Raw genomic sequence first — 56,030 nt, 5'->3', positions numbered from 1 at the left:
GCCTCGTCCCCACGGGCGAGTACCGCGCCGGCGGCCGTCACCGCCCCGCGCAGCTCTTCCGCCATGACGAGTCCATCCACCTCGCCGACAACGGCCCGCTCACCGGCCTCTGACCGGCACCCATCGCCCCAGCACTCATCGCCCCATCGCCCCACCGCACACCCTGGAGAACCCGATGACCACCACCGCCTCGGTCGACCTCACCATCCGCGACATCTCGACGGGCGCCGCCCGCGGCAGCACCTGCTCGACCGCGCTGCTGGACGCGCCGTGGGACGTGGACGCCGGGCCCTCCACGTACGGCCCCGGCGCCTCCCAGGCCGATCCGATCCCGGGCGCCGCGCCCCGCCAGGGCGGCATCCCCGAGAGCTACCGGCAGGCGAGCCGCGAGGAGCTCTACCGGCGCATCCGCGCCGCGAAGGCCGAGCTGGGGGACAGGGTCGTGGTGCTCGGCCACTTCTACCAGCGCGACGAGGTCGTGCAGTACGCCGACTACGTGGGCGATTCCTTCCAGCTCGCGAACGCCGCGAAGGCCCGCCGAGAGGCGGAGGCGATCATCTTCTGCGGCGTGCACTTCATGGCAGAGACCGCCGACCTCCTCTCCGGCCCCGAGCAGGCGGTCATCCTGCCGAACCTCGCCGCCGGCTGCTCGATGGCCGACATGGCCGACATCGACCAGGTCGAGGAGTGCTGGGAGCAGCTCATGGAGGTCTACGCCGACGAGCTCGGCGGGACGGACGCGTCGGGCGCCGCCGACGGAGCGCGCGCGGTCGACGGGGACGACGTACTCGCCCCCGTCATCCCCGTGACCTACATGAACTCCTCCGCGGCGATCAAGGGCTTCGTGGGCCGCCACGGCGGGATCGTGTGCACGTCCTCGAACGCGGCGACCGTGCTCGAGTGGGCCTTCGCGCGCGGCCGACGCGTGCTGTTCTTCCCCGATCAGCACCTGGGCCGCAACACCGCGAGGGCGATGGGGATCCCGCTCGAGCAGATGCCGATGTGGAACCCGCGCCGCCCGCTCGGCGGCAACGACGAGCAGACCCTGCGCGACGCCCGGGTCGTGCTCTGGCACGGTTTCTGCTCGGTTCACAAGCGCTTCACCACCGCCCAGATCGACAAGGCCCGCGCGGAGCATCCCGGCGTGCGCGTGATCGTCCACCCCGAGTGCCCCATGCCCGTGGTCGATGCGGCCGACGAGGCCGGCTCCACGGACTACATCCGCAAGGCCATCGAGGCGGCCGAGGAGCCCACGACCTTCGCGATCGGCACCGAGATCAACCTCGTCCAGCGTCTGGCCGCGCAGCATCCGCAGCACACGATCTTCTGCCTGGATCCTGTGGTGTGCCCGTGCTCGACGATGTACCGGATCCACCCCGGCTACCTCGCCTGGGCCCTCGAGTCCCTGCTCGAGGGCGAGGTCATCAACCGCATCACCGTCGGCCCCGACGTCGCCGATCCCGCCCGCCTCGCCCTCGAGCGCATGCTCGCCGCGAAGCCGGGGGCCGTCAGCGGCGGAACGACCGGAGCGACCGGAGCAGCCTCAGCGACCGGCGCGGCCGCAGCAGCGACCGGCACTCCGTCCGGCGCGGCGCGCGCATGACCCGCGTCCTGCGGGCCGACGTGCTCGTCGTCGGCTCGGGCATCGCAGGTCTGACGGCCGCCCTGCGCGTCGCCCGCACCTGCCGCGTGGTGCTCGTGACCAAGGGGGCGATCGACGACTCGGCGACCGCGAAGGCCCAGGGCGGGATCGCCGGAGCCCTGGCCCCGGAGGACTCGCCCGCACAGCACGCCGCCGACACGCACGTCGCGGGGGCGGGGCTGTGCCTCGAGGACGCCGTGCGCGTGCTCTGCGAGGAGGGACCGGACCGGATCCGCGAGCTCATCGACCTCGGAGTCGTCTTCGACCGGGTCGAGGGGGACGCCGAGGACCCCGACCTCCCGTACGCGATGGGCCTGGAGGGCGCGCACTCGCGGCCCCGCATCCTGCATGCCGGAGGGGATGCGACCGGTCGGTCGATCGAGGATGCCCTGGTCGGCTCCGTCCGACGCGCACCGATCGAGGTGCTCGAGCGGACGGCGCTCGTCGATCTGCTGGTCACCGAGCCGCGCAGTGCCCTGCCCGGACCCGGCGCCGCACGGGTCTCTGACACTCCGGGCGTTCCCGCGGGAACACCTTGTCCCGCCGCGCGGGACGAGGAGTATCAGTCCGCGAATTGTGGCGAGCGCGGGCACGAGCGCGCGCCCCGCGTCGTCGGCGCCGCATTCCTCGGTGCCGACGGGGCCCCGCTCGAGGTCCGCGCGGACGGGGTGGTCCTCGCGACCGGCGGCGCCGGGCAGCTCTACTCCCACACCACGAACCCCGAGGTCGCCACGGGGGACGGCGTCGCCGCCGCCTGGCGCGCAGGCGCGTGCGTCGCCGACCTCGAGTTCGTGCAGTTCCACCCCACGGCCCTCACCGGGAGCGCCTTCCTCGTGTCCGAGGCCGTGCGCGGTGAGGGCGCCGTCCTGCGCGATGCGGAGGGCCGGCGGTTCATGCCCGACATCGACCCGCGCGCCGAGCTCGCGCCCCGCGACGTGGTCGCCCGGGCCATCGCCCACGTCATGGCCGCTCAGGACGGGCGCCCCGCCCTGCTGGACGCGACGGACATCGGCCGCGCCGAGCTCGCCCGGCGTTTCCCGACCATCGATGCCGCCGTGCGCTCGGCGGGGCTCGACTGGGCATCCCAGCCGATCCCGGTGACCCCGGCCGCGCACTACGCGATGGGCGGGATCCGCACCGACCTCGACGGGCGCACGAGCCTCCCGGGCCTGTTCGCCGCGGGAGAGTGCGCCTGCACCGGCGTGCACGGCGCGAACCGCCTGGCCTCGAACTCCCTGCTCGAGGGCGCCGTGTTCGGTGCGCGCGCCGGAGAGATCGCGGCTGTCGAGGCCGCCGGGTCGGCTGCTGGGTCGGGCGCTGAGTCCCACGAAGTACCCGCCGCAGCCTTCGCGGCGCTCGCCGCGGTGCCTGCAGCGGGGCCCGCATGGACACGCCGCGACCTGCAGGAGCTCATGTGGGAGCACGTGGGGCTGCTGCGCACGGGCGATCAGCTCGCGCACGCCGCCCGTGTCCTGGACGGCTGGGCCGCCCCGACGCCCAGCACCGTCGCGGCGATCGAGGATCGCAACCTCCTGCATCTCGCCCGCCTCACGGTCGCCGCGGCCCGCGCGCGCGCCACCTCCGCAGGCGCCCACCACCGGCTCGACGACCCGTCCGCGCCGGAGGCGTTGCCCGCGCCCGCGCTCGAACCCCATACCGCCCCCGCCGCCCGCACCCTCCAGGAGGCCCACGCATGCTGACCACCGCCCACATCGACCGCGTCGTCGCCGCGGCGCTCGCCGAGGACGCGCCCTGGGGCGACGCCACCGGCGAGGCCTTCCTCCCCGCGGACGCCCACGCCGCGGCGCAGCTCACCGCCCGCGAGGCAGGAGTGCTCGCAGGCATCGACGTGGTCCGCGCCGCCTTCCGGCTCACGGACACGTCGGTCCAGGTCACCGCTCATGCAGCCGACGGGGACTCCTTCACCGCCGGCCAGGTGCTCGCCGAGATCGAGGGGCCCGCGCGCGCCGTGCTCCAGGCGGAGCGGATCGCCCTGAACTTCGCCCAGCGCATGTCGGGCATCGCGACGCTCACCCGCGCCTTCGTCGACGCGGTCGCGGGGACCGGTGCACGCATCACCGACACCCGCAAGACCACTCCCGGCCTGCGCGCCTTCGAGCGCCATGCGGTGCGCTGCGGCGGCGGTGTGAACCACCGCTTCTCCCTCTCCGACGGCGTGATGGCCAAGGACAACCACCTCGCCGTGCTGCGCAGTCAGGGCCTCGATCTCACCGAGGCGATCCGCGCCGCCCGCGAGCGCCTCGGGCACATGACGCGGCTCGAGGTCGAGGTGGACCGCATCGACCAGATCGAACCCGTCCTCGCCGGCGGCGTCGATGTCATCATGCTCGACAACTTCTCGCTCGCCGACCTCGAGCGCGGTGTGGAGATCGTCGGCGGCCGCGCGATCGTCGAGGCCAGCGGCAACGTCACCCTCGAGACCGTCGGCGACATCGCCCACACGGGCGTCGACGTGATCTCCTCCGGCGCCCTCACCCATTCGGTGCGCAGCCTCGACCTGGGGCTCGATGCGACGGTGAGCGCCGCCCGGTGATGCTGTATCTCGACGCCGCCGCGACCGACGCGGTGCGGCGCGAGGCCCTCGAGGCGGCGTGGCCCTATCTGACCGGCGTGTTCGGCAACCCCTCGAGCCATCACAGCGCGGGGGAGGCCGCCGCCGCGGGGCTCGCCGACGCCCGCTCCCGGGTCGCGTCCGTGCTGGGTGCTCGCCGCAGCGACGTCACCTTCACCAGCGGGGGCAGCGAGGCCGCGAACCTCGCGATCAAGGGGCTGGCACTGGCGAACCCGCGAGGGAAACACCTGGTCACCTCGCCCATCGAGCACGAGGCCGTCCTCGGCAGCATCGATCACCTGCGGCGCGTGCACGGCTTCGAGGTCTCGTTCGTGACCCCGTCGGCCGACGGGACGATCACCCCCGAGGCCCTGCGCGAGGAGCTGCGCGAGGACACCACCCTGGTCTCCCTCGCGTACGCGAACAACGAGGTGGGGGCCGTGTCGGACGTGCCCGCGCTCGCCGAGGAGGCGCACCGGGTCGGCGCCCTCCTGCACACCGACGCCGTCCAGGCGGCAGGCTGGCTCGACCTGCGCGGGCTCGGCGCGGACGCGCTGACGATCTCTGGCCACAAGCTCGGCGCGCCCAAGGGGATCGGCGCCGCGATCATCCGCGGCCGCCTGCCGCTCGAACCCCTCGTCCACGGAGGCGGGCAGGAGGGCGGCCGACGCTCGGGCACCGAGAACGTCGCCTTCGCGGTCGCGCTCGCGACCGCGCTCGAGCTCGCCGAGTCCGAACGCGAGGACACGGCGGCCCGGCTCGCACCGCTCCGCGACGCCTTCATGGCCCGTGTCCTCGCCGCCTATGAGGGCGCGCTGGTCACGGGGCCGACTGCGGGGGCCACGAGGGCGGATCATCCGCCGACCGCGGAGCGGCCTGACCGGCGACTGCCCGGCCACGCCTCCTTCTGCTTCCCCGGGACCAGCGGCGAGTCGGTGCTGCTCGATCTCGAGGAGCACGGCGTCATCGCCTCGAGCGGCTCCGCGTGCGCGGCCGGCAGCGACGAGCCCTCGCACGTGCTCACGGCGCTCGGCATCCCGCGCGAGGTGGCGCAGACGGCCGTGCGCTTCAGCTTCCCCCGCGGTGCCGACGCGCAGACCCTGGAGGCCGCGACCGCGGCGGTGGAGCAGGTGCTGGACGGGCGGTGAGGCACGCGCGGAGTGCGGCACCCGGTGTCCGGCTCCCAATGCCCGACGTCCGGAGGTGTCCCGCTCTACTGCGCCGCCCGCGACATCGCGTCGAGGTGGAAGGCCAGGAACAGCAGCGCCGCCACGACGACCAGCAGCGGGACCCACAGGGGCGCGTGGATGCTCTCGATGACCAGCGAGGACAGCAGCGTCAGACCGATGACCCCCAGGAAGATCATCCGCGAGGCGACGGGCGTGGGAGTCGTGCTGGTGCGCGGCAGGTCGGAGCGTCGGATCGCGATCCCGTAGATCAGCACGCCCGCCGCGAGCTGCGCGAACATCACCAGCAGCCGTGCCAGGCCGTTCGAGATCAGCCACGGGGCGTAGGGCATGAGCACGCCCCCGGCCATCAGCAGCGAGGAGAGCACCTGTCCGGGCCACAGCGGCCTGCCGGTCGCCCCGCTCCGCGGCGACGTCGCGCTCGCCGCGGGCTTCCGCGGGTTACCTTCCTTCTTGCCCGCGCTCATGCCGCGCCTCCTGCAGCGTCGGCGTCGCTCACGGGTTCGCCATCGCCCACGAGCTCGGCGAACCGGGCCAGGTCCACGTTCCCGCCGGACAGGATGACGCCCACGCGGGGCTGTCTGCCAAGGTCACCTGCCAGATCACGTGCCTGCGCGACGGCGGCGGCGAGCCCCAGGCAGCCCGTCGGCTCGACCACGGCCTTCATCCGCGTCGCGAGGAACCGCATCTGGGCGACGAGCTCGGCGTCGCTCGCGGTGAGGATGCCGCTCGCGCGCTCGCGGATGATCGCGAAGGTCGTGTCGCCGACGCGCGTGGTCTGCGCGCCGTCGGCGATGGTCCGCGGCACGTCGATGGCCACCGGCCCGCCCGCCTCGAGGGAGCGGCGCACGTCGTCCCCGGCCTCCGGCTCCACGCCGAACACGCGGCAGGCGGGGGAGAGGTCCCCCGCGGCCAGCAGACTGCCCGAGAGCAGCCCCCCGCCTCCGCAGGGCACGAACAGCAGGTCCAGCTCGCCCGCGTCCTCGAGGAGCTCGAGGGCCGCGGTGCCCTGGCCGGCGATGATCGCCGGATGGTCGAAGGGCGGGACGACCTCCGCGCCCTGCTCGCGGGCGATGCTGCTCGCGATCGCGGTGCGATCCTCGCGACAGCGGTCGTAGAGGACCACCTCGGCGCCGTAGCCGCGGGTCGCCGCGAGCTTCGCGGCCGGGGAGTCCTCGGGCATGACGATGGTGGCGCGGCGCCCCTGCTCGCGCGCCGCGAGCGCGACCGCCTGCGCATGGTTGCCGGAGGAGAACGCGACCACGGGCGTCCCCGGGTCCAGAGCGCTCAGCGCCGTGAAGGCGCCGCGGAACTTGAATGCGCCGACGCGCTGCAGGTTCTCCGCCTTCAGCAGCATCTCGCAGCCGGTCAGCGCGTCGAGCGTGCGGGAGGTGAGCACGGGCGTGCGATGGGCGACGCCCTCCAGGAGGCGCGCGGCCTCGCGCACGTCGGCGATCGTGGGTGCGCTCACGAGGGTTCCTTCTTCCTGCTGGGGGTCCCGTCCGACTCTATGCGGCCGACGGGACCGGCCGTCGGACCCCCGCGTACGGTGGGGCCATGGCGACACCGACCACCGGTCCCTTCGGCGACCTCCCCACCGCGCCCTACGAGCCGCCCGTGCCGCCGCACGCCCCCGGGACGGACGTCGTCCAGCGCAGCGTCCGCGACTTCCCCGAGACGGGCCCGGCCGTGGGCTTCGCCGTCGGCGGCACGGTGCTGCACGACTCCGAGGACCTCATCGTGATGATGACCGTCCCGGGCTCGGCGATGGCGGGCCGTCGCGGCCCCGGATCGGGCCCGAACGGCCGGCTCGTCGCGCCGGGGGACTGGGACGGCTCCTACGAGCTGTCCGCGTGGCGCGGCAGCACGGTGGTGCGCGCGCACCGACCGGGCGAGCCCTGGTCGATCTGGCGCTGGCACGACGGCACGGACTGGACGCCCCGCTGGTACGGGAACCTCGAGGCGCCCTGGCGGCGCACCCCTCTCGGCTACGACATGCAGGACTGGGCGCTCGACGTGGTCGCCGAGGGCGATCCCGCGACCGACGACTGGCGCGTCGCGATGAAGGACGAGGACGAGCTGGCATGGTTCGTGGACAACGGCACCGCGACCCGCGAGATCGCCGAGCGCATCACCGAGGTGGGGGCGACGGTGCGCGGCATCTTCGAGCGCCGCGAGGGTCTGGTCGGCGCCGACTGGGGCGCCTTCGTCCCTCCGGCCGACGCGGGCCTCGTGACGTTTCCCGAGGGCTGGCAGGAGCTGCGACCGTGAGGCCGCTGCGACTGCGACTGCGACTGCCGACGCAGGTGCGACGACGAGAGAGGAGAGCGCCATGGACCAGCGCACGCGACTGAGCATCCTCCTGGGGTTCCTCGCGGTGCTCGTCCTCGCGATCGTGATCGGGGTCGAGAGCCTCACCGCGGGCACTCTCGTCGGCGTCCTGGGCTGCCTCGTGGTCCTCACGATCGGCTGGTGGTCGGGCCGGCGCGGACGCCACACCGCCTGGGCCGAGGCATCGGCGCAGATCGCCCCGAGCCGCGCTCTGGTGCTGTGGAAGCCCGGCTGCGTCTACTGCGAGCGTCTGCTGCTGAGCCTCGGACGCGACTCACGCGTGACCTGGGTGAACGTGTGGCAGGACGAGCAGGCGAACGCACGCGTGCGCGAGCTGAACGGCGGTGACGAGCTCACGCCCACGGTGATCATCGGCGACGAGGTGCTGCGCAATCCCACGGTCGACGAGATCCGCGCGTTGCTCTGATCAGGGTCGATGGGGCCGTCGGGCCGATCCGGTCCGCAGCGGACGTGCCCGCTCGGCGCGGCGAACCGCTCAGCGCGGGGAGGCGGGTGCGGGGCCGTCGACGTCCAGCGGGCCCGTCGCAGTGGGCTTGACGAAGTGCCCCGCCCGGGCGCGCTGCAGCGACGCGACGTCGTCGAAGCGCAGCAGCGCGGTGAAGCCGAGGAGGACGACGAGCATAACGAGGATCCCCCATGCGGTGAATCCGAGGCTCTCCGCGAGGAGCACGAGCACCACCAGCGGGACCGCCGCGATCGCACTCACCGCGACGACCCTGCCGCTGCGGGTCACGCGCCCTCCGAGATGACGGCGTCGGACGAGCCCTCCGAGGAAGAGCCCTCCGTACATGAGGACTGCATAGACCAGCCACGGCCACCAGCTCGTGGTGACGGTGGTGAGCACCATCATCACCGCGAGGGCGCCGCAGAGCATCACGGCCTGGATCAGCGTGAGCGCCAGCGGGATGGGCCGAGGCGTGCTCCGCTCGGCCGATGCGTCCGTGGGATCCTGCGCCGTGCGCGCTGTCCGGACGCCGTCGGGTGTCGGTGTCGTCGGCGTCGCCGGCATCGTGCTCCCCCTCGATCGCCGCGCCCTGTTTTCCGTCGTACGGGCCCTGCGCGGCGGACCGCGCACGCTCCTCGACCGTACGGAACCGTCGCGGACGAGACAACCGTTCCGGTGCTCAGGGCGTGCGCACGGCACCGAAGATCAGGGTGCGGCGCAGGGCGAAGCCGAGCTTCTCGTAGGCCGCGATCGCACCGGTGTTCTCGGCGCCCGTGTGCAGCAGGGCGCGGTCGCCGCGCTGCTGGATGGCGTGGGCGACGTCGAGCACGAGGCGCGAGGCGAGTCCCTGCCGGCGCTGGTCGGCGTCCACGGCCACGGCGCTGATCTCGGTCCAGCCGTCGGGGTGCAGGCGCTCCCCGGCCATCGCCACCAGGCGCCCCTCGCGCCGGATGCCCACGTAGCGCCCCAGCTCATGGGTGCGCGGCAGGAACGGGCCGGGCTGGTTGCGCTCGACGAGGGCGAGCATCTCCGGTGCGTCGTCGGCTCCGAGCACGACCGCTTCCTCATCGGGGCGGGTCCGCAGAGCGGGGGTCTCGGTGAGCTGCACGCCGTCGATGCGGTGCTCCCAGCTCCAGCCCTCGGGCAGCGTCGGATCCGCATGGGAGACGCTGACGACCGCGTCGTGCCCGAACACGTCGAGGATCGCGTCCCACACGCCCGGGTCCCCCCAGTCCTTCACGCCGACGAACGGCGAGACGTCGTGCGGGTAGCGCAGCACCAGATCGTTCCCGATCGCGAAGTGCGCGTGCGCGCCCGTGAGCGCGGACCAGGCGGGGGAGTCCAGCACGGAGTCGTCCGTGGCGGGGGAGGTGGTGTCGGCGAGCGTGACCATCGGCGGGGCGTTCTCCTGGAGCAGGTGGGGGACGGTTCTTCACGGTAGATCCGCGAGGGCGGGAGGCGACAGGCCCTGCGCGCGGGTGTGACGAAGGGAGAACGCGTGCGGCGGGCGCGCGGGACGGGCGGACTTCCGGGCCCGCGCCCCTCCCTCCTCCGCATCCGCGCCGCTAGGCTCGTGGCACGCCCGGATCACCGCCGACCGGGAACGCCGATCGCAGCCCTCAGGAGGGACGCCATGGACTTCAGCGACACCATCATCGTCGGGTACGACGGCTCTGATCAGTCGGCCATGGCCCTGCGCTGGGCGGCGCGGCTGGCGAAGTCCGGGAAGAAGCCGCTCGCGATCATCCATGCCTGGATCTTCCCGCTGGTCACCAAGGATCTGGGGCCGGTGAAGGGCGTCTCCGGCTCCGGCCACCGCAACGTCGCCGAGCAGCTGCTGAGGGAGGCCGCGGGCATCGCCGAGGAGACCGCGCCCGGCGTGGAGGTGCGCACGGAGCTGATCACCGGCAATCCGCGCGCGGTCCTCGAGACGGCGTCCCGGACCGCGCTGCTGATGGTCGTCGGCAATCGCGGCCTCGGCGGCTTCCTCGGGATGCTGCTGGGTTCGGTGAGCCTGGGGCTGATCACCCATGCCGGCTGTCCCGTGATCGTCGTGCGCGAGGCCGAGGCGCCGCACGGTCCCGTCCTCGTCGGGGTCGACGGCTCCGAGGCGAGCCTCGAAGCGGTCGACGCCGGCGTCCGCCTCGCGCGCGCTCTCGGCGAGGGCCTGACCCTGCTGCACGTGCGCGGCACGGTCGACGGACACGTCGTCGAGGGCGACGGCGCCGAGCGGATCCTCGACGAGGCGACCGCCCGGGCCCATGCGTCGGCCCCGGATCTTGCCGTCGCCTCGCAGGTCGAGGAGGGGAGCAGCGTGCCCGACGGACTCCTGCAGGCCTCGGCCGAGGCAGGCATGCTCGTGCTCGGCTACCAGGGACGCCACGGCCGCCTCCTCGGTTCGACGGCACATGCCGTGGTGCATCACGCCCAGTGCACGACCGTGATCTGCCGCCACGAGTTCCGTGGCGAGCCGGACCCCTCGTCCCCGCAGCCGGCCTGAGGCGCCCCTGGGCCTCGGCGTCGCTCACTCCTGCTGTGCAGCGATCGCTTGCGCCCGCTCCACCTGCACGCGCTTGTCCCAGCGCAGCTCGACGAACAGGCCGACGGCGGTCGCGGCGACGAGCGCCCACCGGGTGGGCGACGGGACCGTCAGCGGCATCGCCGTCACGGCCAGCACGATGATCAACAGGGTGAGACCGCCGATCACGAGCTGACGCATCGATCGCTCCAGTCCGGATCCTGCGCAGAGCATCCGCGTGAAGCCGTCGATGAGCACGATCGCGATCACCAGCGCGCCGCACATGATGGTCCGCGCGAGCAGCCCCAGGGGGAACAGACCGAGCATGGTCGCCGCAGCGCCGGCACCCAGCAGCGCCTCCGCCAGGGTCCATACCCAGGGCACGGGACGCGGATGCGGGACGACGGGGCTGTAGCCGGAAGACATGGCGCACCTCCTGCGCGAGGTCTCCTTCCCAGCGTACGCGCGAGTGCGCTGGCGAGCTCCTGCGGTGCCGGAGGGTCGCTCCTCCTTGTGGTGCTCACCGAGCTCCCTTAAGGTCGGACATCAGACGTCCCTCGGTGGGTCCCTGCGAGGCGACTGCCCGCGCCGCCGACGGACAGGAACGAAGGAGCTCCCGTGACGTCTTCTCCTCGCACCGCCGGACCTCATCGCCGCACCGTTCTCGGTGCGGGCACCGGCGCCCTCGCCTCTCTCCTCGCCTTGCCCGCGGCCGCGCACGCAGCGCCCACAGGGCACGGTCATGGACATGGACATGGACATGGACATGGGCACGGCAGCGGCCACGGTCATGGCCACGGCAGCACCGGCGGCCGCTTCCTCACGGAGACCCTCGCGGTCGGCGGCGACGGCGTGTTCCCGAACTACCGGATCACCGCGCTCGTGCAGCTCGAGAGCGGCGACGTCCTCGCCGCCTACGACGGCCGCCCCACCGGCATCGACGCCCCCGGCCCCAACTCGATCCTCCAGCGCCGCTCCCGCGACGGCGGCCGCACCTGGGAGGAGCAGACCGTCATCGAGCAGGGCCACGACGGCGAGGACACGATCGGGTTCTCCGACCCCAGCTACGTCCACGACCGCATCACCGGCACCCTGTTCAACTTCCATGTCTTCTCCAAGGACGCCGGCTTCTTCGAGAGCGGCTTCGGGAACGACGACGCCGACCGCATGGTCCTCAGCTCGACCGTCTCGGTCTCGGAGGACGACGGCCGCACCTGGACGTCACGGCGCCTGACCGGGGTCACCAAGCCCGACGACGTGCGCGGCATGTTCGCGACCAGCGGCGCCGGCATCCAGATCGCCCGTGGGAAGCATCGCGGCCGCCTTGTCCAGCAGTACATCGGGCAGTGGCGCGACGAGTCGTTCCGCGCCTACTCCGTGTTCTCTGACGATCACGGCGAGACCTGGCGGATGGGCGAGCCGACGGGCGTGAACATGGACGAGAACAAGGTCGTCGAGCTCAGCGACGGCACGCTGATGCTGAACTCGCGCGTCCACAGCGGGGACACCGCGCGCTACGTCGCCCTCTCCCGTGACGGCGGGGAGACCTGGTCCGAGCCCGTCCTCGACGCGACGCTCACCGATCCGCGGAACAACGCCTCGATCATCGCCATGGATCCGGGGGCGCGGGCAGGGTCGGACGCGGCGAAGGAGCTGCTGTTCTCGAACTCGGACAGCGCGACCGCGCGCGTCAACGGCACCGTGCGCTATTCCTACGACGACGGCGAGACCTGGCCGGTGAAGAGGACCTACCAGACGGGCGACCACGCGTACTCCCAGCTCACAGCGCTCGAGGACGGCACCTTCGGCGTGCTCTTCGAGGGAGAGGGTGCCAACACCATCGTCTTCGGCCGCTTCGACCGCGACTGGTTGAACCCCTTCCGCCTGCACGTCCCCGACACCTCTGCGGAGGTCGCTGCGGGCGGCGACGTCGAGGTCGCCGTGACCCTGCGCAACGACGAGAAGCGCACACTGCCCGCCTCCCGCGTCACGGCGGAGCTGCCCGAGGGCTGGAGCGCCGAGAGCGTGCATGTGCCGGCCCTGCCCCCGGGCCGCAGCCGCGCCGTCCGGCTGCGCGTCACCGCGCCGGCCGATGCCGAGGCCACGACCGTGACCGGCGACGTCACGATCAGCGCGGCGTCGTTCTCGCTCCGCGGAGACCTGGAGGTCGCCGTCCGGGCCTGAGCATCCGGCCGTCGGTCCGACGGTGAGCGTTGCACACGGGGCGCCCCGCGGCGAGCGCCGCACATGCGGCGCTCCCCGTCGTCGCTCTCCGCGTCGTTGGACACTCCCGGCCCGCCTGCGGCATGCTGTACCTGAAACCGTCGGTATCAGGAATCAGCGCCTCGATGACGTGCGGCGACTCGACGACGAGAAGACCCCCGAAAGGCTGGCCATGGCCCCCACCACCGCGCACTCCGGCAGCGTCCCCGCGTACACCGAGCACGTCACCCGCGTCCTCGTCGAGGACCGCGAGCACGAGGGGATCGGCACGATCGCCGTCCTCACCTTCGCCCCGCCGGAGGGCGAGTCCCGGCCCGCGACGCTCGGGCCGCAGTCGCTCGAGAACGTCGACTCGGCGTTCACGGAGGCGCTCGCCCGGGCCGAGGCCGGCGAGATCCAGGCGATCGCGCTCACCGGCACGGGCAGGGTCTTCCTCGCCGGCGCCGACCTCTCGATGTTCGCCGATCCCGCCGGACGCGAGACCGTCGACCCCATGACCCATCGCGCGCACGACCTGCAGGTCCGCATGCGCGGCGCCGCGGTCCCGGTGCTCGCCCACCTCAACGGCGCGGCCCTCGGCGGCGGCCTCGAGGTCGCGCTCATGGCCGACATCCGCACCGCCGGCCCCACGGTCCGCGGCATCGGCCTGCCCGAGACGAGCCTCGGGATCCTGCCCGGATGGGGCGGCACCACCCTCCTGCAGTCCGTCATCGACCCTGCCGATGCCGTCCGCGTGATCCTCGAGGACCCTGCCCGCGACAAGCAGCTCAGCGCCTCCGCGGCCCACGAGCTCGGCATCGTCGAGGCACTGGTCGAGGACCTCGACGCGGCCCTCGACCACCTCGCCGGCCGCATCGCCGACGGCGGCATCGACCCGTCGGCCCGCCCCGATCCGATCCCCGCCGCGGGATCCGATCGCGCCCGGACGCTGCTCGACGCGCTGGACGCCCCGCACAGCCCCGCCGAGACCCGTCGCGCATGGGCCGAGCGCATGGAGGCCGCGGGCGCTCCCTCGCTGAAGCGCACGCTCGGCATCCTCGAGGCCCTGCCCGGATCGAGCCTCGAGCAGTCCCTGGCCGCCGAGCGCCAGGCCATCGTCGGCCTCGCCGACTCCGATGCCGCCGCCGGGTCGCTGTACGCGGCCGAGCTGCTGCGCCGCGGCAAGCCCGGACGCCGCCCGGTCGAGGGCGCCCGCGAGATCCGCCGCGTGGGCGTGGCCGGAGCCGGCCTCATGGCCTCCCAGATCGCCGCGCAGCTCGCCCTCGGCCTGCAGGTGCCCGTCACCCTGCGCGACCTCGACGAGGACATCGCCCGGAAGGGCCTCGCGCACGCCCGCGACGTGATCGCCCAGGCCGCCTCCCGCGGGAAGCTCGACGAGCAGTCCGCCCGCTCCGTCTCCGAGCTGCTGAGCGCGACCGCCGATGTCGCCGACCTCGCCGACTGCGATCTCGTGCTCGAGGCGGTCCCCGAGGTCCTCGCGATCAAGAAGAGCGTGCTGGGGGAGCTCGAAGGCGTCCTCGACCCGTCGGCCCTGCTGGTCACGAACACCTCCTCGCTGTCCGTGGCCGCCATGAGCGAGGACCTGGCCCACCCCGAGCGCGTCGTCGGCCTGCACTTCTTCAACCCCGTCGCGAAGATGCCGCTCGTCGAGGTGGTGCGCACCGAGCGCACCGATCCCGCGGTCCTCGCGACCGGTCACGAGGTGGTGCGGCGCTGCGGGAAGTTCGCCGTCGAGAGCGCGGACGCGCCCGGGTTCATCGTGAACCGTCTGCTGTTCCGCGTGCTCAGCGAGGTGCTGCGCTCGGCCGACCAGGGCGCCGACCTCGCCGCCGTCGACGCCTCCCTGGACCCCTTCGGCCTGCCGATGCGGCCCTTCGAGCTGCTCGACCTCGTGGGCATCGGCGTCGCCGACCACGTGGGCAAGGTCCTCGGCGAGCAGCTGGGCACCGAGCGCTTCCCGGTCTCCACGGGCCTCACGCGCCTGCTCGACTCCGGCGAGGCGGGCACGATGCGCGACCGCTCGCAGGTCCATCCGCAGGTTTCCGACGCGCTGCGGGCCGCCTTCTCCGGCGGGACCTCGAAGGGCGGGTCGGCCGCCGTCGGCGACGCGCTCCTGGACCGCGTCCTGCGCGGGCTCGCCGAGGAGACCGGGCTGATGCTCGACGAGGGCGTCGTGGAGCGCCCCGAGCAGATCGACCTGGCGATGATCCTCGGCGCGGGCTACCCGCGCCACCGCGGCGGGCTCACCCCGTACCTCGACCAGACCGGCGTGAGCCGCGAGGTCGTCGGCGCGCCCTTCCACGGGGACCGCTTCACCCGCTGACAGCACCCGATCTCCGGCGCCCGTTCGGGCCGCGGGCGCTCACCGCGACCCGATGACGCTCGGCGCCGCTCCGCAGGGGCGGCGCCGGGTGGCGCATCCGGTCGCGGCGCCGGTGTGCGCTGGGGCACAATAGCCTCTCAGAGTGCCGTGGACCACGTCGGCACAGGTGCTGAGAGGAGGGGCGGGGCCGTTCGGCGCCGCGCGACACGATGACGCAACCACCGCAGAATCCCGGTCAGGACGGATGGGGCTCGGCCCCGCAGGGCGAGGGCCAGGGCGACGGCGCCGCGGGCCCGCCCGACGGGCAGCAGCAGGGCTTCGGCCAGGACTTCGGCTCGGCCGACGGCGCGTACGGCTCGGCGAACACCGGCTACGGCGCCCAGAACACCGGCTACGACTCCTCCAACGCGGGATCCGGGTACGGCTCAGCGGGCTCCGGCTACGGCGACCAGGGCACGAACTACGGCGACCAGGGCACGAACTACGGCGACCCGGGCACGGGCTATGGCGACCCAGGCGCCGGCTACGGCGCCCAGAGCTCCGGATACGGCGGCTACGGCTCGGCGAACCCCGACTACGGCACGGCAGGCGGCGGGTACCCCGCGCCGCCCACGAGCCCCGGCTCGTCGGCCTCCGCGAACCCCTACGGGGCGACCACGGGCGCCTCGAGCGCGCCCGCGTACGGCGGGGGCGGAGACGGCTTCTCGAGCATCCAGCAGCAGGGCAGCGGCGGCGGGTCGAAGAAGTGGTGGTTCATCGGCTGCGGCGGCTGCGCGGTCCTCGCGCTTCTCGCCGTCATCGCGATCATCGCGGTGTTCGCCCTGGCGGGCGGCGATGATCCGGAGCCGACGTCGGGTCCCGCCACGCAGGAGCAGACGACCGAACCCGAGGAGACCACCGCATCCGACGAGCCCAGCGACTCCGACGAGCCCAGCGAGGACGCGACCGCGTCCGACGACGCCGGGGGCGGTTCCTCCTCCGCGCGCGGCACCCGCAGCGATCCGCTGCCCGCGGGCAGCACGGTCACCGTGGAGGCGGTCGACGGCGGGGAGCTCGACGTGAAGCTCGGGAAGGCGAATTTCGATGCCGACGAGGCCATCGCGAAGGCCGACCAGTACAACGACAAGGCGCCGAGCGGACAGAAGTACATCCTGGTCCCGGTGACGATCACGTACCACGGCGACGGGAGCGCGGCGGCGAACTTCGACGCCACCGTCTCCTACGTGAGCGCGGACGGCAAGGGGTACGAGTACACGTACGCCACGACCGAGCACGACTACCTCGACGCCGAGCAGATCTACGACGGCGCCTCGGTCACGTACGACATGCCGTTCCTGGTCCCGGACTCCGACAAGGGCGACGGCACCTTCAAGGTGTCCGGACTCGTCGACTTCGACACCGATCCGGCGTTCGTCGCCGGCAAGTGACGTCGGGTTCCGGGGTGGTCCGCGCGGTGCCTGCTCAGCCCGCGCGGACGCCCTCGGCCCATGCGGCCAGGCGCCGTCCGGCCTCCTCGAGCGTCGCACGGTCCTTGCAGAACGCGAGCCGCGCCCAGCTGCGCCACTGCCCGGCCTCGCCCTCGGGCAGGAAGGCGCTGACGGGGATCGCGGCCACCCCTGCCTTCTCGGGCAGACGGTCGCAGAGCTGGGCGGCGTCGTGCGCTCCCAGCGGCGCGAGATCGGCGAGCACGAAGTAGCCGGACTCCGCGACGACGAGGGACAGGCCGATCCGATCGAGCGCCGCGACCAGCAGATCGCGGCGCTCGCGCAGGTCCTCGGCGATCGCCGCGAAGTCCTCGTCGGCCATGGCGAGGCCGCGCGCGACCGCTCCCTGGAAGGGCGTGCCCGAGGCGTACGTGAGCCACTGCTTGACGCCGGTGACCGCCTCGAGGATCGGCGCCGGCGCCGTCACCCAGCCGATCTTCCAGCCGGTCACGGAGAGCGTCTTGCCGGCCGAGCCCACGGAGATCGTGCGCTCCCGGGCACCGGGCAGGGACGCGACGGGCACGTGCTCGCCCTCGAAGACGAGATGCTCGTAGACCTCGTCGGTGAGCACGAACGCGTCGTGCTCCGCGGCGGCGTCGACGATGACCTGCAGCGTCCGGGCGTCCAGCACCATCCCCGTGGGATTGTGCGGGGAGTTCACGAGCACCACGCGCGTGCGGTCGGTGATCGCCGCCCGCAGCTCGTCGGGGTCCACGCGCAGGCGCGCCCGCGCACCGTCAGCCCCGTCCTGTCCGTCGGCCCCGTCGCCTCCGTCGTCCGCGACGTTCTCGCGACGGATCGGCACGGTGCGGTGCACGCCGCCCGCCAGGGCGATCACCGCCGCGTAGGCGTCGTAGAACGGGGCGAGCGTGAGCACCTCGTCGCCCGGCCGCACGAGCGCGAGGAGCGATGCGGCGAGGGCCTCGGTCGCACCCGCCGTCACGAGCACCTCGCTCGTCGCGTCCCAGCGCAGACCGTAGAAGCGCTCCTGGTGCGCGGCGATCGCCTCGCGCAGGACGGGCACCCCGGCGCCCGGCGGGTACTGGTTCGCCCCCTCGCGGATCGCCGCCACCGCGGACTCGGCGACGACCTCCGGAGGATCGGTGTCGGGGAAGCCCTGGCCCAGGTTCATCGCGCCGTGCGCCGCGGCGAGGGCCGACATGTGCGCGAAGATCGTCGGCCGCACCTCGCCGTCGCGCAGCAGGCCGGCGGCGCTCACCGCGCGCGACCACGGGCCCTCGGGTGCATGCGCGGGTGCGGGCGCAGGCGCTGACGAGGGCGCGGGCCGGGGCGCTCCAGCGGGCTCCGGCGCGGATCGGCGGGCGGGGGAGAGGTGATCGGACATGGTGCGAGTCTGGCAGGGTCGCGGCCGACGGGTGCCGGGTCGTCGCGGGCTGGACCGGGAGCGGCGCCGACGGCCGTCGCGACAGGCCGTGACGACCAGGAGGAACGCGGACGAGCACGCCGACGAGGGGGTCCGACACGCCCCGCCGGTCGCCGTGCGATCCGGACTCAAAAGTTATGAAGGCGAGGTGACCTGCGACATCACCCTCGCAGTGGTCTGCGCCACTGGTGGATCGCCCGTCCGGAAACCTATAGTTCCCAGTCGTACAGGCACGGCCTGGTACCAGACGCCTCGGGTGGGGGTCCGAGGTGTCGATGTGCAGCGGCCCGCGCCGACTTCGGTCAGCGCGGGCCGCTCGCTGTGTCCGGACAAGGTCCGACGGATCACGACATCCGCCGCTCGGGGACGACGGGGGACGACTACTGCAGGCCGGCCTTCTCGCCGAGCTGGCGCTTGATGCGGCCCAGCATCCCGGCCATGCCGCGCAGGCGCAGCGGGCTCACGACCTCGGCGAGCCCCAGGTTCTCGGTGACGTCGGCCGGGACCGCCCGGATCTCGCCGACGGTGAGCCCCTCGAGGCCCGCGGCGAGGATGCCCGCGAAGCCGCGCGTGGTCGGCGCCTCGGGCGGGGCAGAGAAGAACAGTCGCGCCGGGGCTTCCTCGCCCTGTCCGTCGACCTCCGTGATGACGAAGATCGGGGACTGGCACTCGGGCACCGGCTCGAGCAGCTCGGGGTGGTCGCGGTAGCGCTCGGGCAGCTCGGGGAGGTCGTCGGCGAACTCGAGCAGCATCTGCACGCGATCATTGCCGGAGACCGCGTGGAAGTCGTCGACGATCTCCGCGAACGCCTCCGGGAGGGGCGCGTTCGTCCCCTGGTCGGCGGGGCCGCCCGATGCAGTCGCGTCGCCGGAGGGGGCCGTCATCGGGCGGGCACCTCGCCCGGCTCCGAGCCGGTGACGATCGGGACGCGCACGCTGTTGCCCCACTCGGTCCACGAGCCGTCGTAGTTCTTCACGTCGGCGAAGCCCAGCAGGTACTTCAGCGCGAACCACGAGTGGCTCGAGCGCTCGCCGATGCGGCAGTAGGCGATGACGGGCGCGGCGGGATCCAGGCCCTGCTCCTGCAGGTAGACGGACTCGAGCTCGGCGCGCGGCCTGAAGCGGCCGTCCTCGCGCGCGGCCTTCGCCCACGGCACGGAGCTCGCGCCGGGGATGTGGCCGCCGCGCACGGCGCCCTCCTGCGGGAAATCGGGCATGTGCAGGCGCTCGCCCGTGTACTCCTGCGGGGAGCGCACGTCCACGAGCTGCCCGCCCAGGAAGGCGAGCACGTCGTCGCGGAAGGCACGGGAGGCCTCGTCATGGCGCTCGAGCACCGGGTACTCCGTCGCCGCGGGCTGCGGGACCTCGCGGGTCAGCTCACGGCCCTCGGACTGCCAGAGGACGCGGCCGCCGTCGAGCAGGCGCACGTCGGCATGGCCGAAGAGCTCGAAGACCCACAGGGCGTAGGCGGCCCACCAGTTCGACTTGTCGCCGTAGACGACGACGGTCGTGTCCGACGTGATGCCGGCGCGGCTCATGAGTGCGGCGAAGCCCTCGCCGTCCACGTAGTCGCGGGTCACCGGGTCGTTGAGATCCAGGTGCCAGTCGATCTTCACGGCGCCGGGGATATGCCCGGTGTCGTACAGCAGGACGTCCTCGTCGGACTCCACGACCACCAGGCCGTCCTCGCCGAGGTGATCGGCGAGCCACGCGGTGGTCACGAGCTTCTCGGGATGCGCGTACTCCTGCAGCTCCGGTGCCGGGTCGGCGGGCAGTGCCATGGGGTGCCTCCTCCAGATCGCGTCCCGGGCGGGGCGGCGTCGGGCCGATACCGCATCGAATGGCCCACCCAGGTGTGGCGTATGGGGCCAGTCTCCCACCCTCGCACGACGAGCGGCAGGGCGAGGTGAGCCGGGGAACGGCGGACGAGACACGGCCGGGATGCGGCCCCGCGGGTCGGCGACGCCGCGTGGACGCCCCGGGCGCGGCGGCGTCAGGAGGCGAACAGCGCGAACGCCTCGCCGATGCCCGCTGCGGACAGGCCGCGGGCGAGCGCGAGCTGCAGCAGCAGACGCGCCTTGTGGGCCGGGAGCACGCCCGCCATCAGGCAGCCGCTCGCGAGCAGATCGACCTCGCTGCCCGGGTAGGAGTAGTGGTGGGTCGAGGTGCCGCCATCGGGGATCCGGGTCGCGACGACCACCGGAACGCCCTCGGCGACGAGACTCCGCAGCCTCGGCATCGCCCCCGCGGGCACATGCCCCATGCCGGCGCCGTCCACCACGAGACCGGCGATCGAGCCGCGGGGCAGGTCGTCGAGGATCTCGCCCTCGTCGCCGATGCCCAGCGAGATCACCGGGACGCGGGGCAGCGGGTCCGGGAGCTTGGGACGGCCGGCGGTGGTCGGATCGGCCGAGTGACCGGCCGAGTGACCGGGCGAGGGATCTGCCGACGATCCCGCCGACGCCCCTGCGAGCAGGCGCACGAGCGGGCGATCGACGGCGTGCGTCGCGCCCGCTGCGGGCCGCTGCAGCAGCCGCGTGCCCTCGTCGATGACCGCGAGGGCGCCCGCGGGCACGGAGCCGAAGGCGCTCACGGAGCGCGAGGACAGCTTGCGCACGCGGGCGCCCAGGTGGGCCGCGCCGTCGAAGACCGCGAGCGCGCCGAGCCCGCGCAGCGCGGGCGCGGCGGCCGCGCGGATCGCATCGCGCACGTTCGCGGGCCCGTCGGCCCCCGGTGCGTCCGACGGACGCATCGCACCGGTGAGCACGAGCGGGGCGTCGCGGTCCCAGAGCGCGTCGAGCACGAAGGCGGATTCCTCGAGGGTGTCGGTGCCGTGCGTGAGGACCACCCCGCGCGCGCCCGCGTAGACCGCCGTCCGGGCCCGCTCGAGCACGGCACCCAGGTGACCGGGCCGCACCGACGGCGACCCGATGTTCGCGACCTCCTCGTGCGTGACCTCGACGCCCGCGGGAAGGCCGGCGGCGACGACGTCCGCGCCTCCCGCACCCGGGGCGGCGCCCTCGCCGTCCGCCGCGGTCATGAAGATCGTGCCGCCCAGCGACAGCACGTGGATGCGCGCGGTGAGGTCAGGAGCAGGGGAGTCGTCGGGGATGCTCACCCGGCGATCCTACGGGGCAGGAGCCTCGTCGTCCCTCGCCTCGAAGAGGACGGCCGCGGGGTCCGCCTCGGTGTGCCGGCGCTCGATCTCCTCGGGCGGGTACTGGCGGACATCGGCGCCGCCCGCCTGGCGATAGGCGCGCTCGGTGACGTGCAGTCGCATGTCGGCGGGGATCTCGACCCGGTCGTCGTCGAGCAGGACGGCGAAGCCGCCGTCGATCGCCTCGATGCCGTGGAACGTCCCCCACGCCTCCACGCGCGGGATCTCGATCGACATGCGATCGAGCTCGGCCAGCAGCGGACCCTCCACATGGGCGGGATCGAGGAGGACGTCGGGCATGGCCCCGTGGTGGACCCCGCCGTCGTCGGCGATGCGCTGGCGCGCCATCTGCTCGGCGAAGAGCGCGGCGAGCAGGGGAAGCGGGCCGTCCTGCGGCGGCGGCGAGGCCTCGACCCCGGCGACGGTGCGGGGGCTGGACCCCTCCGCCGGGACTGCCGGGTCCTGCGGATCCTCCGGTCGCGATGCGGATGCTGCATCCATGGCGCTCGACCTCCTCGACGGGCGTGGCGGTGATGTGCTCACCGCCCACTGTTCCACGCGGGGCAGAGCTCGTGCACCCGCTCTCCGAGGTGCCGGACGGCTCGCGCTCAGGCGTTCCGGCGCAGCCGCACGAGCACCTCGTCGTGCGCGGTGTGGGGGAACATGTCCACCAGCCGCGCGGCGGCGATCCGGTAGGAGGGCATGGCCGCGAGGTCCGTCGCCAGGGTGCGGGGGTTGCAGCTGGAGTAGACGACGTCGCGGACGCCAGAGTGCTCGAGGAAGCCGGCGAGGCGCTCGCCGATGCCGCGGCGGGGAGGATTCACGATGACGGCCTGCGGCGGTCCCGACGCCTCCGCCTCGCGGACCGCCCACGCCGTCGCGTCGTCCGCGTGGAAGGTCGCAGAGAGATGGGCCTCGGCGGCGGCCGCCCGGGCGGAGTCGATCGCCTCGGGGGAGATCTCCACACCGATCACCTCGCGCGCCAGCGGAGCGTCGGCATCCTGCGCGCAGTGGAGGGCGAAGCCCCCGACGCCGCAGTACAGGTCCCACACGCTCGCGGGGTCGATCTCGGCGATCCATGCTCCCACCTGCGCATAGAGCTGCGCGGCGACCGAGGAGTTGCTCTGCACGAAGGAGCGCGGACGCACCTGCAGCGTGATCGCGCGACCTGGCCCGGCGGGGTTCGCGGCCCCGTCCGTCCGCGCGTCGGTCGGCCCCGCCATGCGCATCCGCAGGGCGGCGTCGCCGGCGAGGTGGATCTCGGTCGGCCCGTCGAGGACCGCCTTGTGCTCGGGATGGATGTTCGCGCTGATCACGCGCAGCTGCGACTGGGCCTCGAGCAGCCGGGGGAGATGCTCGCGGATCCTCGGCAGCGGCTTCTCGCTGCGCAGCACGAGCCGCAGCATGAACTCGCCGTCAGGCGAGACGGTGACCAGCACGTTCTTGAGCTCGCCGCGGCGCCGGGACACGTCGTAGGGAGGGATCTGGGCGCGTCGCACCAGGGCGCGCACGTCCTCGAGCAGCTCCTGCACGCCCTCCGGGTACAGCGGGCAGTCCACCAGGTCGACGCCCGGGCCTCCCGGCGCGCGCCCGGGAGCGGAGAGCAGGCCCAGCACCGGATCTGCGGCGGTGCCGGTCGCGACCATCTTCGCGGTCGCCCGGAAGCCGGAGTCGGCGCTGCGCACGGGCGGCAGCCAGACCGCGCCGGGAGCGGACGGGGCGGCGGCGAAGGGGGCCAGCAGCTCCTGATACCGGGCCTGGGCACGCGCGATCTGCTCGTCGTGAGGGAGGGGGATCAGGGTGCAGGAGCGGCAGGTGCCGGCATCGAAGTGGTGGCACTGCACGCTGTGCAGTGTACGGCTCCGTCGTGCGGATGCGATCCCTCCGCGCCCGGCACGGGCGCGAGCTTGCTAGGTTCACGACGGGAGGTCGGGGGACCTCCCGGTCGGAGCGGAAGGACCATGATGCAGGGAGGCAGCACGACGGACGCCCAACCCGGGTTCGTCACCGATGTCGCGCAGACCTGGCGCACGCAGCGGCTCTCGTTCGAGATCGCCGGCGTGAGCCGCGTGTCCGTGACCGCGGATCCTCGCACCGCCGCCCCGGAGACCCTGGGTCCGCAGGCCGACGTGCCGCCGGTGCCCTTCGACGACGGGTGCGCGGGGCCCGATCAGGCGCAGCATCCGCCCGTCTCGACGGGGATCGGCGCCGAGGTGAGCCGGGTGATCGCGAACGAGCGCGCACGCGACGAGCTCGCGCTCCCCGGCGAGGTCGTGCTGATCCCGGCACTGGGTCCTGTGATCCCGACGTCCGCGCCCGTCGTCCCCACCGTGGAGGAGCTCGAGGACAGCTCCATCCTCGCGATCGATGCGCCCCCGCCGGAGGGCCCGGAGCCGCTGGATCCTGCGGATCCCTCCGATCTCCCGTCGGCGCTCGACCCGGTCGATCCGGCGGGACCGCCCGAGGGGGCCGAGGATGCGCTGCCCGAACCGGTGCGGCGGGACGATCGCAAATGGCTGCGCTCGCAGCAGGTGCTGCAGGCCGTCTGGGGCCCGGGAGTGGTGACGGGCTCCGGTGCGCTGATCGCGTCGGATCGCAGCTGGTTCGAACCGGCGGTGGCGATCATGCGGGAGGCCGACGTCCTCGGGAGCGCACGGGCCGGCGAGGACGTGGACCTCGTGGAGATCGCGCGCTGCGCGGCCCGCGAGACCGGGCAGGTCGCGATCGTGCACGTGCACGACGGCGTCCTCGACGTGCTCCCCACCGGCACGGACCCGCGGGTCCCGCACCTGCAGGGCCTGCCCACACGCGCGAGCCGGTGGCCCGGCATGTGTCCCCTGACCGGGGTCGACGAGCTGCGGCCCTGCCGCGCCGAGGGCGGCCCCGGCGGGGAGGAGGACATCCGCGCGCGCCTCGCCTTCGACGCGCGTCGCGCGCTCGCCGTCGGACTCCTCGGCTGCGGCGTCTGCCACGGTCGCGGGCGGACGGACGACGGCCAGGGGAACGACGTCGACGTGCCGCTCCCGCTCGCCCTCTCCCTGGGCCAGATCCCGCGGATCACCCTTCGCACCGGCGAGACCATCGAGATCGATGCCCTCGCGGACATCTACGCGGCCGGGGAGCCGTTCTAGCCCCTCCCCTCCGGGCGCCGCGCGGTGCGGGCCGTCGCGGGAGCGGTCCACGGGTCCTCGGGCCAGGGATGCTTGGGGTAGCGCCCGCGCATCTCCTTGCGGACGTCCTGGTAGGGACCGTCCCAGAAGGAGCGCAGGTCGTCGGTGACGGCGAGCGGCCTGCGCGCGGGGGAGAGCAGGTGGAAGAGCACGGGCACCCGCCCGTCGACCAGGCGCGGTGTCTCCGCGAGACCGAAGAGCTCCTGGAGCTTCACCGCGACGACGGGCCTGCCCGATCCGTCCGCCGCCGTCGAATCCGATGATCCTGCCGCGGCCGACGCGTCGGGATAGTCGATCCGCGCGGTCGACCCCGACGGCACGGCGAGCCGCTCCGGCGCGAGCTGGTCCAGCCGCGCGGCCTCCGGCCAGGGCAGAAGGCGCCGCAGCGCGGCGGTGAGGTCCAGGCGCGAGAGAGGGGCATCCGGGCGCAGCTGCAGCAGGTCCGGCAGCAGCCAGGCCTCGAGGGACGCGAGCAGGGAGGCGTCGTCCATCGCGGGCCAGGGGTCGCCGAGCTCGCGATGGATCAGGGCGAGCCGCGAGCGAAGGGTCCGTGCGGAATCGCTCCAGCTCAGAGAGGTGAGGCCGTGCTCTCGGAGGTGGGCGGCGCGGGCGGGGCCGACGTCGTCCGCCGTGGCGGCCACCGGGGTCGCGCGCAGCACGATCGCGCCCAGTGCGCGTTCCTCGCGCACCGAGACCTTCCCGCCCTCGAGCCGGGCCCGACGCGTCGCGCGCAGCAGCGGGCCGGCGAGGTCGAGCGCCGAGTCCTCTTCGAGCGGGGCGGCGGCGCGGATGACGGCGCCCGTGCCGTCCGCCGCGCGCCCGTCGGCCCGCTGCACCTCTGCGATCGCGAGCCAACTGCTGCCGGTGAGGCCGGAGCCCTCGGGAAGCGCGGCGCGCGTGCCGCCGGCCAGCAGGTAGGTGCGCGCTCCGGTCGCGGTGAGGCGGGCGATCCGCTCGGGCCGCGCGAGCGCGAGGACCTGGCCCGGGAGATCGTGGGGAGGGTGCGAGCCGCCAGAGGTCGAGGATCCGGTGGGCGACGGGGCGGTGTCGTTCCTCGCCCTCGCGTCCTCGGCGATCCGGCGCAGGCGGGCGACCTCGCGCCGCCAGCGGTCAGCGCCGGGCGCACGGCCGGCGCGCAGCTCCCGCAGCAGTCGCGGCAGGTCCGCATCGGGCGCACGGTGGTCGTCCGAGATCGCGGCGATCACCTCCGCGACCGCCTCGGGTGCGGCCATGCGCTCGGAGCCCTCGAGCAGGGCGCGCGCCTCCCGCACGCCGACGGGCAGACGGGCGACCCGCCTGCCGAGCGCGTTCGCCCGGCCGTCGGCGTCGACGAGCCCGAGCCCCGCGAGCACCTCGACGGCCCGAGTCGCGGAGGCCGCGGGCGGGGGAGTGAGCAGCGGCAGCCCGGCGAGCAGGGCGGGCTCCCCGGCCGCGCCGCCGTCCGCGCGCGTGACCTCCTCGGGGTCACCGGGTGCCGCCCACGGCGACCCCCACGCTGCGACCAGCAGGGCGGCGTCCGTGAGGTCCGCCGAAGCGATCTCCGGCGGGGAGATCGCGGGCATGCGCGCGTCGTCCGTCGGGGAATAGGCGCGCACCGCCAGTCCCGGTCCCTGGCGGGCCGCGCGGCCCGCCCGCTGATCGGCGCTCGCCCGTGACGCGCTCACCGTGACCAGCCCCGTCATGTCCCGTGCCCGGTCCCGACGGACCTCCCGGGACAGTCCCGCATCGACGACGAGGCGCACGCCGGGCACCGTCAGGGAGCTCTCCGCGAGAGCCGTGGAGACGACGACGCGACCGGAGGACGCCGCATCGGCCCCAGCTTCTCCCGCCTCTTCCGATGTGCGCCCTCGCGTGGCCCGGTCCTGCTCGCGCGCGGGCAGACGGCCGTGCAGGGGCAGCACCTCGAGGTCGGGGGCGCGCGAGCGGATCCTGCGCACCAGCTCGTCGACCTCCCGGGCGCCGGTCACGAACACGAGAGCGTCGCAGTCCTCCTCGGCCCGGTGCTCGACGGTGATGCGCGCGAGATGGTCCAGGAACTCCCGGGTCACGCCGCGGGCGTCGAGCCGCGGGGCGGCGCCGGGCTCGTGCGCGATGCGCAGCGGGTGCAGGGGAGCAGGGACGTCGACCACGCGCGCCCCGCCCAGCAGGTCCGCGACCTGCGCGGCGTCGAGCGTCGCCGACATCGCGACCACCGTGAGGTCCTCCCGCAGCGCCCGCACCTCGGCGAGCATGCCCAGCAGCAGGTCGCCGTCGAGCGAGCGCTCGTGCACCTCGTCGAGGATCACCGCGTCCACGCCCTCGAGCTCGGGGTCCGCGAGCAGTCGGCGCAGCAGGACGCCCGGGGTGAGCACCTCGAGACGAGTCTGCGGGCCGACGTGCCTCTCGCCGCGCACGGTGAGGCCCACGCGCTCGCCGAGGCGCGAGCCGTCGAGCTGCGCGATGCGTCGGGCCGCGGCGCGCACGGCCACGCGCCGCGGCTGGGTGACCAGGGTGCGTCCGGGCACGAGGTCCGCCACGAGCGGCGGCACGAACGTGGTCTTGCCGGTGCCGGGAGGCGCCGTGACCACGAGCGCACCGGACCGTGCCGCCTCGGCGAGCTCTTCGCGTGCGGCGGCGACGGGCAGGCCGGCGCCGATCGCCGCGAGGTCGAAGGGTCGGGGCGTCGTCATGGGACGAGGATCATCGCAGGTCGTCGGAGCCTTCGGTGGGTGCCGTGCACTCAGTCGATGAGGTCGAACTCGACGGAGTCCTTGCAGACGCTCGTCACCGACAGCGTCCACTGGTCCACGGAGATGGTGTCGCCCACGTGCGCGGTCTCGATCGGCCTCTGTGTGCCGTCGATGTCCGCGACGAGGTCCGCGCCGTCGTCGTCCGTGAGGTCCTCGAGCGAGACCTTCAGCGTGAGGTCGTCGCGCTTGGGCAGCGCCGGGTCGTTGGGCTTCTCGCCGTTGACCAGGAACGCCCCCTCACCGGTGCACGCGTCGGTCAGCTCGGGCTTCTGCTCCGGCGGCGTCACGGCGATCGGTTCGGCCGACGTCGAGGAGTCCCCGCTCGAGCCGTCCGAGCCGTCCGACCCTCCGTCGGACGCAGAGCCGCCGTCGGATGCTCCCGCGCCGGAGGCCGCGGCCGAGCCGCCGCCGTCGGACTGCGCGGTGCCGGACTGCGCGGCGCCGGAGTCCGCGCCGTCACCGCCGCCGCAGCCCGCGGCGAGCACCAGCACCGCGCCGAGCGCGCACGCGACGGACACGGGACGACGGGCGGCGGCGAGGCGATGGGGGAAGCGCTGCACTGCGGTCTCCTTCGAAGCGGTGGCAGGGCCGACGTGACGGACCGGGCCGATGGGACGGGCGGGGTCGATGGGCCGGACGGGGCCGACGGCCGAGCCCACGCTACCGGAGCCGTGCCCGACTCACGAGGACACATGAGGGGCACTCGGGCCGACCGTGCGAGAGACTGGCGCGGTCGCCGGAGGCGACATGCACGAACAGCACCCGCGAGCAGCACGCCCGAGGCGGAAGGAGGCGCGATGAGCACGCAGGAGCCCCGGACCCCGCGTCCCGCCGCGCCCTCGCCGGCCGCGCTGCGGGGACGCCCCGCGCCCGCTGCGCGCGTGCGACCCGTCGACTGGACCGCCACCGGCCGCCGCGCCCCAGACCAGGGCGAGGACCAGGGCGAGCATCGGGATGGACGACAGCAGCAACGCCCGGGGAGCAGTGCGCCGACGCCGCGGGGCCCGTCGGCCGGCGACCGCCTCCCCGCGCACCGCCGCGCCCGCACCGTGGAGCTCCCGCGCCCCGCGCAGGCGCCTCCCGCCGAGGCCGTCCACTCCCTCGTCCCCGAGGACCCGCGCCCGAACCTGCGCCCGCTCACGATCGACGAGGGCGCGATCCGCACCGTCGGCGTCATTGACGTCCCCACCGAGACCATCGTGCTCGCCGTGGCCGACCCGGAGGAGTCGTGGAGCGCCGACGCCGGCACCAGCGACCACTTCATGCGCGGCGGCCTCGTGGTCCAGGTGCACCGCGCCGAGAACGCCGTGATCGGCCTGTTCACCGCCCGCTACGCACTCTCCGTGCGCCCCGAGGAGTACGAGGACGCGCTCGACGCCGCGATCGAGGCCTCCGGGAGGTCGGCCCGCGGAGGCCGCGGCACCCGCCACCCCACCACCCGCCGCGAGCTGCTCACGCGCATGGAGAAGGCAGGGTTCGTCGTCACCCCCGGCGCCGGCCACGGGCGCGTCGCCCACCCCGACCATCCGGGCCTCTTCGTGCCCTTCGCGAGCACCCCGTCCGACGTCCGCTTCACCCGTCACGCCGTCGCCCAGATCCGCCGCGTCTTCGGCATCGACCTGCGGCACTGAACCAGCCCACCGTTCCGCCGTCCCACCACGCACACAGGAGAGCACCCATGACCCAGGCCATCAGCACAGACCAGGCCCCCTCCGCCATCGGCCCCTACTCCCAGGCCGTCCGCCACGGCGACACGATCTTCGTCTCCGGGCAGATCCCGCTGGACCCCGCCACCGGCGCGATCGTCGAGGGCGGCATCCGCGAGCAGACCCGCCGCGCGCTCACCAACGCCGGCGCGATCCTCGAGGCCGCCGGCTCCGGGCTCGAGAAGGCCCTGCAGGTCACCGTGCTGCTCGACTCCATCGACGACTTCGCCGCCGTCAACGAGGAGTACGGGACCTTCTTCACCGAGCCGTACCCCTCGCGCATGGCCTACGCCGTCGCCGCGCTGCCCAAGGGCGCGCTCATCGAGGTCACCGTGGTCGCCGCCGCCTGACCGTTCCCACCGTCCGCACACCCGCCCGCACCGCGCACCAGGAGGAGCCATGACCGCGTACGACCTCGACACCCTCGTCGACCGCACGTCCATGGGCTCCTCGAAGTGGACGGCGATGGGCGAGGCGGCGCGCACCGCCGACGTCGACCTCGAGCGATGTCGCGACACGGCGGGCGCCCCCATCGCGCCCTTCTCCGTCGCCGACCTGGACCTCGCCAATGCGCCCGAGATCATCGACGCCCTCCAGGGCGCCCTCGCACGCGGCCTCGTCCTCGGCTACACCGTCCCCACCGACCACTACCTGGGCGCCGTCACCGGCTGGATGCGCCGACGCCACGGCTGGGACGTCGACCCCGACTGGATCCGCGTGACGCCGGGCGTGATCCCCGCGTTCACCTGGGCCATCCGCGAGCTCACCGCACCCGGTGACGGCATCATCGTGCAGACCCCCGCCTACTACCCGATGTACCGGTCGATCACCTCGAGCGGGCGGCGCATCGTGCGCAACCCCCTGGTCGAGAGCGCGGGCCGCTTCCACCTCGACCTCGACGAGCTCGAGCAGCTCGCGAAGGACCCCTCGACGACGATGCTGCTGCTGTGCAGCCCGCACAATCCGACCGGCCGCGTGTGGGAGCGGTGGGAGCTCGAGGAGATCGCCCGGATCGTCCTGGAGAACGACCTGCTGCTGGTCAGCGACGAGATCCACGCCGATCTCGTGCAGGAGGGCCACGAGCACCTGGTCGCGTCGACGATCGACCCGCGGCTGGCCGAGCGGACGCTGGTCCTCACCTCGCCCAGCAAGTCCTTCAACCTCGCCGGGCTCGGCATCGCCAACGCGATCATCCCCGACCCGGGGCTGCGCGCACGGCTCACCGAGGCCCGCGACGACCTCGGCTTCGACAACCCCAACGTGCTGGGGGCCGTCGCGTGCGAGGCCGCGTACACGCGTGCCGAGCCGTGGCTGGACGCGGTTAACGAGCTGGTCGCCCGCAACCACCGCCGGGTCCGCGAGATCTTCGCCGAGCGCCTGCCCGCGGTGCGCGTGTGCGACCTCGAGGGAACGTACCTGCAGTGGATCGACCTGCGCGCCCTCGGACTCCCGCACGAGGAGCTGACCCGCCTGCACGCGTGCGAGGCGATGCTCTACTGCGACGAGGGCGCCGTCTTCGGCCCCGAGGGCGAGGGCTTCGCCCGGCTCGTCATCGCCACCCCGACGCCCGTGCTCGAGGCGGCGCTGGATCGCCTCTGCTCCGCCTACGAGCGGGCGCTCGCGGAGCGGCCGGGTGCGCAACGGCGGGATGCTCAGAAGCGATCGGCGATGGTCTCCAGTCGCGCCCTGTAGTCGGGCCAGTCCCCGCCGGCGGGCAGGTTCGAGTTGTCGCGGCGCAGGCCGGCGGCGCCGTCGATGCTCTCGCGCAGGATGTCCGCGTGGCCCGCGTGCCGGGAGACCTCGGCGGTGACGTGCACGAGGATCCGGTGCAGGGAGATCGTGCGGCGGCTGCGCGGCCACCAGGGGACCTCGGCCGTGGTCTCGAGCGGCAGTGCCTCGACGACCTCGTCGACGAAGGTCTGCACGCGCCGGTAGCGGGCGACCACGAGCTGTGCGCTCTCGTCGGCCGCGGCGTACATGTCGACCAGCGGGTCGGTCTCCTCCGCGGCCAGCGGCACCAGGTCCTCCGGGTGGGGGTACGGCTCGGGGGAGACCAGGGAGAAATAGCCGGCCTCGACGTTCGCGACGTGCTTGACCAGCCCCAGCAGGTTGGTGCCGGTGGGGGTGCGGGGCAGGCGCAGGTCCCGCTCGCTCAGGCCGTCGAGCTTCCAGAGCAGGGACTCCCGCGCTTCGCGCAGGTACTGCAGGAGGGTGGACGTGGGATCAGGGGTGGGCGCCATGGGGACCAGTCTGCCCCTCCTCGGCCCCGACCTCGAGGCTCACGGAGGCATGGGCGAGCGCGCGCAGCACCACCGTCAGCTGGGTGAAGGCGAGGGAGCCGATGAGCGCATGGCGGACGATCGCATCGGTGCTCGGGCTGCTCGAGGCGCTGGCCGACGGACCGGACGACGCGCACCGCGCGCACTGCGGCTCGCTGCGGATCCCCGCGAGGTCCTCCCTCGCGATCTCCTCGAGCGGGCGGGCGTAGCGCAGCAGGGTGGGCAGGTCCGCGGCGACGTCCTCGGCGCCCATCGCCCCGAGCAGCCGGTCGAGGGCGACGCGGGGACCGCTGCCGACGTCGGCCCAGCCCATCGCCCCGATCAGGGCCGCCACGCGCGGATCCTCGTCCTCCGGCGGCGGCTCCTCATGCAGACGGGCGAGCAGACCCGTCGCGATCGCCTGCGCGATCTCGAGGGCCTTCACGAGGGGCCGACCCTCGTCGATCACGGTGGTGAGCGCCCGGATGTCCTCGATGGGGGCATGGGCGAGCTCGCGCAGCGCGCGGATCAGCGCGAGGCGCTCGAGGTGCTCGCGGCCGTAGTCGAAGCGTGTCGTGGTGAGCCGTCGCCCGGGAGGGAGCAGCCGCTGTCGCCGGTAGTACTTGATGCTCGCCGTGCTCGTGCCGCTCGCGCGGGCCAGCTCGTTCAGCAGCATGCGATCCCCCTCGGATCTCGCCGGAGCCGCCGCGCAGATCCTCCGGTACGGTCGGATAGTGCGAGGACCAGCAGCTATCTAGATGGCGCCGTGTCGCCCGTCACATTACCGTCGGCCCATGGGCACACCCGTCGTCGTCATCGTCCTCCACGCGCTCGGCGCGCTGATCGTCCTCACCCTGGGGCCGATCCAGATCTTCCGGCGCCACCGCGACCGTGCGCACCGCTGGCTGGGCCGCACGTGGGCGATCTCCATGGTCCTCACCTGCGTCTCGAGCTTCTTCATCCACCCGCAGGGGCTCAGCTGGCTGCACGCGCTCGCGGTGTGGACGCTGTTCTCCATCACGATGGGCGTCGTCAACATCCGGCGCGGCAACGTCGCGTCGCACCGGGTGTGGATGATCGGCTCCTACCTGGGCACGTGCATCGCGTTCGTCTTCGCGATCCTGTCGCCGGGGCGGCTGATCCCGCATCTTCTGCGCTCGGACCCGGTGCTGACCCTGGTCTTCTTCGCGGGTGTGGTCGCGCTCGCCGTGGCGTGGGCCGGGATGGTGGTCCGCGTGCGCGGCACGCGCCGCGATGCGCGTCGGCCCCTCGCCGTGGAGTGAGGCCCGAAGGACCCCCGACAAAGAAAGCGCCCCGGCTCGTCCCCACGAGCCGGGGCCATCCCTTTCCCCCGCGTTCCGGCTTCAGTGGCGGGGCCACCTCCTCAGAAGGCCCGGCCGCCGGTAACGCGTTGGGTATAGATAACCAGCCTGTCTGCAAGATTCGCTGGAGCGTCCCTACGGGTTTCCTGGGAAGGGCGCCCCAGGGTGTGCAGATCCTGTGCGCCCCTCGCATCGCACCAGGTCAGCGCGGGGAGCGTCGGGTGCTGCGAGCACGTTCTCTGCACCGCCGGATACGAGGTGATCCGCATCACCGCGAGCCGGCGGGCGCGCGCCGGTCCCGCGGGTCCGCGTCCTGGTGCTGCGCGGTGCGCCGGTAGTACATCGCGAGCACCGCGCCGGAGAGGTTGTGCCAGATCGAGAACACGGCGCCGGGCAGCGCCGCGGCGGGGCTGAAGTACTGGGCGGCGAGCGTGGCGGCGAGACCCGAGTTCTGCATGCCGACCTCGATCGAGGTGGTGCGGGAGGTGCGGATCGGCTGGCGCAGCACGCGCGCGAACCAGTAGCCCAGCAGGTAGCCGAAGCCGTTGTGCAGCACCACCGCGAGCAGCACGAGGGCGCCCGCGGAGACGATCTGGTCGGCGCTGCCGGAGACCACCGCGATGACCACCAGGGAGATGCCGGCGACGCTCACCCACGGCAGTGCCGGCAGGATCCTGTCCACCAGGCGCGAGAGCACGAGGCGGATCACGAGGCCCGCGATCACGGGGATCAGCACCATCTTCACGATGCTCAGGGCCATCTCTCCGGCATCCAGCGGCATGAACGCCCCGGCGAGCCAGAGGGTCAGGACAGGGGTGAGGATCGGGGCGATGAGCGTGGAGATCGAGGTCATCGTCACCGACAGCGCGGTGTCCGCCTTCGAGAGGTAGTTGATGACGTTCGAGCTGGTGCCGCCGGGGGCGCAGCCCACGAGGATCACGCCGGCCGCGAGCTCGGGCGGCAGCTGCAGCACCCAGGCGATGGCGAAGCCGACGAGAGGCATCACCACGTACTGCGCGAGGACGCCGATCAGCACCGGCAGCGGCCGCTTCAGCACGAGGGTGAAGTCGGGGATGGTGAGCGTGAGCCCCATCGCGAACATGATGATGCCCAGGAACAGGTTCGTGTACCCGGAGATCGCCTGGCCGGTGGCCGGCACGAAGAAGCCGAGCGCGGCGGCCGCGAGGATCAGCACGGGGAACACGGTCACGGCGACGCGCGCGGAGCGGTCCTCGCTCGTGGATCCGGCCGGGGCCGACGGGGGTGTGGGCGGAGCGGAGGTGGGGGAGGAGGGATTCTGGCTCATGCGCTCACTCTAAACCGGACATCCAGGATCTGAGACGCACTCTCGGCATGCGGGCGGGCGGGGCGAGGCGGTTCCCTCAGCCGTCGGCCTGGCCCCGCGCGGGCATCGGCCACTCGTGCACGGGGCGCCCGGAGTGGACGCCCTCGATGTACATCGCGGTCATCCGGGCGAGGGCATCCTGGCGGCTCGCGCCCCGCAGCTCGAGGGAGGTCACGGTGTCGATCTGCCAGCGGGCGCCGTTGCGTCCCGAGCGGGCACGCCCCAGCAGCACCGAGGTGTAGCGCTCGATCACGTCCTCGTCGGTCCCGAGGTCCCGCAGCCCCTGCATGGCCTGGGGGATGAGGTGCTCGACCAGCAGGTCCGCGACGCGCACCTTGCCCAGGCGCGGCCAGGTGATGCGGGCCTCCAGCCCCCACCGCGCGCACAGCTCGAAGTGCTCGGCGGCCTGCTCGAAGCTCATGCGCGACCACAGCGGGCGCCGCTCCTTCACGAGCGACTCGAGGATCCCGTAGAGGAACGCGGCGTTCGCGGCCATGTCGATCGCCGACGGCCCGGCCGGCAGCAGACGGTTCTCCAGGCGCAGGTGGGGCATGTCCTCACCGGGATCGTAGATCGGCCGGTTCCAGCGCCACACGGTGCCGTTGTGCAGCATCAGCTCGTGCAGGCGCGGGGACGCGCTCTCGGCGAGCAGCGGCTCCTCGGCCATGGTGCGGGACTCGGGGATGAGCGCGGGGAACAGCCGCACGTTCTCCTCGAAGAGGTCGAACATCGAGGTGATCCAGCGCTCGCCGAACCACACCCGCGGGCGCACGCCCTGGGTCGCGTACTCCGGCGGGCGGGTGTCCAGGGCCTGCGTGAACGCGGGGATCCGGTTCTCGTGCCAGAGACGGCGGCCGAACAGGAACGGCGAGTTCGCGCCCAGCGCCGCCTGCGGGCCGGCGATCGCCTGCGCGGCGTTCCAGACGTCTGCGAACTGCTCGGGGGAGACCTGCAGGTGCAGCTGCATGGAGGTGCATGCGGCCTCGGGCCCGATCGAGTCGAACTCGACGTCGAGCCCGCGGCCCTCGCCGCTGATGCGCAGGTGGATCTCCTCGCCGCGCGCCTCCATCACCGTGTTCTCGAGCGCCTCGTAGCGCGCACCGGGGGAGCGCCAGGAGTCGTCCTCGAACATCTCGGAGGTGAGGGTGGGCAGGTGCCCGACGGGCACCACGCGCGCGCCGTGCCGGCGCGCCGTGGCGTCGGCCTTCTCGATCCGCTCGTGCAGCTGCTGCTCGAGGTCCCGCAGCCCGCTGCCGCGCGGATGGGTGACCGGCAGGTTCGCCTCGACGTTGAAGCGACCCAGCTCGTGCACGAAATCCGGGTCGTCGATCGCGGGGATGACCTCGTCGGCCAGCAGGGCCGGCGACATCGGATCTCCGGCGTCGGATTCGACGGCGAGGTTCATCTCGAGCTCGACGCCGATGGTGCCCTCGGTGCGGAACTCGGCGGTGTCCAGGAACGTCTCGAACAGGTCGAGATTGCGCCTCAGCTCCCGCCGGTAGTGCGTGCGCTCGCTGCGGGTGTACTGGGTCGAGCCGATCTCGCGTCCCATCGCGACCTCCCCCTGGACTCCGGTGCGCACGGGGCCGACGAACGGGCCGACGGGTGGGTCGGTCCGCAGCCTCCCGCGCGCGGGTGCGCCCCATCAAAGCACGTGGCCGGGGCGCACGGAACGCGTGCTCGCGCGAGGGTGCCCCAGCGCACGCGGGGACGGTGCCGGGGCGGGTCCCGGGAGCCCCGTTATCCTGAGGTGACCAGGGCGTGCCGTGGGGGCGCCGACGCACGGGACCGGACGGGGTGGGGCGGATGGCGCAAGCGGCGGGAGCGCCGAGCGCGGCCGAACGGGCGTACCTGCGGATCCGGGAGCGGATCCTCGACGGCGACCTGGCGCCCGGAGCCATGCTCGGGGAGGCCGGGCTCGCGCAGGAGCTCGCGGTGAGCCGCACGCCGGTGCGGGCAGCGCTCGTGCGATTGCAGCAGGAGGGGTGGATCGCGATCTACCCGCAGCGCGGAGCCCTGGTCCGCGGGCTGAGCCAGCGTGCGGTGGAGGAGCTCGCCGAGGCCCGCGCGATGCTCGAGATCACGAGCGCGCGCCGCGCGGCGCCGGACGCCCGGCGGCGGAGCGCCGCCCGGCTCGAGGAGGCCCTGGAGGCGCAGCGTCGCACGGTGCGCACGCGCGACCTGCGGGAGCACGTGACCGCGCTCCTCGCCTTCCACCGCTGCTTCGTGGAGGCGGGCGGCAGCGACGTGCTCCTGGAGCTCCACGCGCGTCTGGCCGACCGCCACCGCTTCGCGCTCTCCGTCGAGGGCGAGGCGCTGCTGGAGCGCGGCGAGGAGACGATCCGCGAGCACGCCGCGCTCGCGGAGGCGTTCACGAGCGGGGACCTGGACCTCTTCGAAGAGCGGCTGCGAGCCCACGTCTCGGAGGTGGGATCGCCTCGCGAGGGCGTCTGAGGACCCCTAGACTGGGATACAAGTCGTGTCCGAGATTCGCCCGGGCATGACCCCGTTCGAGGAGAGCACGATGTCCCGACCCGCCGCGCCCACGGGCACGACCACCGCCGCCGACCCGCGCGGCGTCTCGCACCCGGAGCATCGCAGGACCCTCGCCGTGCTTGTCGTCGCCCAGATCCTGGGCACGATCGGGCTGGGCGTGGCGCCCTCGATCGGCATCCTGCTGGCCGGCGAGGTGACGGACAGCGAGGCCTGGGCCGGCCTCGCCCGGACCTCCTCGACGCTCGGCGCCGCCCTGATGGGCGTGCCGCTGGGGATGATGGCGGCCCGGCGCGGACGCCGCGTCGCCCTCACCGTCGGCTGGTGGATCGCCGGGCTCGGAGCCGCCCTGCTGGTCCTGGCCGCGCAATGGGACCTCGTCGTCCCGCTGTTCCTCGGACTGCTGCTGACGGGCGCCGGGACGGCGGCGAGCCTGCAGGCGCGGTTCGCCGCCACGGACCTCGCCTCGCCGGCCACCCGGGCGCGCTCCCTCTCCCTCGTCGTGTGGATGGGCGCCATCGGCAACGTGCTCGGCCCGAACCTCGGCGTGCCCGGCCAGGCGATCGGGGCGGCGACGGGGCTCTCGGTCTATTCCGCCGCCTTCCTCATCGCCGCCGTCGGGTCGGTCGTGGCCGGGGCCGTGGCGCTCGTGCTCCTGCGGCCCGATCCGCTGCTCGTGCTCGCCCGCGACAGCGCCGCACCCGACCTGACCGTCCGGTCCGCCCGCCCCGCCTCGCGACGGCAGCGGCTGCGGGACATGGCCCGGGAGTTCCGCGTGAACCGTCGCGCCCGCACCGCGCTCGTCGCGATCCTCACCTCCCAGACCGTCATGGTCGCGCTGATGACCATGACCCCCGTGCACGTCCAGCACGAGGGCGGGTCGGTGACGATCGTGGGGATCACGATCAGCCTGCACGTCGCGGGCATGTACGGGCTCTCGCCCGTGGTGGGCATCCTCATCGACCGCGTGGGGCACCGCGCCGCCGTCGTCGCCGGGATCGTGCTCTTCGCGGCCTCGCTCGCGCTGGCGGTCCTCGCCTCCGGGTCGATGGCGGGGGTGATGGCCTCGCTGATCCTGCTCGGACTGGGATGGTCCTTCATGAACGTGGGAGGGTCGGCGCTGTTCGGCGCGGCGGTCTCCGACCGCGCGCGGGCGTCGGCGCAGGGAGGGGCGGACGCGCTCTCGAACCTGTGCGGAGCCGTCGCCTCCTTCGCGTCGGGGCCGATCATGGCCGTCAGCAGCTTCTCGGTGCTCGGCATGATCGGGGCCGTGCTGCTCGTGCCGGTCCTCGTGCTCGCCCTCGGCTCCGGGTCCTGGCGCGAGGACCGCGCCCCGGCGTCCTGACGGCGGGACCGCGTCGCCCCCGACCCGCGGCTGCGGATCGGGGGCGACGGTGGGGGACGGGGCCGTCGGGGCCTCGGCGGCGACGGATCCCGCGCCGGGCTCAGGGCTTCTGGTGCGACAGCGTCAGCACCTCGGAGTCCCAGCTCTCCCAGTCGGAGGCCGTGTCGGGATCGCCGAGGGCCTTGAGCACGCGGACCTCGATGATGTACTTCCCGTCCTTCGCGGTGACGGTCTTCCCCTTCGCGGTCTGGTAGGTGCCGTCCCAGGGCAGCGCCTCGGTCTCGGAGGAGCGGCCCCACTTGCTCTCGGAGCTGACCGTGCCCACCTTGGGGTTCACGAGCCTGCCCTTCGAGCCGTCGGCCTTGGCGTGGTACACGGCCACGTCCAGGCGCTCGACCGGGTAGTCCAGGTAGAAGAGGACGTAGGGGACGTCGTCCCCGGACGTCGAGTACGTCGCGTCCGTGCCGGAGACCGGCACGATGTTCTCGCCCTGCGCCTTGCCGAGGGCCGGCAGGCCGTCGTGGGCGCCGAGCACCTCGACGTTCTGGTAGTCGCCGGACATGCCCGCGAAGGGCACCGAGAGGTCCTCGTCATCACTGGTCAGCTGGACCCAGCCGCCATAGATGATGCCGTCCTCGCCGAAGTCCTCGCTGATCCGCGCGGTCACCAGCGCCGAGCGGTGCGGCTGGATGGTCACCGTGCGGCTCGAGAGCCGCACGGAGGGGTCGGCGACCTGGAAAGCCGGGTCCGACGGCGAGCCGCCGGTGGCGACGCCGGTGCGGGTCGAGACCGCATAGGTCTTCGCCGCATCGCCGTCGTTGCGCACGTTCACCGTGACCGAGTGGGCGCCCTGCGAGCTGTCGCCGAGCGAGATCGTCGGCTCGGCGACGGACGTGGAGGTGTGGGCGGCCTCGACCATGTCGAGCATGCCCGCGCCCTGACGGTGCACCGGCTCGAGGTAGCCCTTCCCGGGCTCGAGCGACCAGTCCAGCGGGTCGGCCGTGTTCACGAGCGCCGACTTCACCTGCTTCGGCGTCCAGCCCGCATGCTCCTGCAGCATCAGCGCGGCCGCGCCCGCGACGTGCGGGGAGGCCATCGAGGTGCCGGACTTCGTGCCGTGCCCGCCCTGCTCGAGAGGCACGGTCGAGTAGATCTGCCCGCCGGGGGCCGACAGGTCGGGCTTCAGGCCCAGCTCGGCCGTGAGCCCGTACGAGGAGAAGGACGACATGAGGCCGGCGCCCGCGTTCGGGAACACGGCCACGCCGTCCTTCCAGGCGATCTTCGTCGTGCCCGCCGCGATGGCCTTCTGCAGGGCGATGCCGTCGTCCTGGGTGATGGAGACGACGGGGATGGTGATCTCCGGGTCGCCCGCGACGGTGGGGCTGATGAGGCCGGCGCTGTTGTTGTAGAGCACGACCGCGGTGTACCCGGCCTCCTGGGCGTTCGCCGCCTTGTCGTGGAAGGAGCAGGTGCCGCGCTTGACCAGCAGGGCCTGCTTCTTCTTCGTCGGCTTCGGCACCTCGGCCGGATCGCAGGCCAGGACGGGGGCGTCGGCCGCGTCCGAGTCCTCGCCGGCGCTCGCCAGTACGACCTTGCCGGAGGTCGGGACCGTCCCGCCGTCCTCGGCGGAGGTGAAGCCGTACTTCGTCTTGCCCACCGCGAAGTAGGGGGTGTGCGCGTCGGTGTTCTCGACCGAGCCGACGGTGATCACGTCGCTGCCGACGCCGGGAGCGCCTCCGGAGAACGTGCCGGCCTCGCCCTCGTTGCCGCCCGAGGCGACGACCACGACGCCCTTGGCGGTGATCTCGTTCGAGGCCTGCGCGGTCGGGTAGTCGTCCCAGGTCATGAACGAGGCGCCGAGCGACATGTTGATGACGTCGACGCCGTCGGCGAAGGCGCGGTCCATCGCGGCGAGGATGACGTCGGTCGAGCTCGTGCCCTTGCAGCCGAAGATCCGGTACGAGGCGATGTCGGCCTTCGGGGCGACGCCGGTGACGTCGCCGTCGGCCCCGATGATGCCCGCGACGTGGGTGCCGTGGCCGCCGCAGTCGTCCGGGTACTCGTCGGGCTCCGGGACGCTGCCCGGGACCGTGGAGTTGTAGTCGTCGCCCACGAAGTCGTAGCCCATGGTCACGCGGGTGCCGGGGAAGTCCTTCGTCTGGTCGTTCGTCCCGGAACCGCCGAGGTCGGGGTTGTTGTAGTCGACGCCCGAGTCGATGACGCCGACGGTCACCCCCTCGCCGTCCAGGCCGTCGACCTTCTGGACCGTGTCCACGCCGGTCATGGCGTTGGCGTACTCGTCCTCGGGAGAGGCGTCGCCCTGATCCGGCGGCAGGGCCACCTGCATCACGGGGTAGACGGCGGTGACGCCGTCGACGTCCTGGAGGGCCTCGGCGTCGGCCTTCGTCATCGAGACGGCCATGCCGTTCCAGGCATGCGTGAAGGACTGGTCGACGGTCACGTCCAGGCCGTCCTTCTCCGCCTCCTCCACGACGCCGGTCTGCTTCGTCTTGAGCGTGCGCTGGGGAGTGCCCTGCGCCTGCGGGGCGCCCTCGACCTGGACCAGGTAGCGGTCGGGCACGGAGCCGTTCACGTCGTCGAGGGAGGGGGAGCCCTTCGCGGGGGCCTCGACTCCGTGGGAGGAGGCCGTCCCGAGGTCGTCGCCCTGGCCGTCGGCCTGGGCGGGGAGGGGGCCGAACATGGCTGCGGCGAGGGCTGCCGCGGCGCCGGCGGTGAGGAGGGATCGTGGGGAGAGGAGAGCGCGGCGGTGCGCAGGGAGGTGTCTCATGGGCTGCCTCGGGGAGGGGAGAGGGATGGCCGGCGGCGCCGGGTCGGGCTCCGGAGGAGAGGACCCCGACGTGACGCATGACACCATGCCCTGACTGCGCTCGGTGGGCGTCGGCGGACACCGAGACCCATCCGTGACCTTCCCGTGACATCCCGGGCCCGGTCGGATCCCGACCGATTCCCGGCCGATTCCCGACCAATCCGGATCGCTCGATGCTCCGAACACCCCTCGTCACCGTCCCCTGCGGCCTGTCGGCCGCACGGTGACTCCGAACGGAGGCATCATGCGTAAGACGATGAAGTCCATCTCCCTCATGGCAGCCACGATGGCGGCGGTCGGCTTCGGCGCGACCGCACCGGCTCTCGCCGAGGGCAGTGACGCGCACAGCTACCAGGCAGATCTCACCGAGCTCAACGATTCCGGTGCCTCGGGCACGGCATGGCTCACCCTCGACGGCGACCAGCTCACCGTGAAGATGGATACCAAGGGCCTTCTCGACGGTTCGCCGCACGCCCAGCACATCCACATCGGAGGCAAGGGCGAGTGCCCCGACCCGAACATGAAGGGTTCGGGCGAGGACGGCGCCCTCCAGACCAGCGATGCCGCGGAGTACTACGGCATGATCGGTGCGTCGCTCACGACGAAGGGCGGGACCGGGCCGGACAACGGTCTGGACGTCGAGAACTTCCCCACGGGTGACGGGCACTACGAGCGCACCATCAAGGTGAGCGATGACGTGGCCTCGTCCCTCAAGGACGGCAAGGCGGTCGTCGTCGTGCACGGTGTTGACCACAACGGCAACGGCAAGTACGACGGTGACACCAAGTCGGATCTCGATCCCTCGCTGCCCAGCGAGGCCACGGATCCCGCGGCCTGCGGTGCGGTCACCGTGAGCCAGATGTCCGACATGCCGCAGGGCGGCGTCGAGACCGGTGATGGCACGACCGCGGGCATCGAGGATGCCGGTCTGCTCGCAGCCGGTGGCGCGCTCGTCACCGCTGGCGTCGTCGGAGCCGTCGTGAGCCGTCGTCGCAGCGCGCGCACGGAGAAGTGAGAAGCAACTTCTCGCGATGAGCAGTGTGAAGAAGCAGCACCGCCGCGGCGGCCGTCTCTGGGCGGGCGCCGCGAGCGGTGCGCTGTGCGTGGCGGGGATCGTGCTCCTGATCGTCTTCTTCGTCGATCAGGAGCCGCCCCCGCCTCAGGCGCCCGCCGCGCAGAGCGCGTCCAGCAGCTCCGGCGAGTCGACATCGCCGACGAGCGACGCAACGCCTACCCCCTCGGCCTCCGCGACCCCCAGTCCGAGCTCCGCCGCCCCCAGCACGCCCGCGGCGCTGCCGGCATCGAAGCCGGTCCGCGTACGGCTGCCGGATCGCGACATCGACGGAGACGTGTTCGGGATCTCGCTCGCCGATGACGGCTCGCTGCCGGCCCCCAGCGGGGCCCGCAAGGACGACGCCGCCTGGTTCGACGGATCGCCGACTCCCGGTGAGCAGGGCCCCGCGGTGATCGAGGGTCACGTGACCTACAGCGGGAAGCCCTCCGTGTTCTTCGAGCTCGGTGCGGTGCGCAAGGGTGACCGTGTCGACGTGGACCGTGAGGACGGGAGCACCGCGACCTTCGAGGTCTATGACATCGGCCGCTTCCCCAAGGATTCCTTCCCGACATGGGCCGTGTACGAGAACACGTCGAGCGCCGAACTGCGGCTGATCACCTGCGGCGGCACCGTCGACGCGGACGGACGTCATGCGGACAACGTGATCGTCTTCGCCAAGCTCGTCGACTAGGCGGTACCGACCGGGGACGTTGACGACGCGAGAGAATGGTGTTTGGTCGCCGCAGCTGCGGTGGGATCGGTGCTGATCGCCGTGGCGGTGGTGGATCCTGCCCTCGAGGGCGCCGCGGCGCTCGTGCCCGTTGATGTCTCGGCGTGCGTGGGCCCAGCCGTCGGCCAGGGTGTGGTGGAGGCGTCCAGTCCGCCGTTGGTCCGCGGACGGCACGGACGCGTATTCGAGCCCAAGGCTGCGACACGTGTTCTTCGGCGTGTCAGGGATGGCGACGCGATTCCTCTCGCCCGACTCCTCAGCCCCCGGCACGAGCAGATCGGCCGCATCGCTGCCGCCGACGGCGTCGCAGTGCGCTCAGGAAAAATCGAGCGCGACCAGGACAGTCGTCGGCTGCTCCGAACCCCCGGCGGGCTCCAGACTGATGGCAGCTCCTTCGGCCGAGCCGGCGGACAGGAGTGTGCGGGCATTGCCGTCATCGTCGGGGCGAAGGAGCCCGGCGCTCACAGGACCGTCGGACATCTTGCTCCACGCCTGGTAGTCCTTGCCCGCCGTGACGGCGGGAAGGTCCTCGACCTTCAGCACTGCCGAGCCCAGGGAGGGCGAGCGCACCGCCGTGATCCGTGCCGAGCGCCACGTCGTCGTGTACTCCCGGGCGTCGTCCGCCGCGAGGACCTCGTCGATGTCCTTGTCCTCCTGCGAGCGCCAGGGGCGTGCGACGACGAGGCCGGTCGCGACCAGCGCGCTCGCGGCCAGGGCGAACCCTCCGGCGAGGACGGTGCGGCGTCTCGGCCTGCGCGGGAGCCGGGGCTCCTCGGGCGTCTCGTGAGCATCCTGATCGGCGCTCACAGCCTCAAGGATCCGGTCCCTCAGCGCAGCGGGAGGAGTCGATTCCAGACCCTGGGAGAGATCGACAGTCGTCTCGCGCAAGGAATCCGCGAGCTCACGGCACTCCGGGCACGTGGCCAGGTGGGCCTCGACCTCCGCGCTCTCCGAGGGATCGAGGGCGTCGAGCGCGTAGGCGGCGACCAGGGACTCGAGGTTTTCGTGTCCGTGGTCGCGCAGTGATGCGCCGGTCTCGCTCATCCCTCCTCCTTCCTCGTGTACTCCGCGCTCATGATCCGTCGCAGGGCCAGCAGTCCGTCCCTGATGCGGGTCTTGGCCGTTCCCAGCGGAATGTCCAGGTGCTTGGCGACCTGGGACTGGGTGAGTCCGTCGAGATAGGCCAGGCGGATCGCCTCGCTCTGTCTGTCCGACAGCTGCGAGAGCGCGCCACGCACGTGCCGCGCTTCGATGCCGTCCAGAGCTGTCTCGCTGGTCGGGTCGAACAGCTCCACTGTCGATCGTGATTCGTAGGCGACATCGCGATCGGATTGCGATTGTGATGCACGCACCCTGTCCACCGCGCGGCGGTGCGCCATGGTGAGGATCCACGCCAGGGCCGATCCTCTCGACGGGTCGAAGCCCGATGCCTGACGGAACACCTCGAGGTACACCTCCTGGGTGACCTCCTCCGATTGCGCCCGGTCCCTCAGAACCCTCAGCACGAGGCCGAACACCCGCGCGCTCGTGGAGTCGTAGAGCCGGGGGAACGCCTCCGCGTCGCCACCGGCGACCGCGAGCAGGAGTTCGCGCAGGACATCCGGAGATGCCGTCGCCGGGCTGGCGGGCTCGTCCTCGGACATCGTCATCTGACCATCCTACGGGTGAGGCGGCAGCCGCCGACGATCACGCGATCTCGAGCGCCGCCCGTGCGACCGGAGAGGCGGACTCGTCGGAACCTGCGGCGGTCGGGATCTGCCACGAGCCGGTGGGCTCCTCCGAGCCGACGGCACCCGGCCGCGGGCCGCTCATCGATTCCATCGAGTGCACGTGAGGGCTGAGGTTCACGAGCAGGCCGGTGACGGCCAGCACCCCCAGCAGCAGCGCGGCCTCGCGGCGCATGATCCGCAGCAGGCGCTCCCAGGGGGCGTCGGCCGAGGCGATCGCGGGCAGCAGGCGGGTGCGGTTCCACGCCGCCAACCCCACCGCGACGGCGACGACCAAGAGCTTGACGAGCAGAGTGCGGCCCCACGCCGAGGTCACCAGCGCCGACGGCGCGTCCAGGATCAGCACCGCCATCGTGGTGCCGCTCGCCGCCAGCACCAGCACGCTGACCAGTGCCACGAGGGAGAACCGCCGCACCACGGCCACGCCCTCCGCGGCCGTCGAGTGCCGGTGCAGCACCGTGAGCATCGCGATCGCCGCGAGCAGCCCGCCGGACCACACGGCGCCGGCGAGCAGGTGGGCGACATCGGCGACGAGCATCAGGGGACGCGGTGCGATGGACGCCGAATGGCCGACGAGCACCGGGGCGACCAGGGCCAGCAGCGCGCCCGGCACGGAGAGCGCGGGCCTGCGCGCCCCGCCCGCCCCGATCACCAGGGCGGCCCCGAGGACCACGGCGCCGGCTCCGACGACGGGAGGTGCGGACAGCCCCGCGCCCATGCGCGTCCAGCCGGCGGCCTCGGCGGCGGTCACGGGGACGAGGAGGACGGCCGCCGCGGCGGCCACCAGCGCGAGCACCCGCAGGGCCCTCGTCGCCCGGGGCGAGGCCATCACGGCCCGGGCCGCCGCGCCGCGCGCCACGAGCACGGAACACAGCAGCATGCCCGCCATCACCAGCAGCGAGAGGTACTCGGCCACGGTGAGGACCGGGACCAGCGTGGACGCCCCCGCCCCCGGTTCCTCGTGCGCCGCGGTATGGGTGCCGGAGCCGGAGCCGGCGTCGGCACCGGAGTCGGAGCCGGCGGACGGCGCGGCAGGGATCGTGGAGGGAGCGCCGACGGAGAAGTCGAGGGTCCCCGTCACCGGATGCCCGTCGGCCGAGACCACCCGATAGGTGAGCACATAGCTGCCGTCGGCGAGGTCCGAGGGCAGCGCGGCGAGCACGTCGTCGTCGCGCGAGTGCGCCTCGAGGGTCGTGGAGGTGCCGTCGGGGCGGGTCAGGCGGGTCTCTCCGTCGATCGGCCGCACGTGCTCGTCGAAGGTGAGGGTCGCCGAGGCGGGGGCGTGCTCGAGGACGGTCCGGTCGGCGGGGCTGCTCGACTCCAGCTGGGCGTGGGCGAGCGCGGGAGCCGCTCCGCCGAGCATCAGGAGCACGCCGAGGATGCTCCCGAGCAGCACCCGCAGTGCGGGGATCCGGAGGTGCGTCACGACGGGGTCAGCGCCTCCTGCGCACGGTGATCAGCGCCGCCGCGCCGCACAGCAGCCCGAGCGCGCCGATCACGAGGCTGCTGACGACGAGCGCGGTGGTGGTCCCGTCGCGCGAGGCCTGGGGCTGGGCGACGGCGGTCGCGGTGGAGGACTCATCGGAGGCCGCGACGGCGACGGTGGGCGCCGGGGACTCCAGGTCGTCCTCGCTCTGTCCCTTCTTCGGCACCTGCGTCCACGCGGTCTCGCCCTTCTCGCAGGTCTGGGTGGTGGGGAAGGTGAGCGTGGTGCCCGCGGCGTCCTCGGGGATCTGCAGGGAGAGCTCGAAGCTGTCGCGCTCGCCGTCGGGCAGCGGAGTCTTCGCCGTGTACACGACCTGGGCGTCGCGCTCGGTGACCTCGTTGCCGTCGGCGTCGGTCTCGGGGTCGGCGAGCTTCTCGCGCTTCGTCGAGACGTCGTAGTACGGGTTGCGCGTGGGCGTGACCTCGTCGACCCCCTCGGGCAGGTCGATGGCGACCTTCGTGGTGGCCGATCCGTCGCAGCCGTGCGGGACGCTGAAGGTGACCACGGTGTAGGCGCCGGCGGTCGTGTCCGCGGCGCTCGCGGTGACGTGCGCCTGCGCGGCCGCGGGCACGGCGAAGGCGAGCCCTGCGGCGGCGAGGCCGAGAGCTGCGCGGAAGGGGAGTCGGCGTGCGGTGTTCGCGGTCATGGCTGTCCTCGTGGTGGGGGGGGGGCGGCAGGGATTCGGAATCGGACGGGGATCGGATGGGTCGATCAGTGCAGCAGCATGAGCCAACAGGCCAGGGCCATGGCGAGGTCCATCGCGGCCATCATCCGCAGGCCCGCGCGCGGGCCGGTCGACTCGTGCGCCTCCGCCAGCTGCAGCAGGCCGGAGACCGCCAGCGCGCCCGTGAAGGCCACGCCCAGCAGGCCTGCGCCGGTCGGCAGCATGGTCATGGAGTGGGTGCTCGAGGCGGGATCGGCCGACATGGTCACCACCATCCAGACCATCGCCAGCATCATCACCGCGTGCTGGCCCTGGTGCAGCGGGCCGTGGACGCTCGCCTCCGTGCGGCCCTCGGCGAGCTGCACCAGGGCGAGCAGGGCGAACCACGCGGTCGCGACGGCGAACAGGATGACCTGGGGGAGCGCCGGGAGCGCGTTCCACCAGGACCAGGACATGGCGACCATGACCGCGCACATGAGCACGTGCAGCAGGTCGCCCACGAGGTCGACGGGCCGGGCGCGATGGCGCGCCGCGCGCACGAGGGCATGGACGCCGAGCACGGCGAACACGGCGCTGAGCGCCACCGCCCCGATCGTCCCGTGCATCCCGCTCCGCCCGTCCTAGTTCTACGTTCTGTAGAGAACTCTAGGGCCGGCCGACGGGGGCCGCAAATCGACCGGCGGCGCGCTCAGCGCCCGGAGCGCCCGGAGCGCCCCGAGTGGCCCGAGCGCGGCCGGCGCGAGCGGAAGTTCTGCAGGCGCAGCGAGTTGTGCACGACGAACACCGAGGACAGCGACATCGCGCCCGCAGCGATGAGCGGGTTCAGCAGGCCGATCGCCGCGATCGGGATCGCCGCCACGTTGTAGCCGAAGGCCCACACGAGGTTCGTGCGGATGGTGCGGTTGGTGGCGCGGGAGAGCGCGATCGCGTCGATCACGGCGAAGAGGTCCTCGCGCACCAGGATGATGTCCGAGGACTTCAGGGCGACATCGGTACCGGTCACCATGCCCAGCCCCAGGTCGGCCGCGGCCAGCGCCGCGGCGTCGTTGATGCCGTCGCCGACCATCGCCACCGAGTGGCCCTCGGCGCGCAGCTCCTCGATCGCGGCGGCCTTGCCCGTGGGCAGGACGCCCGCGCGCACGTCGTCGATGCCGAGGTCCGCGGCCGCGCGCCGGGCGGCGGCCTCGGAGTCGCCGGTCAGCAGCACGGTGCGCAGGCCCGCCTCGTGGAGGGCGGCGATCGCACCGCGCGCGTCGGGCTTGATCTCGTCCGCCAGCACGATCGCGCCGACGGCCCCGCTCTCGCGGGCGACGAGCACCGCCGAGCGCCCGGAGGCCTCCGCCTCGCGCACCGTCGCCGCGAGGTCCGCGGGGACGGCGACGCCGAGGCTCTCCATGTGCGCGGGGCTGCCGACGGCCACCTGCGCGTCCTCGATCTCGGCCTCGACGCCCAGCCCGGGGGTGACGTGGAAGTCGCGGGCCTCGGGGACGTCGGCCACGCGGCTCGCCGCGTGCTCGCGGATGGCCGTGGCCACGGCGTGCTCGGAGGAGGACTCGGCGGCCGACGCCCAGCGCAGCACCTGCGCGGCGCTCGCCCCGCCCGTCACCACCACCCGCTCGACGCTCGGGGCGCCCGCGGTCAGGGTGCCGGTCTTGTCCAGGACGACGGTGGTCACCGTGCCGCTCGCCTCGAGGGCGTCCTGGCCCTTGACCAGGATGCCGAGCACGGCGCCGCGGCCCACGCCCACCATCAGCGCGGTGGGGGTCGCGAGGCCGAGCGCGCACGGGCAGGCGATGATGAGCACGCTGATCGCGTTCGAGACCGCGGTCGCGGTGTTCGCGCCCAGCAGCAGCCAGACGCCGGCGACGAGCACGCTGAGCACGAGCACGACCGGCACGAACACGCGCACCACGGCATCCACGGCGCGCTGCACGTCGGCCTTGCGGACCTGCGCCTGCTCGGCGATCGCGGCCATCTGCGCGAGCTGCGTGTGCGCGCCGACGCCCGTCGCCCGCACCACCAGCAGCCCGTCGGTCGAGACGGTGCCGCCCACGACCTCGTCGCCGATCCCGGACGTGCGCAGCACGGACTCGCCGGTCATGGCCCCCGTGTCGATCGCGGCCGAGCCCTCCACGATCTCCCCGTCGGCCGGGACGGTCTCGCCGGGACGCACCACGAGCAGGTCGCCGCGGCGCAGCTGATCGATCGCGACCATGGACTCGGCGCCGTCGCGACGCACGCGCGCCTCGCTCGCCCCCAGCGCGGTGAGCGCCCCCAGGACGTCGCCCGCGCGGCGGCGGCTGCGGGACTCGAAGTAGCGCCCGGCCAGCTGGAAGGTGGTCATCCCGGCCGCGACGTCGAGGTAGAGGGCGTCGGCCCCTGCCGGTGCGCGCCCGAAGCCGAGCCAGAAGCCGTCCTGCGGCTCGAGGCCCACGAGCATCGAGACGATCGCCCAGCCGAAGGACACCGCGATCCCGATCGAGACCAGGGTGTCCATGGAGACCGCGCCGTGGCGCAGATTCCGCAGCGTCATCCGGTGGAAGGGCCAGGCGGCCCAGGTGACCACGGGGATCGCGAGCAGCACGCACAGCAGCTCCCAGCCCGGGAACCGCCACTGCGGCACCAGGGCGAGCACGAGCGAGACGTCCATCAGCGGGATCGTCAGCAGCGCGGCCGCGATCAGCCGGCGCCGCAGCGAGGTGATGCGCATCTCCGTCGCGCGGCGGGACCAGGTGTCGTCGGCCTCGTCGTGCACGGCGGCGTCGTAGCCCGCGGCGCGGATCAGCGTGATCGCCTCGTCCGGAGCCTCGATGCCGGTGACCAGCGCGCGCTCGGTCGCGTAGTTCACCGTCGCGGAGATGCCGTCGGCCTTGTTGAGCTTGCGCTCGATGCGGTTCGCGCACGCCGCGCAGGTCATCCCCGAGACGTCGAAGCTCCAGCGCTCGGCCGGATCGATCGGGCCGGGAGCGGTGGGGGCGGGGACGGTCGCGGAGCGGGTCATCAGCTGCCCTTCCTGTCCGAGAGCTTCTTGAGCATCTCGTTGTACGCGTCGAACTCGTCGTCGAGCCCGCGATCCATGTGGCGGTCGCGGCGCCTGGCCTCGACGTCGTCCTGCCGGGCCCACTGCACGCCGAGCGCGATGATCGCGATCACGAGCGGCACCTCGCCGCCCGCCCAGGCCACGGACCCGGCGACCTGCTGGGAGTGGGCGAGGTCCGCCCACGGCAGATCGAGGTAGGTGTAGTAGGTCTCCGCGAGGATCGTGGAGCTCGAGATGATGGCGACGCCGAAGAAGGCGTGGAACGGCATCGCCGCGAGGATGTAGCCGAGGCGGCCGATGTGCGGCAGCGGCCGCGGCGGCCGGTCCACGCCGATGATCAGGCTGTAGTAGAGGTAGCCGACGAGCAGGAAGTGCAGGTTCATCAGCTGGTGCGCCCAGTGGTAGCGCATCATCAGCCCGAACAGTGGCGAGAAGTACAGGCCGTAGTAGCTGCCGATGAACACGATGAACACCAGCGCCGGGTGGTACACGGTCCGCAGCACCGACCAGTTCAGCGCCTGCGTGACCCAGGCGTGGATGCCGACGGTCCGCGCGTGCGCGGCCGAGGCGCGCAGGATCAGCGTGATGATCCCGCCCTGGACCAGGAAGATCGGGGCCAGCATGCCCAGGCTCATGTGCACGGCCATGTGCACGCCGAAGTCGGGCGCCGAGTAGCGGCCGATCCCGCTGTTGGTCGCGAGCAGCACCACCAGCCAGCCCGCGATCCAGAAGATCGTGCGCGAGAGCGGCCAGCGATCCTCGCGGCGCCGCAGCGAGACCACCATCGCGAGGTACAGCACGATCATGCCGAGCGAGAGCACGCTGAACAGCAGGTTCAGCCGTCCGGTGGAGACCAGCACCTCGGCCGAGGGTGCCTCGGGCACCTCGTAGCCCATGAACACCTCGGGGATCGAGGTGGGCACGAAGTACTGCGGCGGCGGGATCCGCAGCATCGCCGCGCCGGCGCCGAGCACCGCGAGCAGCAGCACGCCGAGGGCCGCGACGCGCCGGCCCCTGAGAGTCCCCGAGCCCCGCACCAGCAGCAGCGCGCCCATCGCGAGCAGCAGCAGGATCCGCACCCCCTCGAGCGCCGCGGTCGGTGTGCCGAGCGCGCCGGCGCCCTGGAGCTTGAACCAGGAGAGGAAGACCTCGAGCACGAGCGCCGCGGGCACGCCGATCCGCGCCAGTAGGCGCAGGCGGCCGCGGTCGGTCCGCGGGGCGCCCGTCGCGCCGAGGATCGCATCGACCAGCAGCGGGGCGAGCAGCAGACCGATCACGAGGGTCTGCAGGGTGCCGGCGTCCGAGCCCACGTCGTGGTTCGGGCCGACGAGGATCTGCCCGACGACGACCGGCGCGAGGATGCCGATGCAGGCCGCCCAGAGGGCCAGCAGGAGGGTCGCCCAGCGGGTCGCGAGGAACGCGGTGAGGACGACGACGAGCGCCGCGACCGCGGTGACCGTCCAGGCCCGCGGCATGTACCCGAACGAGTACACCCGCAGCATCGTGTCGGGGTTGATCACCCGCGACAGCGCCAGGCCGTTGGTGTCGGCGGCGCTCGCGACGATGCTCGCGAGCGAGAGCGCGCACCAGCTGACCGAGGAGACGAGCAGCGCGGTGAGGTCGGGCGCGGACTGCACGCGCCGCGCCGTCCTGCGGGTGCGTCCGTGCAGGAAGGCGACCGTGACCAGGGAACCCAGGGTGAGCACTCCCGCGAGGGCGGCGGCGGACTCGATGAGCCCCGCGACCATCGCGGTGGTCGCTCCCGGGTACTCCCGGTGGATGGAGGTGAAGAGCTGCTCGCCGAGCGCGGCGTCGGCGATCAGCGGCGGCACGCACACGAGCGCGACCGCCACGGCGATCCACGCGACGACTCGGGTTCTCACGCCCAGAACTCTACTTCGTGTAGACGTTCCCGGCCGGGCCGGGGAGGGGTGCTGGAGCCGAGGTCACACGGTCCTCCGCACCGCGGGCGGCGAGGCGCTCGGCGCGCACCAGCAGTGCGGGCGAGGCCACGAGGGCGTGGGAGGCGCGCAGTCCCGCGAGCAGACGCCCCTCGCCGACGGCGCGGGCGGCGGCATCGTCGGCCGCGAGCTCGGTGAGCAGGTGCACGCGCCCCACCAGCAGGCGGCGCAGCGCGGAGCGCCGGGGCAGGCACGCGGCGTGCCAGGCGCACAGCCGCCGCATCTCCGCATGGCGGCCGCGCAGATGGGCGACCTCGTGGGCGAGCACGCCGCGCAGCTCACAGGCGGTGAGCGCCTCGCGGGCCTGTCGCGACACCGTGATCTCGGGGTGGCGCCCGCCGATCGCGTGGGCGATGAGGCGCGGGTCGTCGACCTCGTAGAGCACCGCTCCGGTCTCGGCGTCGAAGGCCATGCGCACGGTGGCTGGGGAGCGATGCACGAGGGGGCGTGCGGCGCCGGCTCCCTCCGCGTCGAGCAGGGCGTCCTCGGCGGCGGCGTCGGCATCGGCGGCGGTGCCCTCGTCCGATGCGCCCCGCCCCTGGCCTCCGAGCGCCATCGCGGCGAGCACCCCGGCGCCGCCCAGCCCGATCCACGCGAGCAGCGCGAGCGCGAGCGCACGCGCCGAGGCGGAGACCGAAGCGGCCCCCGTCGGCCCTGCGAAGGCGACGAGCAGGCCGGCGGCCAGGACCGAGCCGGCCGCGAGCGCGAGGCCCGCCGCGCCGACGCCGAGCCACAGCCCGAGCGCGAGCCGCGGATGCCAGACCTGCCAGCGGCCCGCGACGAGCGGGAGCACGGAGGCGGGCGCGCACAGCAGCGCCCCGGCCAGCACGAGCAGCAGCACGATCACGAGGCGGCGCCCCGCGGGCGGCGCGCGTCGATCGCGCTGCGCATGAGCTCGATGTCCTCGCTGCTCAGCGTGTCGGCGAAGGCGAGCAGGGCGCCGCGGCGGTCGTCGGCCTCGTCGAGGGTCTCGACCATGTCGCGGGCGTGCGCCTCGGCGCTGCTGACGCGCGGGCGGAAGCGCACCTTGCGCGGGGAGATCGCCTCCCGCTCGACCATCCCCTTCTCCTCGAGGCGCGTGAGCACCGTGAGGACGGTCGTGTACGCGGGGACGGGGTCGGCGAAGGTGCCGAGGATCGCGCGGGCGCCGAGCGCCTCGTCGGCCTGCCAGAGGGCACGCATGACCAGCGCCTCCAGGGCGCCGTTCGAGCGTGCGCGCACGCCTGCCATGGGCGGATCTCCTCGGGTGGACGGGGTGGGGACGACCCGCGCAACTCTACACGGCGTCGTGGACGGTCACGGGGCCTTCGCGGCGGCGATGACGGAGGCGAACGCGCCTCCCAGCGCCTCCCCCACGGTCGACGGCTCGCCGACGTAGCCGTTCACCATCGCGCCGTCGCGCAGGAGCATGAGCTCGCGCGCGGTCGCCGAGGGGCGTCCTGCACCTGCTTCTTCCGCGATCTCCTCGAACTGCCCGAGCATCCATGTGCGCTGGTCGTGGACCACGGTGCGCACGGGGTCGTCCGGGTCGGCGAACTCGGCTGCGGCATTGATGAACGCGCATCCCCGGAAGCCGGGGCTGCAGCTCGCCGTGCCGATCCCCGCGGCGAGCCCCTGGAGGGTCTGCTCGGGGGCGCCCGGGACGCGCAGACCTGTCAGCCACGCCCTCTCCCCGGTCGCCTGCATCTCGAGGTAGGCGACCACGAGGTCGCTCTTGGTGCGGAAGTGGCGGTAGAAGGTGACCTTGGTGATGCCCGCCATCTCGATGATGCGGTCGGCGCTCGTGGCACGGATGCCCTGGGCGTAGAAGAGGTCGCTGGCGCTCTCGAGGATGCGCTCGCGGGTCTGCGCGCGTCCTGCCCTCCTCGTCGGCTGTGCCGTGGTCGACGACGGAGCGGTCCCGGCCTGGCCCATGAGAGCTCTCCCTTCCTGCGCTGATGTGCGCAGCGAGTCTATGTTGCCTTATGTAGACGAACTAGTTACTCTACTTGATGGCGGGCGTCGCAGCCCTCCCGCGACCGGCCGTCCGCCGCGCGTCTCGCAGACAAGGAACTCGTCATGGCACAGAGCGCCCTCCCCACGCCCGCAGTCCCCGCATCGTTCGGCGCAGCGCTGCGCGGGCTCTACCTCGTCCGCTCCGGCTTCGCGCTGGTCTGGGCGATCCTGCTGTTCGCGATCGGGTCGGGCCCCCTGCTCGTGCCCCTGCTCGTCATCTATCCGCTGTTCGACGCGGCCGCGGTCCTCTGGCAGATGCGCCGCGCCGAGGCCGGTGGGAGCGAGCGCACCGCAGAGCGCGTGAACATCGGGGTCAGCATCGTGGTGGCTGTCGCGCTCGGCATCGCGGCGGGCATCTCGCCCGCGAGCGCGCTGGTCGTCTGGGGGATCTGGGCCATCGGTGCAGGGGTTCCTCAGCTCCTCGCGGCGGTCCGTCGCAGGCGTCTGGGCGGACAGGTGCCGCAGATGCTCAGCGGCGGCATCTCCGTCCTCGCCGGGGCGTCGTTCCTGCTGCAGGGCCTGCACGGCTCCTCCGCGCTCACCTCCGTGGGCGGTTACGCGGTCCTCGGCGGCATCTTCTACCTGGTCTCCGCACTGCGGCTGCGCCCCGCCGGGGGAGGTCGGGCGGCCTGATCGGATCGGATGGCGCGCGCCCCGGGCGCGGTCATCCAGACCGTCCCGGGCGCAGCCTTCTACACTCGTCCCCGTGAGCGCGACGACGACGAGCCCTGCCGCCCCGGTGACCCGTGCCGTGATCCTCGCCCGCGGGCTCGGCACCCGCATGCGGAGGGCCGACGACGACGCGCAGGTCGACGAGAAGCAGGCCGCGGTCGCCGCGAGCGGCGTGAAGGCCCTCATCGACGTCGGCCGTCCCTTCCTCGACTTCGTGATCAGCGCCCTCGCGGATGTCGGCGTCACCGACGTGTGCCTCGTCATCGGCCCCGAGCACGACGTGCTGCGCGAGTACGCGGAGCGCACGAGCGGAGGCCGCGTCACCGTCACCACCGCCGTCCAGGCCGAGCCGCGCGGCACCGCCGACGCGGTCGCCGCCGCCCGCGACTTCGCCGGCGACCAGCGCGTGATCGTCCTGAACTCCGACAACCACTACCCGGCGGAGGCCCTGCGCGCCCTCGCCGCCGCCCCCGGCAGCGCCCTCGTCGGCTTCGACCGCGAGGCCCTCGTCGCGCAGTCGAACATCCCCGCCGAGCGCATCCGCGCCTTCGCCCTCGTGGACGTCGACGCCGACGGCCGCCTGCGGGACATCGTCGAGAAGCCCGACGAGCAGACCCTGGCCGCCTTCGGCGACGACGCCCCCGTCTCCATGAACGCCTGGCTGTTCACCCCCGGCATCTTCGAGGCCTGCGCGCGCATCGACCCGTCCCCGCGCGGCGAGTACGAGGTGATCGACGCCGTGCGCCGTCAGGTCGCGGGCGGCGAGGTCTTCACCGTGGTGCCCGCCGCCGTGGGCGTGCTCGACATGTCCTCGCGCGGCGACATCGCCTCGGTCCAGGAAGCGCTCGCGGGCATCGAGGTGCGGCTGTGAACGCGCCCGCCTCCCTGCCCGACGAGGTCGCCTGGTTCGTGCCCGGCCGGGTCGAGATGCTCGGCAAGCACACCGACTACGCCGGCGGGCGCTCCCTGCTGGCCGCCGTCGACCGCGGCCACACCGTCACCGCGCGCGCCCGCGAGGACCGGAAGCTGCTGGTCACGAGCTCCATCGCCCGGGAGACCCTCGAGATCGACCTCGACGCCGAGCCCGCCGGACGGCTCGGCGCGGGCCACTGGTCGGGGTACGTGCGCACCGTCGTCGACCGGCTGCGCGCGAACTTCCCCGGCCGCTCCCGCGGCGCCGAGATCGGCATCGAATCGGACCTGCCGCTCGCGGCCGGGATGTCGAGCTCCTCGGCGCTCGTCGTCGGCCTCGCCCTCGCCTACGGCGAGCTCTGCCGGATGGGCGACGAGCCCGCCTACCGGGAGGTCGTCACCGATCGCGAGCGCCTCGCCGAGTACCTCGGCTGCGTCGAGAACGGCCAGAGCTACGGCCCGCTCGCCGGCCACCGCGGCGTGGGCACCTTCGGCGGCAGCGAGGACCACGTCGCGATGCTGTGCGGCCGCGAGGGACAGATGGTCCAGTACTCCTTCTGCCCCGTCGCCTTCGAGAGCGCCGTGCCCTTCCCCGAGGACCGCGCCCTGGTCATCGCAGTGTCCGGGGTGCAGGCGGAGAAGACCGGATCCGCCCTCGAGCACTACAACCGCGTCTCCCTCTCCGCGCGGGACATCGTGGGCATCTGGAACGAGCGCACGGGCCGCCACGACGCCACGCTCGGAGACGTCGTTGCCGCCGACCCCGGCGCCGCTGACGAGCTGCGCGCCCTGATCGACCCCGGCACCTACCTCTCCGCCCGCCTCTCCCAGTTCCTCGAGGAGTCCGAGCGGATCATCCCGGCGGCGACCGACGCGCTCGCCGCCGGCGACCTCGCGACCTTCGGGAGCCTGGTCGACGAGTCGCAGCAGCTCGCCGAGGAGGGCCTGGGCAACCAGACCCCCGAGACCGTCGCCCTGCAGCGCCTGGCCCGGGAGATGGGGGCCGACGCCGCCAGCGCCTTCGGCGCGGGCTTCGGCGGCAGCGTCTGGGCGATGGTCCCCGCCGAGCGCGCGGACCGCTTCGCCGTCGACTGGGTGGACCGCTACGCGGACACCTTCCCCGTCGCCGGGCGCGCCGCGACCTGGCTCGTCACCCGTCCGGGACCGCCCGCCCACCGGGTGCGGAGCAGCTGAGCACCCATCCGACCCCGCCCCAGGAGGCACCATGCATTCCCCCGTCGGCGAGTACCTCCAGCAGATCCTGTCCGAATGCGCGGCCGACGACGGCGCCGTCGCCGACTACATCCC

General features: G+C 73.3%; 52 protein-coding genes (2 of these 52 running past the window's edge). 24 read left to right on the top strand and 28 right to left on the bottom strand.

Annotation, left to right across the window (positions count from 1 at the left end; translation table 11 throughout):
• From I8D64_RS09870 to I8D64_RS09850, 5 genes are all read left to right on the top strand, one after another.
• A protein-coding gene (locus tag I8D64_RS09870) for an NUDIX hydrolase (RefSeq protein WP_425490290.1) crosses the window boundary here: on the top strand, positions 1-113 show its final stretch. Its footprint begins 583 nt before the window's first position; 113 of the gene's 696 nt are visible here — the last part of the coding sequence; its start codon lies off the left edge, out of view; the stop codon is at positions 111-113.
• A 62-nt stretch (positions 114-175) separates the two neighbouring features.
• Positions 176-1,603: a quinolinate synthase NadA gene (gene nadA / locus I8D64_RS09865; RefSeq protein WP_200502325.1), complete on the top strand. Its 1,428-nt coding sequence runs from the start codon at positions 176-178 to the stop codon at positions 1,601-1,603.
• Entirely contained in the window at positions 1,600-3,342 is a 1,743-nt protein-coding gene (locus tag I8D64_RS09860) for an L-aspartate oxidase (RefSeq protein WP_200502324.1), read from the top strand. The genes nadA and I8D64_RS09860 overlap by 4 nt, the downstream gene beginning before the upstream one ends.
• On the top strand, positions 3,336-4,196 hold the full coding sequence (nadC, locus tag I8D64_RS09855; RefSeq protein WP_200502323.1) for a carboxylating nicotinate-nucleotide diphosphorylase: 861 nt from the start codon (positions 3,336-3,338) through the stop codon (positions 4,194-4,196). Before I8D64_RS09860 ends, nadC begins: the two co-directional genes overlap by 7 nt.
• Positions 4,196-5,362: a cysteine desulfurase family protein gene (locus I8D64_RS09850; RefSeq protein WP_200502322.1), complete on the top strand. Its 1,167-nt coding sequence runs from the start codon at positions 4,196-4,198 to the stop codon at positions 5,360-5,362. The genes nadC and I8D64_RS09850 overlap by 1 nt, the downstream gene beginning before the upstream one ends.
• Before the next feature lie 65 nt (positions 5,363-5,427).
• Here I8D64_RS09850 and I8D64_RS09845 read toward each other — a convergent pair whose 3' ends face one another.
• Together I8D64_RS09845 and I8D64_RS09840 are read right to left on the bottom strand one after the other, a co-directional pair.
• Entirely contained in the window at positions 5,428-5,868 is a 441-nt protein-coding gene (locus I8D64_RS09845) for a hypothetical protein (protein ID WP_200502321.1), read from the bottom strand.
• A complete protein-coding gene (locus I8D64_RS09840) occupies positions 5,865-6,872 on the bottom strand; it encodes a threo-3-hydroxy-L-aspartate ammonia-lyase (RefSeq protein ID WP_200502320.1) in 1,008 nt (335 codons plus the stop codon). The genes I8D64_RS09845 and I8D64_RS09840 overlap by 4 nt, the downstream gene beginning before the upstream one ends.
• An 86-nt stretch (positions 6,873-6,958) precedes the next feature.
• On the opposite strand from I8D64_RS09840, the gene I8D64_RS09835 reads away from it, so the two are divergent.
• The gene (locus I8D64_RS09835) at positions 6,959-7,672 is read left to right on the top strand and encodes a ribonuclease FAU-1 family protein (RefSeq protein WP_200502319.1); all 714 of its coding nucleotides are present in this window, start codon (positions 6,959-6,961) and stop codon (positions 7,670-7,672) included.
• 61 nt (positions 7,673-7,733) lie between these two features.
• Positions 7,734-8,159 carry a glutaredoxin family protein gene (locus tag I8D64_RS09830; RefSeq protein ID WP_200502318.1) on the top strand — a complete coding sequence of 142 codons (426 nt, stop codon included), beginning with the start codon at positions 7,734-7,736 and terminating at the stop codon, positions 8,157-8,159.
• Between the two features lie 69 nt (positions 8,160-8,228).
• Here the strand turns inward: I8D64_RS09830 and I8D64_RS09825 are convergent, their stop codons facing one another.
• A complete protein-coding gene (locus I8D64_RS09825; protein ID WP_200502317.1) occupies positions 8,229-8,762 on the bottom strand; it encodes a hypothetical protein in 534 nt (177 codons plus the stop codon).
• 115 nt (positions 8,763-8,877) lie between these two features.
• Positions 8,878-9,591: a GNAT family N-acetyltransferase gene (locus tag I8D64_RS09820; protein ID WP_200502316.1), complete on the bottom strand. Its 714-nt coding sequence runs from the start codon at positions 9,589-9,591 to the stop codon at positions 8,878-8,880.
• 240 nt (positions 9,592-9,831) lie between these two features.
• Here I8D64_RS09820 and I8D64_RS09815 point away from each other — a divergent pair, with 240 nt between their 5' ends.
• On the top strand, positions 9,832-10,698 hold the full coding sequence (locus I8D64_RS09815; RefSeq protein WP_200502315.1) for a universal stress protein: 867 nt from the start codon (positions 9,832-9,834) through the stop codon (positions 10,696-10,698).
• A gap of 24 nt (positions 10,699-10,722) precedes the next feature.
• Here I8D64_RS09815 and I8D64_RS09810 read toward each other — a convergent pair whose 3' ends face one another.
• A complete protein-coding gene (locus I8D64_RS09810; protein WP_200502314.1) occupies positions 10,723-11,142 on the bottom strand; it encodes a hypothetical protein in 420 nt (139 codons plus the stop codon).
• A 192-nt stretch (positions 11,143-11,334) separates the two neighbouring features.
• Between I8D64_RS09810 and I8D64_RS09805 the strand changes: the two genes are divergently transcribed.
• The 3 genes from I8D64_RS09805 to I8D64_RS09795 all read left to right on the top strand — a co-directional run bounded on the left by I8D64_RS09805 (position 11,335) and on the right by I8D64_RS09795 (position 16,689).
• On the top strand, positions 11,335-12,900 hold the full coding sequence (locus I8D64_RS09805; protein ID WP_200502313.1) for an exo-alpha-sialidase: 1,566 nt from the start codon (positions 11,335-11,337) through the stop codon (positions 12,898-12,900).
• Positions 12,901-13,111: 211 nt separating this feature from the next.
• Positions 13,112-15,262 carry a 3-hydroxyacyl-CoA dehydrogenase NAD-binding domain-containing protein gene (locus I8D64_RS09800; RefSeq protein WP_200502312.1) on the top strand — a complete coding sequence of 717 codons (2,151 nt, stop codon included), beginning with the start codon at positions 13,112-13,114 and terminating at the stop codon, positions 15,260-15,262.
• Between the two features lie 209 nt (positions 15,263-15,471).
• Positions 15,472-16,689 (top strand): hypothetical protein, encoded by a 1,218-nt coding sequence (locus tag I8D64_RS09795; protein WP_200502311.1) that lies wholly within the window; start codon positions 15,472-15,474, stop codon positions 16,687-16,689.
• 34 nt (positions 16,690-16,723) lie between these two features.
• On the opposite strand, the gene I8D64_RS09790 is transcribed toward I8D64_RS09795, so the two are convergent.
• From I8D64_RS09790 to I8D64_RS09765, 6 genes are all read right to left on the bottom strand, one after another.
• A complete protein-coding gene (locus I8D64_RS09790) occupies positions 16,724-17,965 on the bottom strand; it encodes an aminotransferase class I/II-fold pyridoxal phosphate-dependent enzyme (protein WP_343068527.1) in 1,242 nt (413 codons plus the stop codon).
• A 545-nt stretch (positions 17,966-18,510) separates the two neighbouring features.
• On the bottom strand, positions 18,511-19,014 hold the full coding sequence (locus I8D64_RS09785) for a SufE family protein (protein ID WP_200502309.1): 504 nt from the start codon (positions 19,012-19,014) through the stop codon (positions 18,511-18,513).
• Positions 19,011-19,910: a sulfurtransferase gene (locus I8D64_RS09780; RefSeq protein WP_200502308.1), complete on the bottom strand. Its 900-nt coding sequence runs from the start codon at positions 19,908-19,910 to the stop codon at positions 19,011-19,013. Before I8D64_RS09780 ends, I8D64_RS09785 begins: the two co-directional genes overlap by 4 nt.
• Before the next feature lie 212 nt (positions 19,911-20,122).
• The gene (locus tag I8D64_RS09775) at positions 20,123-21,247 is read right to left on the bottom strand and encodes an asparaginase (RefSeq protein WP_343068526.1); all 1,125 of its coding nucleotides are present in this window, start codon (positions 21,245-21,247) and stop codon (positions 20,123-20,125) included.
• 9 nt (positions 21,248-21,256) lie between these two features.
• Positions 21,257-21,787, bottom strand: coding sequence for a hypothetical protein (locus tag I8D64_RS09770; protein WP_200502307.1), 531 nt, complete (start codon positions 21,785-21,787; stop codon positions 21,257-21,259).
• A gap of 107 nt (positions 21,788-21,894) precedes the next feature.
• Positions 21,895-23,130 carry a methyltransferase domain-containing protein gene (locus I8D64_RS09765; RefSeq protein WP_200502306.1) on the bottom strand — a complete coding sequence of 412 codons (1,236 nt, stop codon included), beginning with the start codon at positions 23,128-23,130 and terminating at the stop codon, positions 21,895-21,897.
• Between the two features lie 117 nt (positions 23,131-23,247).
• Here I8D64_RS09765 and I8D64_RS09760 point away from each other — a divergent pair, with 117 nt between their 5' ends.
• Complete coding sequence (locus I8D64_RS09760; RefSeq protein ID WP_200502305.1) at positions 23,248-24,417, top strand: hypothetical protein; 1,170 nt, start codon at positions 23,248-23,250, stop codon at positions 24,415-24,417.
• On the opposite strand, the gene I8D64_RS09755 is transcribed toward I8D64_RS09760, so the two are convergent.
• Together I8D64_RS09755 and I8D64_RS09750 are read right to left on the bottom strand one after the other, a co-directional pair.
• Complete coding sequence (locus I8D64_RS09755; protein WP_200502304.1) at positions 24,414-27,125, bottom strand: ATP-dependent RNA helicase; 2,712 nt, start codon at positions 27,123-27,125, stop codon at positions 24,414-24,416. The two genes, I8D64_RS09760 and I8D64_RS09755, sit on opposite strands and share 4 nt — an antisense overlap.
• Positions 27,126-27,175: 50 nt before the next feature.
• Complete coding sequence (locus I8D64_RS09750) at positions 27,176-27,745, bottom strand: hypothetical protein (protein ID WP_200502303.1); 570 nt, start codon at positions 27,743-27,745, stop codon at positions 27,176-27,178.
• A gap of 237 nt (positions 27,746-27,982) precedes the next feature.
• Between I8D64_RS09750 and I8D64_RS09745 the strand changes: the two genes are divergently transcribed.
• The 3 genes from I8D64_RS09745 to I8D64_RS09735 are packed head-to-tail and all read left to right on the top strand — an operon-like array spanning position 27,983 to position 30,583.
• Positions 27,983-28,816, top strand: a complete 834-nt coding sequence (locus tag I8D64_RS09745; protein ID WP_200502302.1) for a hypothetical protein — start codon at positions 27,983-27,985, stop codon at positions 28,814-28,816.
• 47 nt (positions 28,817-28,863) lie between these two features.
• A complete protein-coding gene (locus I8D64_RS09740; RefSeq protein WP_200502301.1) occupies positions 28,864-29,241 on the top strand; it encodes a RidA family protein in 378 nt (125 codons plus the stop codon).
• Positions 29,242-29,290: 49 nt separating this feature from the next.
• Positions 29,291-30,583: a MalY/PatB family protein gene (locus I8D64_RS09735; protein WP_200502300.1), complete on the top strand. Its 1,293-nt coding sequence runs from the start codon at positions 29,291-29,293 to the stop codon at positions 30,581-30,583.
• Here I8D64_RS09735 and I8D64_RS09730 read toward each other — a convergent pair.
• Both I8D64_RS09730 and I8D64_RS09725 read right to left on the bottom strand, forming a co-directional pair.
• Positions 30,544-31,131 (bottom strand): DinB family protein, encoded by a 588-nt coding sequence (locus tag I8D64_RS09730; RefSeq protein ID WP_200502299.1) that lies wholly within the window; start codon positions 31,129-31,131, stop codon positions 30,544-30,546. The two genes, I8D64_RS09735 and I8D64_RS09730, sit on opposite strands and share 40 nt — an antisense overlap.
• Positions 31,115-31,825 (bottom strand): MerR family transcriptional regulator, encoded by a 711-nt coding sequence (locus tag I8D64_RS09725; RefSeq protein WP_200502298.1) that lies wholly within the window; start codon positions 31,823-31,825, stop codon positions 31,115-31,117. Before I8D64_RS09725 ends, I8D64_RS09730 begins: the two co-directional genes overlap by 17 nt.
• Before the next feature lie 118 nt (positions 31,826-31,943).
• Between I8D64_RS09725 and I8D64_RS09720 the strand changes: the two genes are divergently transcribed.
• Positions 31,944-32,432: a DUF2306 domain-containing protein gene (locus tag I8D64_RS09720; protein ID WP_200502297.1), complete on the top strand. Its 489-nt coding sequence runs from the start codon at positions 31,944-31,946 to the stop codon at positions 32,430-32,432.
• A gap of 307 nt (positions 32,433-32,739) precedes the next feature.
• Here the strand turns inward: I8D64_RS09720 and I8D64_RS09715 are convergent, their stop codons facing one another.
• Together I8D64_RS09715 and I8D64_RS09710 are read right to left on the bottom strand one after the other, a co-directional pair.
• Positions 32,740-33,777, bottom strand: coding sequence for a bile acid:sodium symporter family protein (locus tag I8D64_RS09715; RefSeq protein WP_200502296.1), 1,038 nt, complete (start codon positions 33,775-33,777; stop codon positions 32,740-32,742).
• 76 nt (positions 33,778-33,853) lie between these two features.
• Positions 33,854-35,368, bottom strand: coding sequence for a glutamate-cysteine ligase family protein (locus tag I8D64_RS09710; protein WP_200502295.1), 1,515 nt, complete (start codon positions 35,366-35,368; stop codon positions 33,854-33,856).
• A 254-nt stretch (positions 35,369-35,622) separates the two neighbouring features.
• Here I8D64_RS09710 and I8D64_RS09705 point away from each other — a divergent pair, with 254 nt between their 5' ends.
• Together I8D64_RS09705 and I8D64_RS09700 are read left to right on the top strand one after the other, a co-directional pair.
• The gene (locus I8D64_RS09705; RefSeq protein ID WP_200502294.1) at positions 35,623-36,270 is read left to right on the top strand and encodes a GntR family transcriptional regulator; all 648 of its coding nucleotides are present in this window, start codon (positions 35,623-35,625) and stop codon (positions 36,268-36,270) included.
• A 70-nt stretch (positions 36,271-36,340) separates the two neighbouring features.
• Entirely contained in the window at positions 36,341-37,654 is a 1,314-nt protein-coding gene (locus tag I8D64_RS09700) for an MFS transporter (protein ID WP_200502293.1), read from the top strand.
• 100 nt (positions 37,655-37,754) lie between these two features.
• On the opposite strand, the gene I8D64_RS17615 is transcribed toward I8D64_RS09700, so the two are convergent.
• The gene (locus tag I8D64_RS17615; RefSeq protein WP_200502292.1) at positions 37,755-40,442 is read right to left on the bottom strand and encodes a S8 family serine peptidase; all 2,688 of its coding nucleotides are present in this window, start codon (positions 40,440-40,442) and stop codon (positions 37,755-37,757) included.
• A gap of 283 nt (positions 40,443-40,725) precedes the next feature.
• Here I8D64_RS17615 and I8D64_RS09690 point away from each other — a divergent pair, with 283 nt between their 5' ends.
• Both I8D64_RS09690 and I8D64_RS09685 read left to right on the top strand, forming a co-directional pair.
• The gene (locus tag I8D64_RS09690; protein WP_200502291.1) at positions 40,726-41,496 is read left to right on the top strand and encodes a CHRD domain-containing protein; all 771 of its coding nucleotides are present in this window, start codon (positions 40,726-40,728) and stop codon (positions 41,494-41,496) included.
• Positions 41,497-41,512: 16 nt separating this feature from the next.
• The gene (locus I8D64_RS09685) at positions 41,513-42,226 is read left to right on the top strand and encodes a class F sortase (RefSeq protein WP_200502290.1); all 714 of its coding nucleotides are present in this window, start codon (positions 41,513-41,515) and stop codon (positions 42,224-42,226) included.
• A gap of 354 nt (positions 42,227-42,580) precedes the next feature.
• On the opposite strand, the gene I8D64_RS09680 is transcribed toward I8D64_RS09685, so the two are convergent.
• The 10 genes from I8D64_RS09680 to I8D64_RS09635 all read right to left on the bottom strand — a co-directional run bounded on the left by I8D64_RS09680 (position 42,581) and on the right by I8D64_RS09635 (position 53,057).
• Positions 42,581-43,309, bottom strand: coding sequence for an anti-sigma factor (locus tag I8D64_RS09680; protein ID WP_200502289.1), 729 nt, complete (start codon positions 43,307-43,309; stop codon positions 42,581-42,583).
• Positions 43,306-43,914, bottom strand: a complete 609-nt coding sequence (gene sigK / locus I8D64_RS09675) for an ECF RNA polymerase sigma factor SigK (protein WP_246482913.1) — start codon at positions 43,912-43,914, stop codon at positions 43,306-43,308. The genes I8D64_RS09680 and sigK overlap by 4 nt, the downstream gene beginning before the upstream one ends.
• A gap of 37 nt (positions 43,915-43,951) precedes the next feature.
• Positions 43,952-45,418 (bottom strand): copper resistance protein CopC, encoded by a 1,467-nt coding sequence (locus I8D64_RS09670; RefSeq protein WP_200502288.1) that lies wholly within the window; start codon positions 45,416-45,418, stop codon positions 43,952-43,954.
• Positions 45,419-45,425: 7 nt separating this feature from the next.
• Positions 45,426-46,124, bottom strand: coding sequence for a YcnI family protein (locus tag I8D64_RS09665; RefSeq protein ID WP_200502287.1), 699 nt, complete (start codon positions 46,122-46,124; stop codon positions 45,426-45,428).
• Positions 46,125-46,189: 65 nt separating this feature from the next.
• On the bottom strand, positions 46,190-46,747 hold the full coding sequence (locus tag I8D64_RS09660) for a DUF5134 domain-containing protein (RefSeq protein WP_200502286.1): 558 nt from the start codon (positions 46,745-46,747) through the stop codon (positions 46,190-46,192).
• A gap of 83 nt (positions 46,748-46,830) precedes the next feature.
• Entirely contained in the window at positions 46,831-49,143 is a 2,313-nt protein-coding gene (locus tag I8D64_RS09655) for a heavy metal translocating P-type ATPase (RefSeq protein WP_200502285.1), read from the bottom strand.
• On the bottom strand, positions 49,143-51,065 hold the full coding sequence (locus I8D64_RS17810) for a cytochrome c oxidase assembly protein (protein ID WP_200502284.1): 1,923 nt from the start codon (positions 51,063-51,065) through the stop codon (positions 49,143-49,145). The genes I8D64_RS09655 and I8D64_RS17810 overlap by 1 nt, the downstream gene beginning before the upstream one ends.
• Before the next feature lie 10 nt (positions 51,066-51,075).
• Positions 51,076-51,990 (bottom strand): M48 family metalloprotease, encoded by a 915-nt coding sequence (locus I8D64_RS09645; protein WP_200502283.1) that lies wholly within the window; start codon positions 51,988-51,990, stop codon positions 51,076-51,078.
• Entirely contained in the window at positions 51,987-52,373 is a 387-nt protein-coding gene (locus I8D64_RS09640; RefSeq protein WP_200502282.1) for a BlaI/MecI/CopY family transcriptional regulator, read from the bottom strand. The genes I8D64_RS09645 and I8D64_RS09640 overlap by 4 nt, the downstream gene beginning before the upstream one ends.
• A 66-nt stretch (positions 52,374-52,439) precedes the next feature.
• Positions 52,440-53,057, bottom strand: coding sequence for a TetR/AcrR family transcriptional regulator (locus tag I8D64_RS09635; protein WP_200502281.1), 618 nt, complete (start codon positions 53,055-53,057; stop codon positions 52,440-52,442).
• Between the two features lie 144 nt (positions 53,058-53,201).
• Between I8D64_RS09635 and I8D64_RS09630 the strand changes: the two genes are divergently transcribed.
• From I8D64_RS09630 to I8D64_RS09615, 4 genes are all read left to right on the top strand, one after another.
• Positions 53,202-53,771: a hypothetical protein gene (locus I8D64_RS09630; protein ID WP_200502280.1), complete on the top strand. Its 570-nt coding sequence runs from the start codon at positions 53,202-53,204 to the stop codon at positions 53,769-53,771.
• Positions 53,772-53,844: 73 nt separating this feature from the next.
• Positions 53,845-54,681: a nucleotidyltransferase family protein gene (locus I8D64_RS09625; RefSeq protein WP_343068525.1), complete on the top strand. Its 837-nt coding sequence runs from the start codon at positions 53,845-53,847 to the stop codon at positions 54,679-54,681.
• On the top strand, positions 54,678-55,916 hold the full coding sequence (locus I8D64_RS09620; protein ID WP_239205655.1) for a galactokinase: 1,239 nt from the start codon (positions 54,678-54,680) through the stop codon (positions 55,914-55,916). The genes I8D64_RS09625 and I8D64_RS09620 overlap by 4 nt, the downstream gene beginning before the upstream one ends.
• A gap of 31 nt (positions 55,917-55,947) precedes the next feature.
• Positions 55,948-56,030: the beginning of a glutaminase gene (locus tag I8D64_RS09615; RefSeq protein ID WP_200502279.1), read on the top strand. The gene runs 1,177 nt beyond the window's last position; only the first 83 of its 1,260 coding nucleotides appear in the window; it begins with the start codon at positions 55,948-55,950; the stop codon falls past the right edge of the window.

This window comes from Brachybacterium halotolerans (genome assembly GCF_016623465.1).
GTDB lineage: Bacteria > Actinomycetota > Actinomycetes > Actinomycetales > Dermabacteraceae > Brachybacterium > Brachybacterium halotolerans.
The sequence above is the reverse complement of the archived record's forward strand: the minus strand, read 5'-3'. Positions and strand labels throughout refer to the sequence as shown.

What these genes read in the sequence shown, in the direction of transcription:
- I8D64_RS09735 (WP_200502300.1), top strand. Translation starts at nt 29,291, where the DNA reads ATGACCGCGTACGACCTCGACACCCTCGTCGACCGCACGTCCATGGGC.
- I8D64_RS09760 (WP_200502305.1), top strand. Translation starts at nt 23,248, where the DNA reads ATGATGCAGGGAGGCAGCACGACGGACGCCCAACCCGGGTTCGTCACC.
- sigK (WP_246482913.1), bottom strand. Translation starts at nt 43,914, where the DNA reads ATGACGATGTCCGAGGACGAGCCCGCCAGCCCGGCGACGGCATCTCCG.
- I8D64_RS09715 (WP_200502296.1), bottom strand. Translation starts at nt 33,777, where the DNA reads ATGAGCCAGAATCCCTCCTCCCCCACCTCCGCTCCGCCCACACCCCCG.
- I8D64_RS17615 (WP_200502292.1), bottom strand. Translation starts at nt 40,442, where the DNA reads ATGAGACACCTCCCTGCGCACCGCCGCGCTCTCCTCTCCCCACGATCC.
- I8D64_RS09850 (WP_200502322.1), top strand. Translation starts at nt 4,196, where the DNA reads ATGCTGTATCTCGACGCCGCCGCGACCGACGCGGTGCGGCGCGAGGCC.
- I8D64_RS09835 (WP_200502319.1), top strand. Translation starts at nt 6,959, where the DNA reads ATGGCGACACCGACCACCGGTCCCTTCGGCGACCTCCCCACCGCGCCC.
- I8D64_RS09860 (WP_200502324.1), top strand. Translation starts at nt 1,600, where the DNA reads ATGACCCGCGTCCTGCGGGCCGACGTGCTCGTCGTCGGCTCGGGCATC.
- I8D64_RS09800 (WP_200502312.1), top strand. Translation starts at nt 13,112, where the DNA reads ATGGCCCCCACCACCGCGCACTCCGGCAGCGTCCCCGCGTACACCGAG.
- I8D64_RS09700 (WP_200502293.1), top strand. Translation starts at nt 36,341, where the DNA reads ATGTCCCGACCCGCCGCGCCCACGGGCACGACCACCGCCGCCGACCCG.
- I8D64_RS09810 (WP_200502314.1), bottom strand. Translation starts at nt 11,142, where the DNA reads ATGTCTTCCGGCTACAGCCCCGTCGTCCCGCATCCGCGTCCCGTGCCC.
- I8D64_RS09680 (WP_200502289.1), bottom strand. Translation starts at nt 43,309, where the DNA reads ATGAGCGAGACCGGCGCATCACTGCGCGACCACGGACACGAAAACCTC.
- I8D64_RS09755 (WP_200502304.1), bottom strand. Translation starts at nt 27,125, where the DNA reads ATGACGACGCCCCGACCCTTCGACCTCGCGGCGATCGGCGCCGGCCTG.
- I8D64_RS09745 (WP_200502302.1), top strand. Translation starts at nt 27,983, where the DNA reads ATGAGCACGCAGGAGCCCCGGACCCCGCGTCCCGCCGCGCCCTCGCCG.
- I8D64_RS09655 (WP_200502285.1), bottom strand. Translation starts at nt 49,143, where the DNA reads ATGACCCGCTCCGCGACCGTCCCCGCCCCCACCGCTCCCGGCCCGATC.
- I8D64_RS09635 (WP_200502281.1), bottom strand. Translation starts at nt 53,057, where the DNA reads ATGGGCCAGGCCGGGACCGCTCCGTCGTCGACCACGGCACAGCCGACG.
- I8D64_RS09640 (WP_200502282.1), bottom strand. Translation starts at nt 52,373, where the DNA reads ATGGCAGGCGTGCGCGCACGCTCGAACGGCGCCCTGGAGGCGCTGGTC.
- nadA (WP_200502325.1), top strand. Translation starts at nt 176, where the DNA reads ATGACCACCACCGCCTCGGTCGACCTCACCATCCGCGACATCTCGACG.
- I8D64_RS09690 (WP_200502291.1), top strand. Translation starts at nt 40,726, where the DNA reads ATGCGTAAGACGATGAAGTCCATCTCCCTCATGGCAGCCACGATGGCG.
- I8D64_RS09770 (WP_200502307.1), bottom strand. Translation starts at nt 21,787, where the DNA reads ATGGATGCAGCATCCGCATCGCGACCGGAGGATCCGCAGGACCCGGCA.
- I8D64_RS09710 (WP_200502295.1), bottom strand. Translation starts at nt 35,368, where the DNA reads ATGGGACGCGAGATCGGCTCGACCCAGTACACCCGCAGCGAGCGCACG.
- I8D64_RS09780 (WP_200502308.1), bottom strand. Translation starts at nt 19,910, where the DNA reads ATGGCACTGCCCGCCGACCCGGCACCGGAGCTGCAGGAGTACGCGCAT.
- I8D64_RS09825 (WP_200502317.1), bottom strand. Translation starts at nt 8,762, where the DNA reads ATGCCGGCGACGCCGACGACACCGACACCCGACGGCGTCCGGACAGCG.
- I8D64_RS09705 (WP_200502294.1), top strand. Translation starts at nt 35,623, where the DNA reads ATGGCGCAAGCGGCGGGAGCGCCGAGCGCGGCCGAACGGGCGTACCTG.
- I8D64_RS09830 (WP_200502318.1), top strand. Translation starts at nt 7,734, where the DNA reads ATGGACCAGCGCACGCGACTGAGCATCCTCCTGGGGTTCCTCGCGGTG.
- I8D64_RS09720 (WP_200502297.1), top strand. Translation starts at nt 31,944, where the DNA reads ATGGGCACACCCGTCGTCGTCATCGTCCTCCACGCGCTCGGCGCGCTG.
- nadC (WP_200502323.1), top strand. Translation starts at nt 3,336, where the DNA reads ATGCTGACCACCGCCCACATCGACCGCGTCGTCGCCGCGGCGCTCGCC.
- I8D64_RS09845 (WP_200502321.1), bottom strand. Translation starts at nt 5,868, where the DNA reads ATGAGCGCGGGCAAGAAGGAAGGTAACCCGCGGAAGCCCGCGGCGAGC.
- I8D64_RS09785 (WP_200502309.1), bottom strand. Translation starts at nt 19,014, where the DNA reads ATGACGGCCCCCTCCGGCGACGCGACTGCATCGGGCGGCCCCGCCGAC.
- I8D64_RS09630 (WP_200502280.1), top strand. Translation starts at nt 53,202, where the DNA reads ATGGCACAGAGCGCCCTCCCCACGCCCGCAGTCCCCGCATCGTTCGGC.
- I8D64_RS09665 (WP_200502287.1), bottom strand. Translation starts at nt 46,124, where the DNA reads ATGACCGCGAACACCGCACGCCGACTCCCCTTCCGCGCAGCTCTCGGC.
- I8D64_RS09820 (WP_200502316.1), bottom strand. Translation starts at nt 9,591, where the DNA reads ATGGTCACGCTCGCCGACACCACCTCCCCCGCCACGGACGACTCCGTG.
- I8D64_RS09815 (WP_200502315.1), top strand. Translation starts at nt 9,832, where the DNA reads ATGGACTTCAGCGACACCATCATCGTCGGGTACGACGGCTCTGATCAG.
- I8D64_RS09725 (WP_200502298.1), bottom strand. Translation starts at nt 31,825, where the DNA reads ATGCTGCTGAACGAGCTGGCCCGCGCGAGCGGCACGAGCACGGCGAGC.
- I8D64_RS09660 (WP_200502286.1), bottom strand. Translation starts at nt 46,747, where the DNA reads ATGCACGGGACGATCGGGGCGGTGGCGCTCAGCGCCGTGTTCGCCGTG.
- I8D64_RS09795 (WP_200502311.1), top strand. Translation starts at nt 15,472, where the DNA reads ATGACGCAACCACCGCAGAATCCCGGTCAGGACGGATGGGGCTCGGCC.
- I8D64_RS09685 (WP_200502290.1), top strand. Translation starts at nt 41,513, where the DNA reads ATGAGCAGTGTGAAGAAGCAGCACCGCCGCGGCGGCCGTCTCTGGGCG.
- I8D64_RS09730 (WP_200502299.1), bottom strand. Translation starts at nt 31,131, where the DNA reads ATGGCGCCCACCCCTGATCCCACGTCCACCCTCCTGCAGTACCTGCGC.
- I8D64_RS09740 (WP_200502301.1), top strand. Translation starts at nt 28,864, where the DNA reads ATGACCCAGGCCATCAGCACAGACCAGGCCCCCTCCGCCATCGGCCCC.